Source organism: Candidatus Accumulibacter sp. ACC012 (genome assembly GCF_907163155.1).
GTDB classification, from domain to species: Bacteria; Pseudomonadota; Gammaproteobacteria; order Burkholderiales; family Rhodocyclaceae; genus Accumulibacter; species Accumulibacter delftensis.
The window spans coordinates 1-55565 of record NZ_CAJQUC010000027.1 but is presented as its reverse complement, the minus strand read 5'-3'; the positions used below and the strand labels follow the sequence as shown (position 1 = coordinate 55565).

The following is a 55565-nucleotide window of genomic DNA, read 5'->3' as shown; positions in this document are numbered from 1 at the left end:
TGCCATTTCCCCTGCGAGCCGTCGATCGCCACCTGCCAGCCCTTTTCCTTCCGCTCCTGCATGAATTGGTCGCTATCCCAGTGCATGACCATGTACTTGTTCTGGTCGATACACTGCGGCTTGGTCAGGGTCATGTAGATTTCCTGCGGATGGTGATAGTGGAAGGGGTAGGAGGTGTTGAACAGCTGCACGGTCATGCCGATCTCGGCGCCGACCTTCTCGCCGTCAATCTCCTTGATGCGCAGGTTTCCCCATGGACCCATCACCTCGGCATAGAGGTAGCCACCGCGGAAACGATCGCTGCCGGCAGCCGGATTCTCCGCGTAGAAAGGTAGCCAACCCACCGAAGACCACAGGATCGGCAGACCGTTGATGCTGATATCCCTTTTCCAGTGCGGCTTGGTATCGGTGCGCGAGGTGACCGCGACGAAGTTCTCGTTGAGCTCCATTCCTGCCGCTCCGATTGCGCCACCCATTTTCGCGTAGTAGTCGGTCAGCAGAGGACGCTTGAGCCATTGCGCCGTCGGCGATAGCTGCTGCACCTGTGCACTGGGAGTGTAGAGCGCGAAGGCAGGATAGTCTTTTTGCGGATCGAAACAGGTTTTCGCCTTCTCCGGTTCGGCGACGACGGCCTTGAGATGCTTGGCCAGCAGTTCCATGTCGCGATAGCGCATGATGCACTCGCTTTGCTGTTTGCCAGTCGCCGATTGATAGGTCTGGATAGTGGCCTCGGCCGAATCCTTGCACTGGCCGCTCGGTGTCTCGAGCACCTTGAGGTACTCGTCGAGATAGATCAGTGACTCCTTCCAGAACGCATCGACCAGTGCTTGCTCATCGCTGCTGTACTGCCTTTGTTGCACGTCGTCCTGACACTTGAAGTCCGCTGCCAGCGCCGACGAGCACGCCAACGTCGCCGCCACCCCGAAAGCCGTGATTTGCTTGCGCATTGTCTATTCTCCTCAATATGGAATGTTTTCCGGATCCCTGTCTGCGCGGGACCCCCTCTTCTACCGCTTTGCCGTGAGCGATTTACATCGACGACCACACGACCTCGCTCAAGATGAAAGCTGCGGCGCCGGACGGGAAATCCTCAGCCCAATTAGACCGCACGCCTAATAATTAACGCGGAACGACTGCCCGACAGCGCGCCGGATGGTGCAGAAAAGCCTTCTCAGCAATCGACCGGCGGCGGCCCAACGGCCGGAAGTACTAGCAAAGGCCGCCGGAAATATATTAGACCACGCGCCTATTAATTGCAAGGCCACGGGAACAGTAAATCGTCCCTGCTCCCTCGCTTCGGGACGTGTATGAATATTGGCCGAAAAGGCCGGCAGCAACGCGCTGCCGGCCGCACACGAAACGTTCTCGGGCCGGCTGTGACCCGCAGCGGCTTAGAACGGGATATCGTCGTCCATGTCTTCGAAGCTGGGCTTCTTCTTGGCGGGGGCCACCGCGCGGGCGCCGCCGGAGTCGCCGGCCGACGATGGCATGCTGCCGCCGTACTCGCTTTCGTCATTCGACGATGATGGCGAACCCATGCCTTCGCGACCGCCAAGCATCTTCATCTCGTTGCCGATGATTTCGGTGGTATAGCGTTCGTTACCATCCTTGTCCTGCCACTTGCGCGTCTTGAGACTGCCCTCGACGTAGACCGACGAGCCTTTCTTCAGATACTGCCCGGCGATCTCCGCGAGACGCCTGAAGAACACGATGCGGTGCCACTCGGTGGCTTCCTTCTTGTCGCCGGTCTGCTTGTCCTTCCACGATTCCGAGGTCGCGATCCGGATGTTGCAGACGGCGTCGCCGTTCGGCAGAAAACGGGTTTCCGGATCGGCACCCAGATTGCCGACGAGAATCACTTTGTTTACCGAAGCCATGTTGCCTCCCTGGATGGTGTGCGAAAAGATGAAAGCGCGATTATAGGGTGTAAGCGCCAGGGCTTAAGCGCAGACCTCAAGCGGCTGCCTGCCGGTGACGCAGCGCCGGCATGATCATGGTGGTCGACAGCGACAGCCAGATGACGGTGAGCAAGCCGCCACAGGCCCAAACGGCGCCCGGGCCAAGGTACTTGGCCAGCGCGCCGCCGAGTACCCCGCCGACAAACAGGCCCAGGGCCTGGGTGGTGTTGTAGACGCCGAGCGCGGCGCCTTTCGCGTGCGGCGGTGCGATCCGCGAAATCAGCGAAGGCTGCGTCGCTTCGAGAATGTTGAAGGCCACGAAGAACAGCGTCAGCCACAGCGCCAGCCCGTAAATACTCGTCGAGAACAGGCCAAAACCGACCTGAACGACCAGCAGCAGAACCACCGCCGTATTGAAGACCAGCTTCATGCGGCCATATTTTTCGGCGGCGATGATTGCCGGCACCATGATCACGAAGGACACCAGCAGCGCCGGCAGGTAGAGCTTCCAGTGTTCGGCAACCGGCAGCTCGCCGATCGAGATCAGCTGTGCCGGCAGCAGGACCCACATCGCGGTGAGCATCAGGTGCAGGGCGAAGACGCCGAAGTTCAGGCGCAGCAGTTGGCGATTGGCGAGCACTTCGACAAAGCTCGGCCAGGTCGGCCGACGCGGTATTGCCGGCGCGGCCGGGACCACCTTGAGGACGACGAAAATCGCCAGCAAGGCCAGGCCACCAGTGAGGATGAAGATGCCGGGCATGCCGATGGTGACAAACAGCAGCGGCGCGGCGACCATCGAGATGGCAAAGACCATGCCGATCGACGAGCCGATCATGGCCATCACCTTGGTCAGATGCTGTTCGCGCGTGAGGTCGGCAGCCAGCGCGGTGACGGCTGCCGAAATGGCACCGGCGCCCTGCAGCACGCGGCCGGCAATGACGCCGTAGATGTCGCCCGCGGAAGCGGCAACGAAGCTGCCGACGGCAAAGAGAAGCAGTCCGAAGACGATCACCGGCTTGCGCCCGAAACGATCGGAAGCGGCACCGTAGGCGATCTGCAGGAAGGCCTGCGTCAGCCCGTAGGCGCCGAGCGCCATGCCGACGAGCGCCACATCGTGGCCGGACGGCAGGTCCTGGGCGTAGATCGCGAAGACAGGGAGGATCAGGAACAAGCCGAGCATGCGCAAGGCAAAGACAGCCGCCAGGCTGATGCCGGCGCGCTTCTCCTGGCTGCTCATTCGGTCGATAGTTGGGGCGGACATGGGATTTTGGTGCCGGACTGCGGAATTGCGTATATTAGCAGGTTTGCCAAAGCCTCTCGGGCTCGCAGCCAATGGACGAGATCAACGAAATACGCATTCGCGGTGCGCGTACGCACAACCTGAAGAACGTCAATCTCGACCTGCCGCGCAATCGCCTGATCGTGATCACCGGGCTTTCCGGTTCCGGCAAGTCGTCACTGGCTTTCGATACGCTCTACGCCGAAGGGCAGCGCCGCTATGTCGAGTCGCTGTCGGCCTACGCCCGGCAATTCCTGCAACGCATCGAGAAGCCCGACGTCGACCTGATCGAGGGGCTGTCGCCGGCGATTTCGATCGAGCAGAAAGCGACCAGCCACAACCCGCGCTCGACGGTCGGAACGGTCACCGAGATTCACGACTACCTGCGCCTGCTCTTCGCCCGTGTCGGCACACCCTATTGCGCCGAACACCAGCGGGCCCTCGAAGCGCAGACCGTCTCGCAGATGGTCGATCATGTCCTCGCCCTGAGCGAGGACAGCCGGCTGATGATCCTGGCGCCGGTCGTCGCCGACCGCAAGGGCGAGCAGCTCGAACTCTTTGCCGAGTTGCGCGCGCAGGGTTTTGCCCGCCTGCGGGTCGACGGCCAGATTTTCGAGATCGACGCCCTGCCCAAGCTCGCCAAGACGCGCAAGCACAGCGTCGATGTGGTCATCGACCGCCTGAAAGTGCGCGCCGACATCCGCCAGCGCCTGGCCGAATCCTTCGAGACCGCCCTGCGCCACGCCGACGGCCGTGCCATCGCCTACGAAATGGACAGCGAACGCGAGCATTTCTTCTCGGCCCGCTTTGCCTGCCCGGTCTGTTCGTACTCGCTGCCCGAGCTCGAGCCGCGGACGTTCTCCTTCAACAGCCCGATGGGTGCCTGCCAGAAATGCGACGGCCTCGGCGTCATCCAGTTCTTCGACCCGAAGCGCATCGTCGGCCATCCCGAGCTATCGCTGGCCGCCGGGGCGATCCGCGCCTGGGACCGGCGCAACCCCTTCTATTTCCAGATGCTGTCGTCGCTGGCGGCGCACTACGGTTTCGACGTCGAAGTGCCGTTCAGCGAACTGCCTGAGCGCATCCAGCAAGTCATCCTCTACGGTTCCGGGCGCGAACAGTTGCCGTTTTCCTACGTCAACGAGCGTGGCCGGCACAGCATTCGCCAACACACTTTCGAAGGCATCGTCGTCAACCTCGAACGGCGCTACAAGGAAACCGACTCGCAAGCCGTTCGCGAAGAGCTGGCACGCCTGATCAGTAACCAGAGCTGCCCCGCGTGTCACGGCAGCCGCCTGCGCGAAGAGGCGCGCAATGTGCGCGTCGGCAGCCTCGCCAGTGCGCGCACCCTGCACGAGCTCAGCCGCCTGCCGCTTGCCGAAGCGCGCGACTACTTCGTCGCGCTGCAGCTGCCCGGCAACAAGGCCCAGGTCGCCGAGAAAGTGCTCAAGGAAATCGTCAGCCGCCTGCAGTTCCTGATCAACGTCGGCCTCGACTATCTGTCGCTCGACCGTTCGGCGGAAACGCTCTCCGGCGGCGAGGCGCAACGCATTCGCCTGGCCTCGCAGATCGGCTCGGGCCTGACCGGTGTGCTCTATGTCCTCGATGAACCGTCGATCGGTCTGCACCAGCGCGACAACGAGCGCCTGTTGAAGACGCTGCAGCAGCTGCGCGACATCGGCAACACGGTGATTGTTGTCGAGCACGACGAGGAAGCGATCCGCAGCGCCGACTACGTCGTCGACATCGGCCCCGGTGCTGGCGTCCATGGCGGTCACATCGTCGCCGAGGGACCACCGGCAGCGATCATCGCCAACCCGGCGTCGATGACCGGCGACTACCTCGCCGGGCGGCGGCAAATCGGCATGCGCGCCAGGCGCCGGCAACCCGATCGCGCGCGGCTGCTGAGCATCGTCGGCGCACGCGGCAACAACCTGCGCAACGTCAGCGTCGAGCTGCCGGTCGGGCTGTTCACCTGCATCACCGGGGTTTCCGGTTCGGGCAAATCGACGCTGATCAACGATACCCTGTACGCGGCGGCGGCCAGACATCTCTACGGTTCGAACGCCGAACCGGCTGAACACGACGCCATCGTCGGCCTTGATCACTTCGACAAGGTGATCAACGTCGACCAGAGCCCGATCGGGCGCACACCGCGCTCCAATCCGGCCACCTATACCGGCCTGCTGACACCGATTCGCGAGCTGTTTTCAGGGATCCCGGAAGCCCGCTCACGCGGCTACGGCCCCGGCCGTTTCTCGTTCAACGTCAAGGGCGGTCGCTGCGAGGCCTGCCAGGGCGATGGCGTGATCAAGGTCGAGATGCACTTCCTGCCCGATATCTACGTCCCCTGTGACGTTTGCCACGGCAAGCGCTACAACCGCGAGACCCTCGAAATCCAGTACAAGGGCAGCAACATCTACCAAATCCTGCAAATGACCGTCGAAGTGGCGCGCGAGTTTTTCGACGCCGTGCCAATCGTCGCCCGCAAGCTGCAGACGCTGGTCGATGTCGGGCTGAGCTACATCACCCTCGGCCAGTCGGCGACCACCCTCTCCGGCGGCGAAGCACAGCGCGTCAAACTGGCACTCGAACTGTCGAAACGCGACACCGGCAGGACGCTCTACATTCTCGACGAACCGACCACCGGCCTGCACTTCCAGGATATCGAAATGCTGCTCACCGTCCTGCACCGGCTCGTCGATCACGGCAATACGGTGCTGGTCATCGAACACAACCTCGATGTCATCAAGACCGCCGACTGGCTGCTCGACCTCGGCCCCGAAGGCGGCGCCGGCGGCGGTCGCCTACTCGCCGCCGGCCCCCCGGAGCAGATCGCCGAGCTCGCGGAGAGCCACAGCGGCCGTTTTCTGAAGCCGCTGCTCAAGCGTAGCGACCCGGCCGATGCGCCCCCCCGGTGAGTTGCCGCCACAGGCCAAACAGCCGGCGTCCCGGACAGCTTCACCTGCCGCCGTTGCAGCAGTCGAACGAAGGCGTGCCATGCTCTCGCCAAGCCTTCAGCCCCAAAAATGTGTTTGGCCAGACGGGAATCCATGCCAGAATTGCAGCCTTTGGCGCGCCCTTCCAGGCGCGCCAGTGAAATGCGAGAATGCGCCTGAATGAAGGCTCGTAACCACCAAAGGAGACAATATGAACAAATCCGAAATGATCGATGCTATCGCCGAGCGCACCGAACTCTCCAAAGTCGCCTCCGCGAAAGCCCTTGACGCCGTCATCGACACCATCGTCGAAGCGGTTGCCCGGAGCGAAGCAGTGACGCTGGTTGGTTTTGGCTCCTTCAAGGCCAGCCCGCGCGCTGCGCGCGAGGGCAAGAATCCAAAAACCGGCGCGAAGATCCAGATCGCGGAAACCATCGTCCCCAAGTTCACCGCTGGCGCGACCTTCAAGGCGAAAGTCGCGGGCAAGGCAGAGTAGGACTGGAGAACTTGCCACAGGCGTGCTGACCACACTCCCGTGGACCGAATAGGGAATAGCTTGGCGATGCGCAAGCCGTTCCCCCTTCCGCCAATAGTCAATCGCGCCAACGATTTAACTTCTTCACTTATCCACCTTCAACTATCGGAGTTATCCATGCGCTTTCGTACCAGTCGTACCAGTCGTACCATTCGCAGCCTGGTTGCCACCGCCGCCCTCGCTCTCCTCCCGTTCGCCGTATCCGCTCAACAAGCTCCTGAATCCGCGGTAATGACCGCCTCAGCCCCCGGTGAGTTCGTCGGCATGGTCGAGGCGCAGGTGTCGCTGGCCGTCAAGGCGATCGACAAGGCAACGCGTGCCGTCGTTCTCCAGAACGAGCAAGGCGAAGAGACGGTCATCACGGCCAGCGATGCCGTCAAGAATTTCGACCAGATCAAGGTCGGTGACCGCGTCGTTGCCAGCTATACGCAAACCCTGGTGATGAAACTCAAGAAGGGCGGTGGTGATCTTCGCGTGCGTATCGACAGCAGCAGCCAGCAAAGCGCCAAACCGGGTGACAAGCCCGCCGCCGCCGTCGTGGACGATGTCGCCTTCATCGCTGACGTAGACGCGGTCGACCGCAAGACGCAAATGATTACCCTGCGCGGCGCCAAGAAGACCGTCAAGCTGAAGATCAAGGACCCGGAACAACTCAAGTTGATCAACAAGGGCGACCAGATCGAGGGCGTCTATTCCGAAGCTGTCGCCGTGTCGGTCCTCCCCGCTGCTGCCAAGTAGCCAAAATAAGCCAATCGACTCCCTGCCGGCGACCCTGCGACGACCCAAGGTCCATACAATCGCTGGCAGCAAGATTGACGCTTCAATTCATGCCGCGTAGAATCCGTGCGGCTTCGGGGGCATAGCTCAGCTGGGAGAGCGTCTGGTTCGCAATCAGAAGGTCGGCGGTTCGATCCCGCCTGTCTCCACCAAGACATGAAAGCATCAAAGCCCGGACTGGCTCCGGGCTTTTTTTGTGCCCGCGAAGGCGCCGCTCGGTCAAGGATTCGCGGGCGCAGTGAATTTCGGTGTTCGGTGAATGGCGCCGATTCTGCCCCACTGGCCGCCAGAATTTGGCTCTTTTCTCTGTTCATGCGTTGCCGGATCGGAGCCCGCACGTTCCACGCACCCGCCTTTCGTTGCGGCTGCCTACATCGCACTTCCCTTCGTCACCGCAATTCGAAACACACTTTCACGGCCGACTTGCTCCAACCCGATAATCGCCCTGCGCAGCCCCTTCCACTCATCTGGAAATGCTTTCTCGACGTCCCCTATCTGGCCTGATAAATTGCAGCATTTACTCCTGACTGCGATTTTATGCAGTTCACTGAACCCCAGCCTGAGTGAGCCTTGAGCGTCTATTGAATAGATCGCCGCGCATCTGAGAGTGACGCGCGAGGCATTTTTCCAGTGGAGCGAGAGCCTTCCGGCTCATTGGATCGAACGAGGGGGAAAGTTCAAGGTGTCCGCGGTCGACGATTGGGCGCGCGCTACGGGAGCCGACGAGAGGAACAACAGTGAACAACACATCAGCAACTTGCTTGCAGTCGGTCTGCTGTTTTTCAATGAGACGCCGGAGCGATTTTTCCCCGGCGTGCAGATAGATGTGGTCTGGTTTCCCGAAGGTGCAGGCGGTGATCGCTTCGAGGAAAGGATTTTCAAGGGGCCGTTGGCGCGAATGACGCGTGAGGCCTTGAGCTATATCCAGCGCAACTACCTGCGCGAGACGGTCATCAAGCATCCCGAACGGGCCGAGGCCACGCGGGTCTGGAACTTTCCCTACGCCACCAGCGAGGAAGCCGTGGTCAACGCGGTCTATCACCGGTCCTACGAGGAGCGCGAACCCATAGAGGCGCGCATCAGCAATGACGAGTTGGTCGTCGTCAGCTTTCCCGGCCCGGATCGTTCCAGCCGCTTGGAGGACCTGCAGGCCGGTCGTGCAGTCAGCCGCCGCTACCGCAACCGGCGGATCGGCGAGTTCCTGAAGGAACTTGACCTGACCGAAGGCCGCTCGACGGGCATCCCAAAAATTCTCAAGGTGATGGCCGCGAATGGCTCGCCGGCACCGCTGTTTGAATCGGATGATGACCGACTTTCGTTTGTGATCCGCTTGCCCGTTCTCCCCCTGCCCCGGCCGGTGCCCCCCGAAGTCACCCCTGAAGTTGGGCGGGTCGTGGTGGCATTACAGGATGAGTTGTCCCGAGCAGGCCTGCAGCAGGCACTCGCTCTGAAGGACGAAAAGCATTTCCGCAAGGCTTATCTTTTGCCAGCGCTCGATTCCGGCCTAGTGGAAATGACCCGACCCGAAACACCGCGTAGCAGCAAGCAGCGCTACCGGCTAACCGCCCTTGGACAACGCTGGCTGGATGCGCATTCCGATGGTAGCGCTGCTTGAAAAAAACTAAAGCAATGAGCCATGACCATTGAGTCTCTTCCCAACTTCACCCGACCAGCGCGCCACAGTTGGGAATCCATCCCCGCCGATATCCGCCAGCGGCTACTGGCCAACGTCTGGTGCGGGCAATGCCGCCATCAAGTGACGATCACCAATTTCACCGGGACTATAAACGGTGGCAACCTGCTGCTGGTTGGCAAATGTGCCGAGTGCCACGGCGACGTGGCGCGAGTGATCGAGGGCTCGTGAGCACGTTGCCGCAGCAAGCCGCAGCAGTGCTCATTGGCCCCGATAGCAAGCTGTTCGGTAGTAGTAAACTGCACGCCGCCGAAGAGGATGCCAAACTCAGCCGTTTGCGTGCCGAGCTGGCTGATCTGGGCTTGTCGACCACCGACTTTCGCGATCCGGACTACGCGCTGTTCAACGATCGGCAACTTTCAAGACTGGTGGGCTGATGTCCAGCGAAAAAAAACTGATCCGCAACAGCACCGCCGAGTTCCTGATCTTCACGACTCAGGCGGGCGAGCAAAGCATCGAGGCCCGTTACGCTGACGAAACGGTGTGGCTGACGCAGAAGCTGATGGCCGAGCTTTTTGCCGTTGACGTGCGCACGGTCAACGAGCACCTGAAGAACATCTATGAAAACGGCGAAGTCCAGCACGAGGCAACTATCCGGAAATTCCCGACAGTTCAAACCGAAGGCTATCGAGAAGTCGGACGCAGCATCGATTTTTACAACCTTGACGCCATCATCTCGGTCGGCTACCGGGTCAACTCGGTGCGTGCCACGCAGTTCCGTCAATGGGCCACCGGGGTGCTGCGTGAGTTCGCCATCAAGGGCTATGTGCTGGACAGGAAGCGTCTCGAGAACGGTGCTTTCCTGGGCGAGGATTACTTCGAGCGCTTGCTGGCAGAAATCCGCGAGATTCGCCTTTCCGAGCGCAGGTTCTACCAGAAGATCACCGATATCTACGCCACGGCAGTCGATTACAACCGCGACGCGCCGAGCACCAAGGCCTTCTTCGCCAAGGTGCAGAAGAAGCTGCACTTCGCCATCCACGGCCATACGGCAGCCGAACTGATCGCCCGGCGCGCCGACAGCAAGACGCCGCACATGGGCCTCACCTCGTGGGAGCGCGCGCCCGACGGCAAGCTCCTGAAAACCAATGTGGCCATCGCCAAGAACTACCTTAGCCACGAGGAGTTGACGGCCTTGGGCCGCATCGTCAACGCCTACCTCGACCTGGCCGAAGAGCGCGCCACGCGCAAAATCCCGATGAGCATGGAAGACTGGGCCAAACGGCTGGATGCCTTCCTCGAGTTTACCGAGCGAGACGTCCTGCAGGACAGCGGCAACGTATCAGCCGAGATGGCCAAGACGCACGCCGAGAGCCAGTTCGAGAAGTACCGCATCGTGCAGGACCAGCTCTTTGAAAGCGATTTTGACCGGGTGATCAAGCGCATGACTGACGGGGACAAGCCTGGCAGCGTCGATGAATAATGGGTTAACGTAGTGGAAACGCCTCAAGCCCGGAGCACACATGGCCGCTGACAGAAAAGTTCCCGACACCCCCGCCCCGAGCACCGGCTACAGCCACGCGGCGAAAACCGTCGTCCAGGAAACGGCGCTGCGCGTCCAGGAAATGCACGGCGCCATCGCCGGCAGCTGCTTCGATATCCTGCGCCGGCTGCCGCTGATCTCCGGGCCGGCACGACTCGTACGGGGCGCGCACGACACCATCGCGGCCGGCGTCTACGGCGCGATCCGTCACGGCAGCGGCGGCTTGCTCGCTGCCGCGGCGTTGGTCGAGAAGCGGGCGACAGGCTTTGCCCCCGGCAAACCGCCGGGACGCCTGGCGAGCGGAGTGCGCGGAGCGCTCAATGGCGCTTTCGGTGACTATCTGGCGGCGAGCAACAATCTGCTGGCGATACGCATGGCGATGTGCGCGAACGGCGCCGCCTTGGCACTCGATGCCGCTTCGCTGCAGGCTGCTTTTCCCGATGCGGGCAAGCGCCTCTGCGTCTTCATCCACGGACTGGGCTGTGACGAACATAGCTGGGAAATCAAGGACCCGGCGAGCGATATCCATTTCGGCCGGCAACTGCACGCCGACTTCGCTTGCAGCGCGGTCTATCTGCGCTATAACAGCGGCCTGCCGATTGCCACCAATGGCGGGCAGTTGGCGGGCTTGCTCGAAGACGTGCTGGCGGCGTGGCCGCAGCCTGATTGCGAACTGCTGATCATCGGTCACAGCATGGGCGGCCTGCTCGCGCTCGCCGCCTGCGAACAGGCTGCCGAACGCGCACTCTACTGGCCGCAGGCGACGCGGATGCTGATCTGCCTGGGCTCACCCCTCCTCGGTTCGCCGGTGGAGCGCCTCGGGCACCTGACCACCGCGGCGCTGAATCTCGCGAAGATTACCGCGCCGCTCGGCACCATCGCCGGCACGCGCAGTCAGGGGGTCAAGGACCTTCGACACGGTCCCGGCGCGCCACAGAACGCGGCCGCGCACGCACGCATCGCCTTCCGTTTTCTCGGCGCCAGCCTGAGCGACGACAAGGGGCATCCCTTGGGCAAGTTCCTCGGCGACGGCCTGGTGACGCCGGACAGCGCGACCGCGCATGCGATCGACGGCGACGTGCAGAGCGCCAGTCTGGGCAAGCTCGGCCACATGCGCCTGCTCAAGGACAGGCGCGTCTATCGGCAGGTCAAGGAATGGGTCAGCGCAATCGAGGACGGCGCGGCGGAAAAACGTGCTGCAGTTGACCCGTAACGCACCACGTCCTTGCCCGCGAACTACGCCGACTATGCCGACTACGCCGGCGGCGACAGCAGCTCGTAAAGCGCCGTGAATTCAGCGCTCAGCTTGTGGCGCGGGTCGAGATGGATCATCGGCAGCGCCTGATGATGCGATTCGCGGATCTTGACCGACGCCGACAGGAAGGCATCGAGGATCGGCAGGCCTTCGGCACGCAGTTCCTCGACCAACTGCGCGGGCAGGTTGGCGCGCGCCTGATAGTGGTTGACGACGATGCCTTCGACGCGCAGTTCACGGTTGTGGTCGCTTCTGATCTCGGCCACGCTGGCCATCAGCTTGTACAAGGCGCGGCGCGAAAAATCGTCGCAATCAAAAGGAATCAGGCAGCTGTCGGCGGCAATCAGCGCCGAGCGGGTAAAGAAATTCAGGGCCGGCGGGGTGTCGATGAAGATGTCGTCGTAGACCTGCAGCTTGTCGAGTGCCTCGCGCAGCTTGTACATCTTGTAGCGCGATTCGAGCTTGAACTGCAGTTCCTCCAACCGCGGGTCCGCAGGCAGGACATCGAGATTGGGAAATGGCGAAGGCACGACGTAGGCGCCAATCTCGTCGTGAAAAAGCTTCAAGCCGAGCAAATCGTCGAAGAAATGCGCTAGCGTCTTCTCCTGCGTATCCAGCGCCTGACCGAGCAGATAGCGGGAAGAATTGGCCTGTGCGTCGAGGTCAATGAGCAGGGTCCGCCGCCCGCGCGCGGCGCCGACGGCGGCCAGATTGCAGGCGATCGTCGATTTCCCGACGCCACCCTTCTGATTGAAGACGACTCGGCGCATGACACTTCCCCTGTGCTTGAAATGGATTAGGCACGAGTTTAGTCCTTAGTCATCGGCGGGGAAAGCGCCGCGGTGCTTGCGGCGGGAAGCTAACGGTCATGACATGTCGAGACACCCCTGATGATGAAAGCCATGACCGTCCCCCCTCTGCCCCTGACCCTTCTCCCGCGAGGGGAGAAGGGAGTTTCGTGAGTCGCTTGTGCGGCTTTCACAGTAAGGGCTGCGGGCCGGCGTCACGGGCCTCCGATCAGGCTATCCGCCTGGCAAGCCAGTCAACTCGCGCTGCGTCAGATAGAGGCGTAAATCGAACTCGAGCTGGTGATAGGCCGGCTCCATATGGCTGCACAGCAGGTAGAAAGCGCGGTCGTGCTCACGCTCCTTGAGATGCGCGAGTTCGTGCACGACGATCATTTTCAGAAACTCGGGTGGCGCTTCCTTGAACACGCTGGCGACGCGAATCTCGTGCTTGCGCTTGATCTTGCCGCCCTGCACCCGCGCCAGCTTGCCATTGCTTCCCAGGGCGTTGGCGGTGAGCTGCAGGCGACTGTCGAAAAGCACTTTCGCGGGCGAGTCGGCGTTGCGCAGAAAACGATTCTTGAGCGCCAGGGTGTAGTCGTACAAGGCGCCATCGCTGCGCACCTCATGCGTGCCCGGATATCTGGTGCGCAGCATCGCTGCCAGCTGGTCCTCGGCGATCGCCGCGCGTACCTGCCGCTGCAGATCGTCCGGATAGCCCGCCAGGTAGCGCAACGGCAGCATGCTCAGCAAACGTCGGCGAGGACCTTGTGCAGCCAGGCTTCGACGTCCTGCAGTTCTTCGTAACAGACCGAGTGCTCGGCGGCGTAGCTGTGCCACTCAACCGCGTATTTCTCCGCTTTAAGCAGTTTGCAGGAACGCTTTCCGAAATCGAAGGGAATGACCGGATCGTTCTGCCCGTGCGCCATGAAGATCGGCACATCGCGATTCGCCTTGGAGGCCTCGCCAGCCAGCGTTTCGGTCATCGGCAGATAGCACGACAGCGCCAGGATTCCGGCCAGCCGCTGCGGATGGCGCAAGCCGGCATGCAGGGCAAGCACGCCGCCCTGCGAAAAACCGGCGAGAACGATGCGCGCGTCGGGAATACCGCGTTCGTTCTCGCGCGCGATCAGCGCCTCAACCTGTCGCGCCGACTGAGCCAGGTCTTCGGCCTCTTCCCTGCCCGGCGCGAAATCGGGCGAAATGATGTCGTACCAGGCGCGCATCACGAAACCGCCATTGATGGTCACCGCACGCATCGGTGCGTGCGGGAAGACGAAACGCAGCGCCGGCAACTGATCGAAATCGAACTCGTCGACGATCGGCTCGAAGTCGTGCCCGTCGGCACCGAGACCGTGCAGCCAGATCACGGCACACTTGGGAGATTCACCGGTCTGGCGTTCAACGCATGGCAGCAACAGGTCGTCGGCGTGGCTCACTTCTGAAGTCATGGAATTGATCCTTGTGCGGAGAAACGGCCGTCATTCTAGCAGGCTGCCTGCCGGGCATCGTCGGCTCGGCAAAGGGACGGGCTCGCAGACGAAGCGGAGGAAGCGAGGCGGGCCGCGCGGCGCGCAGAAGATCAGCCGCGTATGTTCGCGATGATTGCGCGGGTGATTGCCGCCGTGCCGTCCTCGCCACCGAACTCGATCGGCCAGATGGCGGACATCGTCTTGTCCACGGCGCGCTCGAGAATGCGTGCGCCGTGCGCCAGGCGCGGCTCGGTATGCTGATCGGCGAGCCAGTCGAGCATCAGGGCCGCCGCGAGGACTTGGGCGACCGGGTTGGCGCGACCCTTGCCGGCACAATCGTCTGCGCTACCATGGGCCGGTTGAAAGATTGCGTAGCGATCGCCAATGTCGGCCTTGGGCGCCAGACTCTGACTACCGGCAAGCGCCGCCGAGAAATCGGCAATGAGTCTGCCAAGAGCGTTCTCGGTGACCAGCACATCGAAATCCCAGGGGGCCTTGACGAGCTTGGCGGCGATCGCGTCGCCGTGCGCGTATTCCACCTCGACCTCGGGATGCGTCGCGGCAACTTCGCTGAACACCTTGCGAAAAAGGGCCATCGACGCCAGCAAATTGGCCTGGTCCACACAGGTCACCTTGCCCGGCCGGCGTTTGCTCTTGGCACGTCGCCCGGCCAGTTCGAAGGCAAACTCGACCACCCGGCGGCTGCCGTGGCGTGAAACAACCATCGTTTCCCGCACCCGGTCGTCTTCGAGCGTTCCGCAACCGTGCGACGAGAGCAAGCCTTCGCTCTGCTCACGAACCACCACCAGATCGATCTCGGCCGCGCGCTTGTCGCCCAAAACCAGCGGCAAACGCGGATAGCCGCGGATCGGGCGCAGACCGGCGTAAATATCCATCGCCATGCGCAAATCAAAGTGGGCAGAAACTTCGGTTCCATCGGGGTAACAAACCCGCGGTAGACCCATGGCCCCCAGGAGTACGGCGTCGGCGTCACGGCACTCGGCTAGGGTGTCGTCCGCGAAGACGGCACCGGTCTTTTCATAATGTCCAGCCCCCCCTTCGCGCTGCCGGAAGTCGAAACTGATGCCACCCAGGCGTTCGCAGAGCACCTCAAGGATGGTCAGGCAGGACTGGACGACTTCGGGGCCGATGCCGTCGCCGGGTAGAACGGCGATCCGGAAACGTGGATTGTTGTACATGTTCTTCTTCCCATTGGTTCAGAAGGCGCAGGGGCCTGGGGGCCTGCGCAGAGGGCCGTGCCAGCAAGCTGCGGACAAAGCGCCCAGTGTTTGCGCGTCGGCGATCATTGACGGGCAAAAGGCGCTGGCGGTCAAGTGCTTTTATCGGCTGGGCTGCATTTCAGCAAGCGGGCGAAGGCTCGGGCGCCGGCACTTCTCCATCCACGCCTGGCGTGCTACGTTTGCCTTTCCCATCATCATCATCATCAGGAGGGTATCGACATGGCCTTCAATCCCGCATCGCGCGTCCAGGACTACCTCGTCTTCGGGGAATTCGGCGACGTCAATCCGTCGATCACCGACTCCTCGACCTATACCTTCCTGAGCCCGGAGCGAATGGAGGAGTTGTTCGAGCACGAGATCGAAGGTTGCTTCCTCTACTCGCGACACTTCAATCCAACCAACAAATATCTCGCCAGCGCCCTGGAGCGCATGGAAGACGGCGAATCGGCGCAGGTCATGGCCTCCGGCATGGGCGCGATCAGTACCACTCTGATGACCCTGTGCGGTGCTGGCGACGAGATCGTCTGCGGGCGCAGCATCTACGGCGGCACCTACGCCCTGCTCAAGAACCTGCTGCCGCGCTTCGGCGTCAACACCTGCTTCGTCGACCTCGGCGACCACGACGCCGTGCGCGCAGCGATGACGCCACAGACCCGCGTCCTCTACTGCGAGTCGCTCAGCAACCCGCTGCTCGAAGTCGCCGACCTGCCGGCGCTGGCCGCCATGGCCCACGAACACGGCGCACAGCTGGTGGTCGACAACACCTTCACGCCGATGATCCTGTCACCATTGCGCCATGGCGCCGACATTGTCGTGCACAGCCTGACCAAGTTCGTCAATGGCACCAGCGACTGCGTCGCCGGCTGCGTCGTCGCTTCGCACGACTTCATTTCCCGCCTCACCGACATCAACGCCGGCCCAAGCATGCTGCTCGGGCCGGTGCTCGACAGCACCCGCGCAGCGAGCATCCTGAAGAATCTGCACAGCCTGCACATCCGCCTGCGCCAGCACGGCGCCAACGCCCTGTATTTGTCCAACCGGCTCGAAGAGCTGGGATACGCAGTGCACTACCCGGGCCTGGCCAGCCATCCGCACCATCAGCTGCTGACACAGCTGATGAACCCCGGTTACGGCTACGGCGGCATGCTGACTCTCGACGCCGGCGACCTCGCCGCCGCCAACCGCCTGATGACGCTGATGCAACGCGACAAGGTCGGCTACCTGGCCGTCAGCCTCGGCTATTTCAAGACCCTGTTCAACACTCCTGGGCACAGCACCTCTTCCGAGATCCCGCCCGCAGAACGCGAAGCGGCCGGCCTGCGCGAAGGCTTGATCCGCTTCTCGATCGGCCTCGACGAAGATATCGCCCAGACCACCGCGCGCATCGAAAACTGCCTCAGCGAAGCGAAAGTCCGCGGAAGTCTGTAGAATCCCGTCCCGGGCCTGTAGCTCAGTTGGTTAGAGCAGAGGACTTAGCGAAGTCAGCCTGGACATCGTCAGATGAGTGGCTGGCTTCATGGGTTGCCCGTCGGCAGCGGCACGCTGGTGGCGGGTAGAACTGGTCAAATTCGGTGGAAGCTGGTGCCTGCGGGCGACGCCAATACCGAGCCAAGCCCCCACCACTAACGCGGGGGAAGGTGTAGAGACTAGACGGCCAGCCTGTAACGGGAAGGTATAGTCCAGACCACAAACTCGCCAGAGGCGGCGAAAGCCGTAGTGGTAAGCATAATCCTTTGGTCCAGGGTTCAAGTCCCTGCGGGCCCACCAGACACGAAGCCTCAGCCGTTCTCGGCTGGGGCTTTTTGTTGCCCGCAACGCCAGTGTTGGCGGGTTTCCCGGCGCTGATGCCTTGGCTCGACCTGTGTTCTCGGGCGCGTTTTCGTGCCCTGCGCGGCCCCGATTCCTCTCTTTTCTCCGTTTGACCTTTGGCTGGCCAAAGGTCGCCATCATTGATTTCATTGCATTTTTAGGTTGGCAGTTGTGAATCAACAATGCCTGCCAAACGAAATGCGAACTCGGTCAGCGGTTTGTACCGTTTAGGGGGAATGGGAGGGCTTCGGCGGATTCGAGAGGACGCCAACGGTAGGTGGCCCCGGCTCGTAGTGGAGAGTGCGCGTCTCACCCACCCCAGGATTTGGGGAAGGTCGATCGCTCCAGTGCCACGCCACCCATGGTCCTCGATGGGGAATTGGGGGCCTCAATAGCGGCCATCGGCCACTTGCATTCCACAAGCTTCGTGTCTCCAGAAGACCGCTTAAGATCAGGAGCAGGTGTCACGACGTCGGCACTAACCCACGTGAGATAGAACGCCGATCCAAAGCAACTACCTTCCTGATCGCCGCCTTACCCGGATCGTCAGCGTTCCGAAGAAGTTGAGCTGTTCCTTGCCCCACAAGCCGCTCATGGTCGTGTGACCCCTGTACCTTTCAACGGTTCGTGTGCCGGTGGCCCCCCCCTTGCGAATCAACGCTTCGACCGCTTTCCAGGACGCCCGTGCTTGGGGCGAGGTATCGCCGTTGAACGACCCGACAGTCAGGCAACCAGCGCTCTGTCCTCGCATGCCAGGCCCATGAAACCGGATGTTGCTCAGGTCCTTTACGCCCAGCCAAGCCGAACTGACGTCAGCCTCATCATTGCCATAGTGCGAATCCTGCATCTCAAGCCTAAATTGATCATTCCCCTGAAGGATGTCGTACTTCCCAGGCGGCGCTGCGTTCCACACCGACTCCGTGGACGGCCCGGTCGTGCGGCCGGAGTGTACCGAGACCGTCAATGACTCAAGGCCCCGCCTCACGGTAAGGGTACCCGAATCCTGGTCTTGGTTCCGCACGAATTCAGCCTCTACGGCATAGTCTTGTGGTCCTTCCACATGATCGTTTGGAACATTCCCGAAGTGCCTCTCTTTCTTGTCAGTGGGTTCGGCGGGACGGACCTCCGGTCGCGTGTCACGCCTGTGTTCTGCACGCGGCCACGGCGTCTTGTTGTCCGCAATTGGATGCATCTGCCGTGGACGGTCAGGCGTCTCCGGTTTGGTCGTCGGTGCTTTCTCGTCGCGCCGGGTTGGGCTGCGCGAACCGTCAGAGTTCCGGCCTGGGCTGTCGTCTGGGGAAGGAGAGGGGTAGAGCCGGTTGCTTTCGACGCTGCGATGCTGTGCCGAGGGGTCCCTGCTGGCTCCGTGTATGCGGATACTAGTCTCACGAACCGGGACGCCGTTCTGCTCTTTCGCGTCCCATTCAACTAGCGTGCCGTCCCCTCGCCGCGTCATTCCATGGATGGTCGTCGTGCCGTTCCGGTCTGTCTTCGCCGCGACAACGGTTTTCTCCCCGTTGATGCCTTCATGCGTCACAATGGTACTTGTCTTGCCGTTCTCGGTCCCTGTGAGAACTTGAAGTTGCTTGCCCCCGACCTTCGCCAGCACAGCCTTCGAGTCGGATCTTGGCGCCTTGGCAAGGTTCGCTAGTTCCTGTTGCGTCTTGGTCAGCTTCTGCTGCCCCTTTGGGCCGTGGGACGCTCCCGGAGTCGCTGCTGACTTTTCTGGCGTCGGCCTCGACTCTTTGCCGCCAGCCTTCTGACGCGCAGCTTCCTTCGATTCCTTGCCGAACTTCGAATGCGCCCCCTTTGACTGTTCCTGAGGCCGCTGCGCCTCGCGGAAATGCTGAGTCCGCGCGGTATTCTTCAGACCAGCGTCGCGGCTCCGCAGTTGGGCTTCCTTCTGCCTAAGTTCGTGCTCGGCCCGTTGCTTCTCAGCCTTGGCCTTGTCTGTGGACGTCTTGTCGCTATCGCCGGGACCGGCTCGCTCCGGTTTCGTGTTCTTGTCAGGTTTCGAGCCCCCGTTCTTCTCCGTCGTGCTCTTGCTTGCCACATCACCCCTGTCCGGGGCAGCCTTCTCAGCCGGCTCTGTCTTGGATTTCAAGGTCACCATCAGAAGCCGCTCCACAGCCGCGCCAGCCTCAGCACCGTCTCGTGGGGACTACCCACTTCCGAAAGCGGCGTGACAACCGATGCGCGACCGCCGCTTCGACATTGGTTCATGCCGCCCGGCGCGTCCGCCTTCGCCGAAATCAACTCAATAGCATAACTTGCACCTGCCTGACCCGCTGAGTCGGTATAGGTTCCGGTCCTTTGACCGCTGCGGTGAACCACACTCGCCCCTCCACCGGTGTCCCGCAGGATCTGAACGGCCACTGGGTCAGTTTCGTCGAGCACGAGGTCAGACCAGTCCCACGTCACAACGACAAGCATGCCGAAACCCGGGACAGGAGAGATCCGAGGCTTCGGGGGCTCCGGAAGTTCCGTGCATGTTCTCAACTCCTGTGTGAACCCGGAGACGTTATCTTGGCTTCTGGCACGCACGCGCATGGCGTAGGTTCGGTTCGGCACAAGGTTTGTGAACGTGGCGCCAGTGCTCGCAACGGCCTGTCTCCTGGTTCCCTCAGATCCGTTGAGTTCAGCTTCGTAGTCTGCTGCACCTGCCGCTACGCCCCACTGGAAGGACAACGAGTCGGGCGCACGCGCAAGGGCTTGAACGCTTCCCGGGACGTCAGGCATCATGCCTTGCCGATGGTCAGCTCGGTTTCAAAGCGGTCAAACTGCAGGTTCAGTGGCAGGTGGATCATGCTCAGCGACGTATCCTTGCGTGTCACCTGCTGTCCGTCCGCGTTTGCAACCTCGATGAGGATGTCCCATTCGTCGTCATCGGCCTCGTGTCCGCGGACCGAAACGATCCTGCCCATCAATTTAAGGTCATCGCCACCTTCGAACAAATTCCTCACCTGTAACGCTACAGGGTCGCCGATGCTCACCAGCCCCTTAAATTGCACGAGCCCGACTAACAGGAGCTTTCTGTCGTCTTCCAGTCGCAGTACCGGCTCTCCGGCTTGCACGTACTCACCGAGGTCCTTGTAGATTGCGGTTATGCGGCCTGTGAACGGCGGAAGCATGTAGGTTTCGACGTACGCAAGTTGGTGTTTGCGAACATCCATTAAAAGCACTTGATCCTCGTTGTCGATCACATCCTCATAGTGCGCAAGGCGCATGCCGCGCACAAGCCGATCCTGCTGAGAGGCATCGATCTCACCGAGCGCGGACACGGACCCAATGCTTTCGTCGATAGATGGGTGGGCGTGCTCTGGTAATTCGGTCAAAGTAAGAACCGGCCGCTGGGTTGTCTCACTTACCTGTGTTAGAACGCCGGAAACTTTCGGATGTGCTCCCTCTACAAACGAGACATTCAACTCCTGCGCTACAGCTTGGAATCCTTTCCCATCAACAAAAGTCCGTGGACTAACCAACACCTCGTCAACCTGGTGCTTCATAGGCGGGTTCGGTATTCCGCCATCTTTGATAGTGATCCCGTATGGCGCAGTCTGCAATTGGTTCAGTGCGGAGAACGTCCTCACAACCGCCGGCGTGTCATTCTGATGACTGCTTGTCGAAGTGGTCGAGCTAACCACCGAACTGTGACTCTGGCTGTACGACTGCGCTAGTTCCTGGTGCCTCGTGGTAAATAGATCTTCTAAGTTCTGGAAGTCCAGAACGCGCGCAGCGTTCTCCTTGCGAAGAATCGGCCCGACCGCAGAGGAGTCGGCGAACTTGTGCAGGTACTGGGCATGGTGGCTCGCGATAGCCTGATCCAATTCGGCACCCAAGCGCTCATTGCGCAAGACGAAGAGGGCATCTGGGACGAGCGCCTTGTCGATCGAAGCGGCGTTGGCGGTCACCCGGCCTGGTGCCTTGGGGCCTACTGAACGCGCGCCGAGCTCCTGCTGTACGGAAGTCAGTAGAGCCCTGCCTGAGCGCACCAACGCACCCAAAGTGGCACCGTCGGATTGCCTGCCCAGCAGCCCCGACACGGCAAATGCCAGATCGGCCGACCTAAAGGGTCTAACCGCAAGCGTACGGATCTTCGCTGGCTTCATGAGCAGTCCTATCAGTTGGGCAGTAGCGCGCAGTTAAGGAACGTGTCACCGCCCCTACTGGAACGGGCAGTCACCCGCCGGACCGAAGACAGGTCGATCGAATAAACTTCACCGGCGTCTAGGCCCACTTCGCGTATTCGCGAGAAAAGGACGAGCCAGCGTTCGTGGATAGATAGCAACAAAGGCTCACCGATCTCTTCCACCTGCATGCACAGGATCCCACTGCCAACTCCGTGGCCAGCGCCTGAAGGGGTGCAGCCACCCCATACCGTAATGGTAGTGGAGGCACGGATCTTTCGCCTGTAGCTGAACATTATCTATCCTCTGCTTGGACGCCTGCTGAAAATCTCGTCAAGGATCCATCACTACACTAGGCGGACCACCCGAATCGTCCTAAGTGCGCCGAGGACAACGGTTTCCCCGGGCCGATTGAGGAGGATTAGGAACTAAAAGATAATGGTGGTTCCGGAAGCCGCCTCTGTCAAATTCAAGTTATTGATGGTGTTGGCGTAGTATATCGGCACTCCCGAGTTCGACTTGCGCCGTGCTAACGTTGATAGGACCCTACGTGTCGAATCCGCCGAACAGTTTCTTCTGCTCATCCCACTCCGCCGGCAGCTCGTGGTTCTTCAGCCAGCGAAGCGTCAGCGTCTTCGGCTGCCGACCGGCGAGGATGGCCTGCACGTTGGCCGGCGATAAGAGCGTCAGCCGAAGCAGTTCCCACACCGTGGTCGGATTTAGGCTTTCCCGGCGTGCAATGTCCGACCCGCTTTTCACGATGCCCTCGTCGAGCAACCGCTGCCAGTGGAATGCACGCGACAGCGCCGTGAGGATCGGCGTGTGGTGCTCCGCTGCCGGATCGGTAGAAGTCGCCGCCGGTATTACCACCTTGCGCCCGCCACTTCGCCTGATGCGGACCGGAATCAGCGTCGTGAGCTTCGCACCCTGCTGCTGGACGGCTGCGCCCGTCTGAATGATCCGCGTCATGCCAAGCACTCCTGCATCTGCTCGAACTCGGCCAACTCCGCGCCAATCGTGCCAGGCAGCATCTCACCCACCAGGGTGACCCATCCGACATCCCGCCAGGTAATTTCGATCCCCTCGTCGCGCAGGGTCACCCGCTCGATTAGCAAGTTGACGATGCGCTGGCGCTCGGCCGGAAAGAGCTGCTTCCATACGTCTTCAAGGTGTCGCAGGGCCAGCACCACTTCCGGCTCGGTCACTTGCGGCGTTGTTGCCGCGACCGTGTCGCACACTGACTGCACGATCTCCGGCGCCTTGAGCGCGGCATGTACCTGCGCCAACACCAACTGCTCGATGGGTTCCGCGGGCAACCGGCCGGCGCCCGTGGCCTTGGCGCCGAAGCGCACCTTACGGATCGGCGTGTAGTAGCGATACAGCTTGCCGTTGGCCTTGCGCGTGAAGGCGGGCTGGAAACGCTCGCCATCCTGCGTATAGAAGAGGCCGAGCAGCAAGGCCTCGGGCTGACGGCGTTGCAACGTCTCGGATGCGCGCTGTCGGTTGTTCTCCGCTAGGATGGCATGGACGGCATCCCAAAGGCATCGATCGATGATGGCCTGGTGCTGGCCGGGGAAATACTTCTCCTTGTGAAGGATCTCTCCGAGATAGATGCGGTTGTGCATCATCTTGTAGAGCATCTGCTTGGAGATCGGCCTCCCCGACTTGGTGGTCTGGCCGTCGGCGGTGAGATCCCGAACCATATCGGTCGTCGAGCGACAACGCGTGAAATCGGTGAAGATGCGCCGGACCAGACTGGCCTCGACTTCATTGACCACCAGCAGCCGGTTGCGCACGTCGTACCCCAAGGGCAAGGGTCCGCCCATCCACATCCCCTTCGCCTTGCTGGCGGCGATCTTGTCGCGGATCCGTTCGCCGGTGACCTCGCGCTCGAACTGTGCAAAGGACAGCAACACGTTCAGCATCAGCCGTCCCATCGAAGTGGTCGTATTGAACTGCTGGGTGACGGCGACGAACGACACCTTGTTGCGCTCGAACACTTCGATCAGTTTGGAGAAGTCGATCAGGCTCCGGGTCAGGCGGTCGATCTTGTAGACCACAACGATGTCGATCCTGCCGGCCTCGATATCGGCCACCAGGCGCTTCAATCCGGGGCGCTCGAGGTTGCCGCCGGAGAAGCCGGGATCGATGTAGTCGTCAGAAACGGGGATCCATCCTTCCGCGCGCTGGCTGGCGACCGAGGCCAGACCGGCTTCCTTCTGAGCATCAATGGAGTTGAAGGACTGGTGTAGCCGTTCGTCGGTCGAGACCCGGCAATAGACGGCACAGCGTTTGGGGACGGCGGTGTTCATGCGCGCACCTTCAATCCGAAGAAGGCCGGGCCCGACCAATGCGTGCCAGTAATCGCCTTGGCGGCGGCCGACAGGCTCTTGTAGCGCTTGCCGTCGAGTTCGTACAAGCCGTCCGATGTCACGATCACGCGGTACTCGTGGCGATCCCATTCGCGGATCAGCGTCGTGCCGGGCATCAGGCGCACCTCGGCGCCGCGCCCAACCTTGATCTTGGAATGTTGCTCGCCGCAGTCGGCGAGCTTCTCCTTGATCGCTTTCGGCAGGCCGCCGTGGGCGATCTCTTGCAGTCGGTAGGCGAGCCGGGCTTCGAGATAGCGCCGATTGACGCGCTGCGGTCGGCGCGCGAAGTGTTGATCCCACAAGGCCCACAGGTGGGTCAGGGACATTTGGGGTAGTGCCGCGAGTTGCGCAGCGACGGAAGGCGATGTCATCGTGGTACTCCCGGTGGTGAGGGAGTTGTATGAACGCGCTTGGGCGCCGAAAAGCCAAGCGGAAACTCGTTCTCTCTCGGGCGGGAGGCATGCAATCGGGCAATCGCCGTGGCGAGGATCGAAGCGGCCTCTCGCGCGCGCTCGCAGGCCGACAGCGATTGAGGTAGAGTGAGTTTCACGGTCATCTTTGGTATCCATTTGGGTTGTACAGACCGTTTACGATGATATGACCACAGAGTTTTCGGCGCGTGGTGTTTTGGAGTAGGCGTGAGTAAGAGAGCGGAGATTCACATCAAGAAACTCGGGTTTTTGGCGCTGAAACGCTGACCGGTCCCGTTGTGAGCGTGGCGGATGCAAGATGAGAATTAGAGTCTGTGGAGTAGAATCGGCAGCGTACTCGCGAGGAATGGCGAAGGACCGCTTCCGGCCATAGCAACTAGGTGGCAGCCCGTTGATAAACACGTTATGAATAACAAAAAGGCATAGGCATGAGCACCATAAAGATAGAGAACTTCTTCGCCGGCAAGACGCTAGTCATTCCCAGTTATCAGCGCAACTACGCGTGGGGTGAGCGCAACGTCAACGATCTGTTCGACGATGTAGAAGAAGCAATTGAGATTGGCGGGGGACATTATCTGGGCACATTCATTCTCTCCCAGCAGGACAAGGGAGCTCCGGTGTATGTCGTGGATGGCCAGCAGCGACTGACGACGCTGACCATGCTCCTCGATGCGCTGATTGATGCGGTCGACGACCGCAATATCAAGCAACACTATCGCAACATCTTCATTGAGCACCCGGTTACCGGGGCCAAGTTCCGTGTCCTTGGGGAAAACGAAGCGTTTTTCCGGCAGTTGTTGGAAGAGCGGCAACCGTCGCCGGAATCGGACGGTCAGGACCGCCTGCAGAACGCCTATCGCTGGATTCGCCAGCGGGTTCTTGCGCTCAAGACCAAGGGCAGTCAGGAACTGATCAAGCAGTGGCTCCTGTACATCAGCAACATGGAGGTCCTCGAGTTCATCGAACCCAACGAGGGAAAGGCAATTCGCATGTTCCAGTCGGTCAATGACAGAGGTGTGCCGCTGGCCAAGATGGATATCGTGAAGAGCCTGTTGGTGTACTACTCGAACCGTTACCTGAACGGTGACCTCGACGAGTACATCTCTCAACAGTTTGGGCAAGCATTCCGCAGTTTCAGCCGTATCAAGCGTCTGGGCGCTGAGTCGGGCTACAAGATTCGGCAAATCGACCGCGACGCCTTTCGCGAGGACGACGTCCTTCGTTACCATTACTTGGCATTCGATGGCATTGCCGGAGTCGCGGCGGGCGGCGACTACTCAGCTACGTCTCAAACGGTGCTGGAAACCTTTCTGAAACCCGCGTTGAAAGACTTGCGCGGGGACAACAGCAGGTTGGGTGAATTCATCAAGGGCTATACCACTGACCTCACGCGTTTCTTTGCTGGCCTGGAAGCGCTGGTTTTGGCGACGCGAAGCGACCGCCCGGCCTACTTTTTGTGGGTGATGCAAGACCTATCCGCCACGTTGTACCCTTTGGTCATACGGCTACACCTGAAAGGTTGGCTGAACAAACGGGCAGCTAGCGACCAGCGCAGTGGGATGGAAATTCTCGAACTGACCGACCTGCGCGTGTTCAAGTTGCGCGGCACCAACCCCCAGGCTGACATCTTCCGAATCACCCGCGACCTGCACCAACACTCCATCGACTGGGTCATCGACGAACTCCAAAATTTCTGCGACAGATTCATGCCTGACGCCTTGATGGTTTCCCGGTTGGTGGACGAAGACATGTACCGCAATCCTGCGCTCCCCAGAATGCTGCTGCGGGAGGAAGCGATGGCACGTGAGGCTGTGGGCGAGCCCGACCTCCAGTTGCAGGAGTTGGCCACACTAAATCAGAACGGGCTGACTGTCGAACACATCCTCCCGCAAGACCCGGGCAATAGCTTCAGCGTCGACAGCTATAAGTTTGCCAGCGACGAGGAGTACCTCCAACACAAGCACCGGCTGGGAAATCTCGTGTTGCTGGAAGGGAGCATCAATAGCGCCTGCAACAACCAAACGGTCGAAACCAAGATGACGGTCGCCAATCTCTACATGGCATCGTCCCTATGCGCCGTGAAGGCCGTGGCTGCCCAATGCGCTGGCAACGGGCACTTTGACAAATCACGGCTGGTTGTCCGCTCCCGGGATCTGTCCGGGATGATGATTGACCACTGGCCGATAAGGCAGCCTTTGCCGCAAGCCCCGACCCAATTCGCGTCTAACACCTCGGTAACTCTCCCTGCTTAGGACCGATTCTCGCGAGGCTGCACCCGTTCTCGTACCGGTCGTCTTAACTGGAAGTTTCCGGCTCTAGGGAGCAGTCTGCCGAGGGCTCGTTGACGCACTTACTGGCGAACTCGGCAGGTGTCATCCTGAATCGGCCAAGCCTTCCCAAACCCTTTGTGGCCGTTCGTTATGGCTCACTTGCCGACGTCCGGTAACGAACCCGTATCGGAGGGTCTGCAGCACCTACTGCCCGCCCTCGATGAACCGGTCGTAGGTGTCGAACGTACGGTCCTCGCCATCGCGCGCCCATCGCGGCTCGAACATGGGAACGATCAGCAACGTCAGCACGCGCTCGAAGGTGTCCGACGTGTGCTTCAATTCCCGCAGCATCTCGCCGTCAGGCGCATTTTTGAACCATCGCTTCGCCGGCACGAGTTGCCCCTCCGGGCACTGGCGCACCAGCGGATCTGCCGCCAGGGTGCCCACGAACTGTTCGACGGGACAACCTCTCGGTGCATCAAGCCACAGTCGCTGTAGCTTGGCCGGTTCGCTGCGCGACCAGCGTCGCATCATCCCGCTATCCCAATAGATTAGTACCGCACGTTCGCCGGTGATCTCGACGAAGCGGATACACATGGCTTCCAACGATACGCCGTAGGTCTTCTCGGCAAGTTCGCCGATGAGATCGAGGGTGCTCGTCGCTTTCTCGATCCGGGAACGAACGTGATTCGCCGGCATCAAGAGGTAGATGGCGAACTGGTTGGCCTGCGCCTCGATGTTCGGCTCGCCGGTATCCTTCTCTATGATCACGTCGGGGCCACAGCGAAACTCATTCTTCTGTTGGCTGTGGAGAATGTAATGCCCGAGTTCATGCGCCTTGGTAAACCGCTGGCGCTCCGGCAAGACATTCGTGGAATACGTGATCCACCATTCCTTGGCATTGTCCGGATTGCGCCGCAGGAAACCGTCGATGCCTTTCCACGGAGCGCCGTGCACCTGGGTGATCGGGTCGTCTCGCCCGTACATCGTGTGGCAGCCCTTCGCCAGCATCTCGACGTCAACGGGAAAGCGCGCCTCACCCCAAGGCTCGATCCAGCGGGCGACCTTGATCGCCGCTTTGGCTCCTGCCGTGTCCCGCTTTTTCGTGCTCTGGCTCACTTGTCCTTCTGCTTTCGGAAAAGCTCCAGCATCTGTCGGTAGGTTTCCTTGTCCTCTCCCGCCAGGTCCATGTAGCTCCGAAAGAACATGATGTCTTCCGGGTTGGCGTCGTCACCGAGAGCCTCTGGCGGCGCTTCGCCCATCAGATCGAGGAGATTGACCCCCAGGGCTTTCGCGAGGCTGTTCATCACCGTCGCCGAGGTGCGCTGGACGCGCTGCTCCGGGTTATTTTCCAGGGCCCAGATGTAGCTCTTCGAAACGCCGACCGCCTCAGCCAGTTGCTCCATGGTCATCTTACGTTCCTGCCGGAACCGGCGTAGCCGATGGCCGAACGTGCCGCTCACTGCCGCATCTCTCGTACTCCGGTGGTGGTCAACGGCGGCACAATAGCACGATAGAGAACTTCAGAGTACGTAATAGTTGACACGCGATTACGCGGATGTAGAATTGTCACTGAGTTCTCTTTAGTTGTACTGCACTCATACGATTGCGGCTTAGATGGACTCGTTCATCCGTCCGCTTGGAACCCGCCGCGACAACTGTGAAGAACGGAAGGCCGTTGGCGACGCTACCTGGCACAACAACAAGAAACAGGAGCATTACCTATGAGCACCAACTTTCGCAGTTTTCTTCGCAACCTCCCGGTCAATACCGACCTGATGCGTGAATTTTTGGCCGAGCAGCTCGTCGACCCCAAGGATTTCGTGGATTGGTCCGCCGACGAATCCACCGTGGCAGCAACGCTTGCGGATGCCATCGAGGCCCATACCGACACGGCCATCCGTGACGACGTGATTGCTGCCATTGAGCAGATCGCCCAACTCGCCGATGCGGCGGGAGCACAACAAATGGTGACGGTGTGCAGCACCGACGCCACCATCGTGGCCGCCTTCGAGAGCCTGGAATCGCCCGAGGAGCGGGCGCTTTGGCTCTATGTCAATAGCGCCGCAAAATTCAACGAGGCCGTCTTCGCACGATGGTTCGCCGAGGGGACTGCGCGAGACTCCTCGCAGCGTTGGGCGCTGCCGCCTCATCCCGGTCTGATCCTGACCGAAGGCGACCAGTACACCGTCGCTGCACAGGTGGCCTCGTTCTATGTGCGGCGATTTGGCTACGGTCGCAATTACCAGCCGTACGTCGTGCCCCGACACCGCGAAGGATCCCTGCTCTTCGTCATCGACCTCTCCGACCATGCGTGCAATCGCGCCGTCTGGGTGAACGGCAACCTGAAGCGCGGTCCGCTGATCCTCTCTCGCACCGTCGTGCTCAACTATCACCTAGCGACAGGCCGAAGTGAAACGGTTGCCCCAGGCGGGGAAGAGGCGCAGAAGGTACTGGTGGACGCCTTCACCGAGCACGGCCTGAAGAAGAAGGGAACCGCAAAGCGGATCGTCCGCGAGACATATCGCCTGGAATCGCTGCTGAATGGTGTGGACATTTTTGATCGGGAAGCCATCGGCATTCACCAGCCGCGCCTCAAGAGCATCGCGGTTCAAGACATGGAGTCCGGTCTGCGCAGCACTTTCGAGGTCATGGGGCGTGGCAATCGCGCTTCGGCCGAGCAACTGTTGAAGGTCGCGTACCCCTCTGACAATCCGCTGAACCGGAAATGGCTGATTTCCGGCGCGCACATCGAGTTGCCGTTCTACCCGGATGAAGGTCACGGCGGCACCACGAAAAAGACCCTCCGGCTGCGTTTCAACCGCAGAGGCCAGGCCAATCTCCACAAGTTCACGCAAGCGGAGCGCAACCTGATTGAGCCGCTGCTGGTGGAGTGGGGGTTGGTCACGGCGACCAAAGTCGCTTCGCCAGACGCCATCGAGGAAGCCAAACAGTGAGACCAGTGGCACCGCGAGCCCTGTCGCTCCTGGTCAGCCTGCTGGAAACATCGAGCGGGCGGGTCGTGGAGGACACGCTCGACACCGCCGACCGTGATGCCTTCGAGGTCCTCCGCGAAACCGGAGCACTCGTCGTGGCCGACGACGTGCCTGTCATTCTGTGCCCCGCGTGCGGCGATCAGGACGTAGCACCTCGAAGAATCGCCGGTGTGCTGCAGGGACTATGCCCGGACTGCGGATACGTCCCGATCACCAATGCTTCGCTGAAGGCATGGGCGTTCGACCCGTCGTGGTTGCTCGGTCGACTGCGCATGGCCTTCGGGATCGCCGCCCGGCAAGACTCGGTCGAACTGGTGCCTGGCACGCTCTGGAAGGTGGGTGATCACAAAACGGGGAAGCAGGCTCACCGCGTGCTCCTGGCCCGCCGCCTATCCGAACATTCCGTCCACAAGGCCTTCAGAGAGGCGCTGCTGGACAAGGTCGAGCGCGACAACGCGGTGATCATCAGCACGACACCGAAGTCGGCGGCGATGGTGAGCGACGTCTCGCTGCCCTTTGTCCATTTGGCCGAGATCGTGCACCTGCGCAGCGGCAAGCTGGAACTTGACGAAGAACGCTGGGCGTGGTGCCTGAAGCCCGCCCACTTGCGCAGCCACGCCGACAGCTCGGTCTTCTACGACGGGTATCGCGCGGCGATCGTCGGCGGAGAAGAGTACTCCTTCAGCGTGAATCAGGCGCTGGTGTTCGAGGCCCTTGACGGTGAGCCGGGAACGAAGCGCCTCGGTTCGACGATCATGGCTGACATCGGATCGCCCCAGCGCAACCCCAGAGCGCTCTTCCGGCACAACCCTCGCCAGATCGAGGGATTCGACCGCCTCGTGGCCTACGACGACTACGGCTTCTACTGGCTAAAACGCCGGTAGTCGGTTACCGGCTCTGGACCCTCAAATGCCCCGCCTCGTGCGGGGCATCGTCGTTTTGGGCGTCCAAGCCCGAAATGCGTCAATTCACGCCGCTTTTAACGCCGATTCTCCCGAAAGTGGGCTCTAGTATTTCTGTCGCCGATCCACTTCTGAAAGGAACTACGGTGACCACTCGAACCAGCCCCATGCCCTTGGCCGCTGCCAAGCGGCGCCTCCTGCGCGAGGTCGACCTCGCCGGGCACCACACCCCCAAAACCGCAAACTGCAAAATTCCCGCCGATTTTCCCGCCGGTTTTCCCAGCCTCGGGTTAGACCATACGTGTCGCCGATCCACTTCTGAAAGGACAAAACGGTGACACATCCCAGCATCCCGACGCCCTTGGCACCCGCCGAGCGGCGCTTCCTGAGCGAGAACGAACTCGCCAACCGGTGGGGTCTTTCCCCCAAGACGCTCCAGCGATGGCGCGGAATGGGTACCGGCCCTTTGTTTGCGAAGTTTTCCAAGAAAGTCTCGTATCCCATCGAGGGCCAGGGCGGCATCCTCGATTGGGAACAACGCATCCTGTACCGCTCGACGTCCGAACGCGCAGTCGACGAAGGGAGGCGCTCATGAGCGCCAATGCCCTCCATCAGCTCCTGGCGACCCCCGCCAGCGAACTCGCCGAGCAGACCAGCGAGTCGATCTTCCGGATCAAGAGCGACGCCGCCGATCTGTTCGCTGCCGCCAAGACCATCGTCGAGCACGTCGACCGGGCCGTGGAGTTGAAGTACGTCCACCGCGCCCGGCAGCTGCGCCTCGCCGCCAGCAAGGACAGCGGCGTCGTGCACTTCGACGACGACCAGGTGCGCATCACCGCAGACCTACCGAAGAAAGTCGAGTGGGACCAGAAGCAACTGGCCGACATCACCCGCCGTATCGCCGCCAGTGGTGACGACCCGTCCCAATACGTCGAGGTCACCTACCGCGTCTCCGAAACCAAATTCAACGCGTGGCCGGAGTCGCTCAAGAGCGCCTTCGCCCCGGCACGCACCCTCAGAACCGGCAAGCCGGGATTCCGGCTTGCCCTGCTCAAAGGAGCAATCGAATGAGCCTCCCCATCATCAGCGCCGATCAGCGCCTCGCAGAAAAACGCGGCGTCAAGGGCGTCCTCGTCGGCAAGAGCGGCATCGGCAAGACGTCGCAACTGTGGACCCTCAATCCGACGGCGACGCTGTTCTTCGACCTCGAGGCCGGCGACCTGGCGGTCGAGGGCTGGGCCGGAGACACCATCCGCCCACGCACCTGGCAGGAATGCCGCGATTTCGCGGTGTTCATCGGCGGACCGAATCCAGCGCTGCGTGAGGACCAACCCTATAGTCAGGCCCACTTCGATGCAGTCTGCGCGCGCTTCGGCGAACCGTCGGTCCTCGACCGGTACGACACCGTCTTCGTCGACTCGATCACCGTCGCCGGGCGGCTGTGCCTGCAATGGTGCAAAGGACAGCCGCAGGCCTTCTCCGAGAAGACCGGCAAGCCCGACAGCCGCGGCGCCTACGGCTTGATGGGTCAGGAAATGATCGCCTGGCTCACCCACCTCCAGCACACGCGCGGCAAGAACGTCTGGTTCGTCGGCATCCTCGACGAGAAGCTCGATGACTTCAATCGCCGTGTGTTCTCGCTGCAGATCGACGGATCGAAGACCGGCCTCGAGTTGCCCGGGATCGTCGACGAAGTCGTCACCCTCGCCGAGCTGAAAGCCGACGACGGCACGAGCTACCGCGCTTTTGTCTGCCACACGCTGAACGCCTGGGGTTACCCGGCCAAGGACCGCTCCGGACGACTCGATGCCGTCGAAGAACCGCACCTTGGCCGCCTCATGGCCAAGATCGCCGGCCCAGGCAGACCCGCAGCCGAACGCCTCGACTTCGCTCGCCCCGTCGCCACCCCCTCTCTTCCCACTCAGGAGTCCTGATCATGAGCTACTTCGATTTCAACTCGGCTTCCGAACAAGCCAGCTTCGACCCGATTCCCAAGGGCACCCTCGTACGCGTGCGGATGACCGTTCGTCCGGGCGGCTTCGACGACCCCGCGCAGGGGTGGACCGGCGGCTACGCGACGCGCAACGCACAGACCGGATCGGTCTATCTCAACTGCGAGTTCGTCGTCCTGGAAGGTGAGTTCGCCCGCCGCAAGCTGTGGTCGCTGATCGGACTCTCCAGCCCCAAAGGTCCAGAGTGGGCAAACATGGGCCGCAGCTTCATGAAGGCGATCCTCAACTCGGCACGCGGCATCCATCCCGCCGACAACAGTCCCGCGGCGCAGAGCGCCCGCCGCATCGCTGGATTCGCCGAACTCGACGGCATCGAGTTTCTGGGCAAGGTCGATTGGGAGAAGGATCAGCACGGGCAGGACAAGAGCGTCATCAAGTCGGCCGTCACGGCGGATCACAGGGACTATGCCGCGCGGATGGGTGCTGCCCCACGCGCACCCGCGGCGTCGGGCGGCTTTGGCAGCGGTGCGCCGGCAGCACCGATGGCACCCGCAGCCTCCACCCCGCCAGCGGCGTCCCGCGTGCCCACGCGTCCCGCCTGGGCACAGTGAGGAGGCACGGCCATGATGCTCCGACCGCGCCAGCGCGAATTCGTCACCCGTTCTATCGAAGCCCTGCGAACACACGGCAACACCCTCGGGGTCGCTCCTACAGGCAGCGGCAAGACGATATGCCTCTCCGGCACCGCCGGTGAATTCCTCACTCATCCCGACGCCAAGGCCTGCGTGCTGGCCCACCGCGACGAACTCACCGCACAGAACCGGAGCAAGTTCTCGCGGGTAAATCCTGGCATCGCGACATCGGTGTTCGATTCCCACCAAAAATCCTGGGCCGGCCAGGCCACCTTCGCGATGGTCCAGACGCTGGTGCGCAACCTGGATCAGATGCCGACCCTGGACCTGCTGGTCATCGACGAGGCCCACCATTGCGCCGCGCCGACCTATCGGCAGGTCATCGACAAGACGCTCGCCAGAAATCCCAAGGCGCTGATCTACGGCGTCACGGCGACGCCCAATCGCGGCGATGGCAAAGGCCTGCGCGAGGTGTTCTCGAACGTCGCGGACCAGATCCGCCTCGGAGAACTCATCCGTTCCGGCCACTTGGTGTCACCCCGCACCTTCGTCATCGACGTAGGCACCCGCGAGGCACTCGACGGGGTGAAGAAACTCGCAGAGGACTACGACATGAACGCTGTGGCCTCGATCATGAACAACGCCCCGGTCAATGAAGCCGTCGTGCGGCACTGGAAGGACAAGGCCGCCGGTCGCAAGACTATCGCTTTCGGCGCCACCGTTGCCCATGCCGAAGCCGTTCGCGACGCCTTCCTCGCCGGCGGCGTGGCAGCGGCCGTCGTGCATGGCGAGATGTCCGAGGCAGATCGCAAGGCGACGCTCGTCGCCTTCGAGACCGGGACTACCACGGTCCTCGTCAATGTCGCGGTGTTGACCGAAGGCTACGACTACACACCAACCGCCTGCATCGTCCTGTTGCGCCCGAGTTCCTACAAATTGACGCTGATCCAGATGGTCGGACGCGGGCTGAGGGTTGTCGATCCCGCCGAGCATCCCGGCGTGGTCAAGACCGACTGCATCGTCCTCGATTTCGGGACGGCCTCGCTCAAGCACGGCAGCCTGGAGCAGGAAGTCGATCTCGATGGATTCGAGACCGGTGGCGAGGCCCCGACCAAGACCTGTCCCGCATGCGACGCCGAGATCCCGCAAGCGTCGCGCGAGTGTCCGCTGTGCGGGCACCTCTTCGAACGGGAAGAAACAGGCGACGAGAAAGCCGCTCTCGAAGACTTCGTGATGAGCGAGATCGATCTCCTGAAGCGCTCGAACTTCTCTTGGTGCGACCTCTTCGGGGACGACTGTGCCCTGCTCGGCGCGGGTTTCAAGGCCTGGGCCGGAGTGTTCTTCCTCGAAGGCCGCTGGTACGCGGTCGGCGGCCAAGGGACAGTGCCGGTTCGGCTCCTGGGTGTCGGCGAACGCACGGTGTGCCTGGCGCAGGCCAACGACTGGCTCAACGATCTGGAAACGGATGACGCCGCCCACAAATCCCGGCGTTGGCTGAGCGAGGTGCCGACCGAGAACCAGTTGCGCTACCTGCCGCCAGCGCTGCGTGCCGATTTCGGCCTGACCCGCTACCAGGCGTCGGCACTGCTGACGTTCCGGTTCAACAAGCACGCTATCCAGCGGGTCGTTCATGCCGCCAATCAGCATCACCTGGAGGCCGCATGACATGCGCCGTCTGCTCTCGCGAAGCGCGCGGCTTCGGCATCTTCAACCCCGCGCTACAGCGCACCGATCCGCGGCGCTTCCTGGAGCGCTGGGTGTTCTGTTCGATGCGCTGCATGGAGGCGTTCTCCAAAGTCATGGGACGGCTGACCGGACTTCAGGAGGGCGCCGTGCTTGATCCCTCCGATCTGGAAATTGCCGCCATGCGCTCGGGCCTGGCACCCCTCGGGGATTACGTCGCTTCGATCGGGATGGAGCGGCCTCTGGCCGACTACGGCAAGGCGGAAGTCCTGCGCCTGGTCGAGGTCGTGATCGACGCCTATCAGGCGCACATGCTCATCGAGCACGAACGCCTGGCGGCGACCGATCGCGCCTTTCTCGAACAGCGCCTTGCGGCCCAACCCTTGCCGGTGTCCGGCACCCCTACAAGGATTCCCTTCTGATGATCGATCTGAACCACCAACCCAGGTTTCACGAAAAGGTCACCGCGCTCGTGGATGCCGCGCTGCAGGCGGAAAGTACCACACGCGAAAAGCGTCGGTATCTTGGCGCCTCCCGTCTCGGCGTCGCCTGCGAGCGTGCCCTGCAGTTCGAGTATGCCGATGCGCCCGTCGATCCCGGGGCCGAGTTCGCCGGCCGCACGCTGCGCATCTTCGACGTCGGGCATGCGCTCGAAGAACTCGCCATTCGCTGGCTGCGGCTGGCCGGGATCGACCTCCATACCCGCCGCAAGGATGGCGGGCAGTTCGGTTTCTCAGTGGCCAACGGCCGCATCCGGGGGCACGTCGACGGCGTGATCGCTGACGCGCCCGCCGATCTCGGCCTGACGTTCCCAGCGCTGTGGGAGTGCAAGACGATGAACGACCGGAACTGGAAGGCCTGTGTGAAATCCGGAGTGGCGGTCAGCAAGCCCGTGTATGCGGCCCAGGTGGCGATCTACCAGGCGTACATGGAACCGGCAATCGCCGGCATTTCCGACAACCCGGCGCTGTTCACCGCGATCAACAAGGACACGCAGGAACTGTGGTTCGAGCTCGTGCCGTTCGACGGCGGCCTGGCGCAGCGCATGTCGGACCGCGCGGTGCGGGTGATCCAGGCGACGGAGGCCGGCGAACTGCTGGCGCGCATCGCGACCGATTCGAGCTACTACGAATGCAAGTACTGCTCGTGGGCCACTCGCTGCTGGAGGGCGGCATGAACGCTCCCGCGCCGGTGGCCGTGCTGACACCACCCTGTTCCCGACCGCTGGTTGGGACGGGGACGGTCGAGCGACTGCTGCTTCGCCACGTCGATCACGTGTACCCAGAGTCCCGGCTTTGTGCCGGGGTCATCAAGCAGGCCTTTGTGGACCTGCGCAGTTCGTCTTCGGGTACCCGGCGCGACGCACGACGCTTCTTTCGTGACGGCCGTCTGAATGCCTGGTGCGACGTGCTCGGCCTCAACCCGGACTTCGTCCGTGAGATCGCCCTGAAGACCGGCTATCTCCCCCTGAATTCGAAGGAAGAACCGCATGCTTGACTACAACGATTCCGAGTTCCCAGCGTTCCAGGCCGCCGAAGGCGCCCGGGACGAACTGCGCGGGGCACTGCTCGCCCGTCTGCAAAGTGTGCTTCGGCACCTGTTTCCAACTGGCGAAATCCGGGGCGGACGATTCACGATTGGCGACGTGCTCGGCAACCCGGGTCGCAGCCTGGAAGTGGTGCTGGACGGCGACAAGGCCGGGCTGTGGACGGACCGGGCAACGGGCGAAGGGGGCGACATCTTCGATCTGATCGCCCGTCAGCGCGGCCTGGATTCCCGGAATGACTTTCCCCGGGTGATCGAGGAAGCGCGAGCGCTGGCCGGGTGTCCGGTCGTGGTGCCGCCGAAACGGCAGCGCAGGAAGGAGATGCTGGTCGATGATCTCGGCCCGGCGACCGCCAAGTGGGACTATTTCGCGGCCGACGGCAGCCTGATCGCCTGCGTCTATCGCTACGACCCACCCGGAGGGCGCAAGGAGTTCAGACCTTGGGACGCCCAACGGCGCAAGATGGCGCCGCCCGACCCGCGTCCGCTCTACAACCAGCCGGGGATGGTTGGCGCCGAGACCGTGGTACTCGTCGAAGGCGAGAAATGCGCGCAGGCCCTGATCGACGCCGGCGTCGTGGCGACCACTGCGATGCACGGCGCGAATGCGCCAGTCGACAAGACCGACTGGACTCCACTGAACAGCAAATGCGTCCTGATCTGGCCCGATCTCGACAAGGCTGGGTGGGACTACGCGATGGCCGCGGCGGACGCCGTGCTGATGGCCGGTGCAGGGTCTTGCGAAGTCTTGATGCCACCGGATGACAAGGCTGCGGGGTGGGATGCGGCCGACGCGCTGGCGGAAGGATTCGATCTGCCCACGTTTTTGGCCAGCGGTCCGCGCATCACCATTCAACCACCGTTCCAGGAGGAAGCCGAGGAACCCGACGAGAATGCGGTCTGGGCGACCGACGACGCCTTGGCCCTGTCCTTCACTCGGCGCTATGCGCTGGACTGGCGCTACTGCGCGCAGTGGGGCAAGTGGCTGGTGTGGACCGGCAGCCGCTGGCAGCCGGACGAAACCTTGCTGGTCACTCATCTGATGCGGCAGGTTTGCCGCGAGGCCTCATTAAACGCGAACGCGCACCGACTGGCCGCCAAACTCGCCTCGAGCAGCACGGTGAGTGGCGTCGAACGCCTCGCACGCAGCGAACGAAGACATGCCGCGACGTCGGCCGAATGGGACGGCGATCCGTGGCTGGCCAACACGCCCGGCGGGGTGGTCGATCTACGCACCGGCCGACTGCGGCCGCACGACCGGGCCGACCGGATGACCAAGATCACCACGGCCACGCCGAACGGCGCGTGTCCGCGGTGGCTGGCGTTCCTGTCCGACATTACCCGCGGTGATGCGGAACTGATCACTTACTTGCAGCGGGTCGTCGGCTACTGCGTGACGGGTGTCACCTCCGCGCATGCCCTGTTCTTTCTCTACGGCACCGGGGCCAATGGCAAGTCGGTGTTCGTGAACGTGATCACCACCATCCTCGGGGACTACGCCGCCAACGCGCCAATGGATACGTTCATGGAAGCGCGCACTGACCGGCATCCGACCGACCTCGCGGGGCTGCGCGGCGCCCGTTTCGTCTCCTCAATCGAAACCGAGCAAGGGCGGCGCTGGAACGAGTCGAAGGTGAAAGCGATCACCGGCGGCGACAAGGTCTCGGCGCGCTTCATGCGCCAGGATTTCTTCGAGTACGTACCGCAGTTCAAGCTGGTTATCGCCGGCAACCACAAGCCCTCGATCCGTAACGTCGATGAAGCGATGAAACGCCGGCTGCACCTCATCCCGTTCACCGTCACCGTGCCGCCGGAGAAGCGCGACGGCAAGCTCACCGAGAAGCTCCTCCAGGAGCGCGACGGCATTCTGGCCTGGGCCGTAGAGGGGTGTCTCGCCTGGCAGCGAGGAGGGCTCAAGCAGCCGGCCTGCGTGTTGTCCGCGACCGACGAGTATTTCGAAGCCGAGGATGCGCTGGGGCAATGGATCGACGAGCGCTGCCTGCTGGCAAAGTCCTGTCGCGAAGGGGTCTCTGAACTCTTCGCCGACTGGCGTGAATGGGCGGAACGTGCCGGCGAGTACGTGGGCTCGGTCAAGCGATTCTCCGAGTCGATGGCGGCGCGCAAATTCGAGAAGTGTCGTCTGACTGGTGGCGCTCGTGCGCTCACTGGACTGTCACTTCGCCCCCACCCTGGTAGCCCCGCCTACGCCTATCGCGATGACTAGAAAAATCGGGGAGTGACGGTTTTGACAGGCTTAAACATTAACCGCCCTTACGTACACGTGTACACGGTAATGGGTAAGCCCGTCCGATCCGTCACGCACTCAAATGACATGGAGCACTGGACGATGCGTACGACCATTCTGGCCCTGGATCTGGGCACACATACCGGGTGGGCACTGCACCACCTGGACGGCACGATTGCCAGCGGCACTGCACACTTTACGCCCCGACGCTTCGAGGGTGGCGGCATGCGCTACCTGCGCTTCAAGCGCTGGCTCACGGAAATCAAGCACTCGGTCGACGGCATCGATGCGGTCTACTTCGAGGAGGTGCGTCGTCACGCCGGTGTCGATGCGGCGCACGCCTATGGCGGCTTCCTGGCGCACCTGACCGCGTGGGGCGAGCACCACCAGATCCCGTACCAGGGCGTGCCGGTGGGGACGATCAAGAAACACGCCACCGGCAAGGGCAATTCCGGCAAGGACGCGATGATCGCCGCCGCCAGGGCACGGGGACTCGATCCGCAGGACGACAACGAAGCCGACGCGCTGGCCCTGCTCGCGTGGGCAGTGAGTCAGGAGGTGGCGTCATGAAGATCCCTCCGCAACGCTATCGCTGCCCGCTGGGGCGGTTGCAGCCAGACGTCACGAATCTCGAAGCGGTGAAGGAAACCGGCTGGCGCGAGCAGCGCATCCTGGTGGTGTCCGACACCGACGAGCGGCTGGACTTCGTCGAACGGGAGTTGGTCCGGCGACTGGGCGAACGGCTCTACGGCACAGGAGGTCGGCGTCATGGCTGACTGGACCCTCGAAGACGTCGCGGCACGATTCGCCGAGGCGGCCGAGACGGGCCGGCGACTGCCGCGCGTTCGGGTGCAGGGCTACTTCAACGTCTGGCCAACCTTTGCCCGAGACACATGGGAAGCGTATCCCGAGGAGGAGCGTGACTACCGTCCGTTGCCGCCCAGCCCTGATGCCATTGACCGGATGCTGGAGACGATGCGCTGGGTGCAGTGGCTGGAAGTCGAGCAACGCCATCTCGTCTGGATGCGCGCCAGGCAACGCGAATGGAAGGACATCTGTCGCCAGATGGGCTGCGACCGGACAACGGCATGGCGGCGGTGGCAGAAGGCGCTGCAGGTGGTGGCCCAGCAACTTAGCGCCAAGCCACCTCTCTCGGCAAGACGATGATCAGAACCGAATGCCGGCGATCTCGCCGTCCTCATCGAGGGCGTGATCACTGGGACCGTCCTCAAGGACACCGCGTAGCCATATTAAAGTCGGTGGCCAGAAGGAGTATGGCCGAACCATATCAACGACGCCTTGGACTCGCTTCGGGATATTCGTCCCTGTGAAGCGATAGAAGACGTAGTTCATGAGGTCATCCTGCGCCATCTCGTTCAGTTCTGCTTCGGAGTACCTGTCGCGTATCAGCACGCCATCGTCGTCGACCGACTCGCAGAGGCTTTCGTATAGATCGTCGGCACAAAGAGAGAACGCGAACTCATCTTCGACGAATGAACCCGAGGTGTCGTGAAAGGTTTCCGAGTCCTTCAGGTCCATCGCAATGATGACGCCGAAGTAGTAAGCCTGCTCCGTCGGCTTGAAAGTCTTGGCTGACTCCGAAACGTGGTGCCAGTGGTTGAAGCCCGCCGCCTGCGCGACCTGATCCAAGGCTTCGTGGTGGGGTGTCCCGCTGTCCTTCTTGAGCTTGCGAGCCCTCTGCTTGAGCTTCTCGACGTCAGCCGAGGAAATGACGATCTGTGTACGCATTGTGCAACTCCTATTCCATGCGCGGAAAACCGGTGCCCACTGCCGAGACCCGCTGGTTAGGAATCTCAAACACAAATCGGTAGCGATCGTCCCGTCCGGGTGCGCCAAGGTGGGCAGCAGGCTTCGATCTAGCCAGCAGCTAGGATAGCAGGTCAAGACGCAGTCGTGAACGGTTGATCTTGAGAGCGGGATTTAGCGCGGATCGGCGGAAATGCGAGCAAAGGAGCGTACATCAGAGGGGCTCGCTGTCTTTTTGCCGTGCAACATCCACCCCCGCTTTTGGGTAAGATTCTGGCTATGATCTGGACAGTGGTGCGGAGATAGAGAACACCGCCAAAATCTCCTAAATCGCAAACCGAGATTGTAGGGTTTCAGCCCTCACCATCGACCCGCCCATGTGGCGGGTTTTTGCAGTCAGGCCTGCACACAGGATCGGGAACAGCCTACGTCACGTCGCAGCCTGACCCGGGCTGTCTCGGCCAGACCGTAGCATTCCGAAGGCCGTCAGCAAGGCGGCACAGTGCCAACGGCCAGCGCGGACGCGTTGCTGCACCAGACTCAGATAAGCGCCAGGTGCTGGAGGCTTAGGCCTTTTGTGTCTTCGTTGATTGCAGGACCAGCAAGCGGCAACGATATTTTGTGCCGTATCGACGCCACCGTCCTGCCGTGCGTCAAGGTGCTCTGCGGTGCACTGAAGTCTTTGCGCCTGCGAAGGCTTTATCTTGTGGGCTCGGGAAAAAGCGACAAGATCATCCTGCCACATCGGCAAGCCGCAATAGTAGCAGCGGCCCAATTGAGCAAGGTAAGCGGATTTTCGATTGCGGACTAATGGCGTAACCGGCATGGAAGGCCCCTTTAAGAATCAAAGTGAACCCCGCTAGCCGTTATGTACAAGACGGGTACCAGCCGACGATTGCCGGAATGGCCCTACACGCGCTCGTCACGAGACGCGCGCCGAAATTATAGCCTGTACGTTTGGCCATTGGAACACCACGGGCATCACGAGCCGTGAGCGACGTCGACGGGTACCAGGAGTCCAACTGACACCGTCGGCGCGCTATCTCTTTCCTCTCTACTTCTTATCACTGCGGCCCGTGACCTCATCCGTCCGGGCCGTTTCCATTTGTCAGAGGTGAATCTTGGTCGCATCCGAATTGACGCTGGAGCAGTGGCCGGTCGATCGATTGCTCGACTACGCCCGGAATCCGCGCAATAACGACCACGCCGTCGAGCAGATGGCAGCGGTCATCACCGAGTTCGGGTTTCGGATTCCCGTGGTTGCCAGGAGCACAGGGGAAATTGTTGACGGTCATCTTCGGCTCAAGGCGGCGCGCAGGCTTGGTCTGACCTCGGTGCCAGTGGTCCTGGCCGACGAACTGAGCGACGCCCAGATCAAGGCCTTCCGTTTGCTGGCCAATCGTTCGGCAACCTGGGCGGAATGGGATGACGCGATGCTCGCGCTGGAACTTGAAGACCTGAAGCTGGCCGACTTCGATCTGTCATTGACAGGTTTCGACGCCGACGAGATCGAGGCCTTGCTGAGCAACGATGCCGATGGTGGCGACGGCGGCCAACAGCCAGAATCTGACGCGGCCGACGACGTACCCGATGTCCCGACCAATCCCGTCGCTCGCACCGGCGACGTGTGGGCCTTGGGTCAGCATCGCCTGATCTGCGGTGACGCCGCTGACTCTGCCGTGATCACGACGCTGATGGCCGGCGATCGGGCGCGGGTCTGCTTCACCTCACCGCCCTACGGCAACCAGCGTGACTACACCAGCGGCGGCATCACCGATTGGGACGGATTGATGCGCGGCGTCTTCGTAGATCTCCCGATGAGCGACGACGGCCAGGTGCTCGTCAACCTCGGCCTGATCCACCGCGACAACGAAGTAAGCCCGTATTGGGATGGCTGGCTGGCGTGGATGCGCACCGAGGGCTGGCGGCGGTTCGCGTGGTACGTCTGGGACCAGGGGCCCGGGATGCCTGGCGACTGGGCGGGACGTTTCGCCCCGAGCTTCGAGTTCGTCTTCCACTTCAACCACCAGAGCCGCAAACCGAACAAGATCGTTCCCTGCAAGCACGCCGGTCAGGAATCGCACCTGCGCGCAGACGGCTCCTCTACTGCGATGCGCAGTAAGAATGGCGAGGTCGGCGGCTGGACGGCAGCGGGCCAACCCACGCAGGACAACCGGATTCCCGACTCGGTGATCCGCGTGATGCGCCACAAGGGCAAGATCGGGCAGGACATCGACCACCCCGCCGTCTTCCCGATCGCCCTGCCGGAGTTCATCCTCGAGGCCTACTCCGACACCGGCGACCTCGTGTTCGAACCCTTCTGCGGTTCGGGTACGACGATGCTTGCGGCGCAGCGTACCGGCCGCATCGCCCGCTCGGTCGAGATTGCCCCCGAGTACGTCGATGTGGCGATCAAGCGCTTCCAGCAGAATTTTGCCGGCGTGCCGGTGACACTCGCGGCCACCGGCCAGACCTTCACCGAAGTCGCCGACGAGCGCCTGGGGAGCGACGATGCTGACCGTTGAGCAGTGGCCGATCGACCGACTGATCGAGTACGCGCGCAACCCGCGCAAGAACGATCATGCCGTCGACCAGATGGCCGCCGCCATCCAGGAGTTCGGCTTTCGGATCCCCTGTGTCGCCCAGTCCGATGGGCGCCTGGTCGATGGTCACCTGCGCCTGAAGGCGGCGCGCAAGCTCGGGCTCGACACGGTGCCGGTGATCCTCGCCGACGACCTGACGCCGACGCAGATCAAGGCCTTTCGTCTGCTGGCCAACCGCTCGGCGACCTGGGCCGAGTGGGACGACGATCTGCTGCGCCTCGAACTCGATGAGCTGAAACTCGACGAGTTCGACCTAGCGCTGACCGGCTTCGATGCCGACCAGTTGCTGGAGATCATGGCCGGCGAGGAGACCAGCACCGAAGGCGAGACAGACGACGACGCTGTTCCGGACCTACCGGAAACGCCGGTGTCGCGACTGGGTGATGTGTGGGTGCTCGGCAAGCACCGGCTGCTGTGCGGGGATGCTACACACGAGGACAGCTATCAGGCACTACTCGGCACCGATCACGTGTCGATGCTCTGGCAGGACCCGCCGTACAACGTGAACTACGCCAACAGCGCGAAGGACAAAGTGCGCGGCAAGAATCGCGCGATCATCAACGACAACCTGGGTGACGGGTTCCACGATTTCCTGGTGGCGGCCCTCACCCCGGCGCTGACGCGCTGCAATGGCGCGGTCTACATCGCGATGTCCTCCAGCGAGCTCGACGTGCTGCAGTCAGCGTTCCGCGCCGCGGGTGGCCACTGGTCGACCTTCATCATCTGGGCGAAGAACACCTTCACGCTGGGCCGCGCCGACTATCAGCGCCAGTACGAGCCGATGCTCTACGGTTGGCCCGAGGGCGGCAAGCGCCACTGGTGCGGCGACCGTGATCAAGGCGACGTGTGGCAGATCAAGAAGCCCGTCAAGAACGATCTCCATCCGACGATGAAGCCCGTGGAACTCGTCGAGCGCGCGATTCGCAATTCGAGCCACCCGGGCGATACGGTGCTCGATTGCTTCGGCGGCTCCGGTACCACGCTGATCGCCGCCGAGAAGGCGGGACGGCAAGCACGGTTGATGGAACTGGACTCCAAGTACGTCGATACCATCGTTCGCCGCTGGCAGGACTACACCGGCAAAAACGCCACCCGGGAGTCGGATGGCGTTGAGTTTGATGCGGTGTTGGGTCAGGCCGAGAGTGCTTCCTCGGAGATTGCGCAGTGAATTACAAACCCCGTCAGGTAGGGTAAGCCTTGCGGGATGCCGGAGTCTTTGCTGGTCCGGCGGTTGATCGTCCAGCCCATCCATTGGGTGATGGCGGCGTGAATCGCCTGCTCGACGTGCTTGCCGACCAGCATCTGGTTGCGGACATCATCAGAAAAGTGTCGTCCGTGGCGGCTGTCGAGGAAGAGCCTGACCGATTCGAGAGGCTCGCCGGTAGCGTTGGAGATTGCGGTCATGGCCAAAAGCCATGCGACTTCGGCATTGTCCTGCATGCCGCCGTAGAAGCCCCAGGCTTCGTTCTCGGTGGCGGGGATCGGGTTGGCGATGGTGTTGGCGGTGGTCATGGTGTTTCTCCCGTTTGCGTTGATGACAGAGACATGATTGCTCTACCACGAACACAAGCCAAGTGCTTTCTCAATCATTTTGGCAATGCTTTCAGTCTTCCCAAATGGACGTTGCGTCGCGTGCAATCCAGATGCGCGCCCGGTCGTCGTCGCTTGCTGCTTCGACCACCGCGCTGCCTGTTTTCGTGTTGACGCCCGCTTTGCCGGTGGCACAGAAAGTCTTGCCGTCGTGGATGATGATGCTCGGCGCCGCCTGGCTGAACTCGATCTGGATGCTCATCATGCCGCGGTTGCGACCGTTGGTATCGGTCACGTTGGTCTGGAGGGTGGTCTTGGCGGTCATGGCATTCTCCTCGGGGTAGCTGGTGGTGACACCCGTATGAACGCGCTGTTCGATTGAGAAGGCAAGTGCGTTCTTAATCATTGCGGGCCCATGGCGCCTTGGCTTGCACAGACGCGCCGTGTGGCGTCGTCGTGTCGCCGGCGAGTCCTTGCTTGGCGACGCCGATTCAGCACCACGTCACGCCAGACCGCAGTTCGTGGGCAACCGCCAGCAGGTGAAAGACTTCCTTGAGGCGCCGGACGACACCCTCCTGGTCGATGCCCGGGTCGATGACGCGAACGCCCCGCTGGATGGTCGGCTGGCCGTCGATCTCAACGATGCGGGTCGGACCGCTCTCGTCGGTCGGTGCGACGGTCTGAATTCCCCAGGCCTGATGCAACGCCCGAATGGCCCGTTGACGCAGACGCGGCAGTTCGGCGAAGTCGATCTCGCCGTAACCCTCGGAGGTGTCGATGCCCAGCGCACCCAGCACGATGGCGGCATTGCGATTGGAGTAGTTGACCTCGGTTTCGGGCTGCTGGTCGATGCGGATGGTAATGCTCATGGTGTGGCTCCCTGGCGTGGTTGGTGGCGACACCCCGATGAACGCGCTGTTTGATTGAGAAGCCAAGCGCCACGACGATCATTCGCGTGACCCGACGTCTCGTTCGAGATGGCCTCAACCCTGGCTGTCGAGTTGGAAACTGCCCGGGCCGTTGCCTTCGTCGTCGGCGAGGAAGATGAGGGTTCGCTTCTGCCCGTTGGGCAAGGTAATGACCAGACCGAAGAATTCGTCGCCGTACTCGTCGACGCCGGTCCGGGCAAGGTTGGTGATGGTGCCGCCCAACAGCGGGCGCAGTTGCTGGAGATGAAAGTCGGCGGCGGAGAGTGGGGTGCTGGTGGTCATGACAGACTCCTTTGGTGTACTGGTTGACGAGGGAAGATGGCCATCGGTTCTAAACGCTCCGCAGGACGGTGATGCCGGCGTGCGCCAGGGTCAACGCGGCGCTCGCGAAGATCGTCTCGGCCATCCCGGGGCACGCCTGGGTGTCGTCGAGTAATTCGTCGACGACTTCGCGAGACCTGGCGCGCATCGCCACGAGTGCCGCCTCGCGCAGTTCGTGGCTGGCGGTCCTGATCTCCGGGCAGAGCCGGATCAGCGTGGTGAGGGCGGCGGTGGCGAGTTGGTTGCCGAGGGTATCCAGGCTGCTGGTTTGGGTCGGGGTCATGGCGGGCTCCTGCGGTGGTTGATGACGATCGTATGAACGCGCTGTTCGCTGCTGAAGCCAAGCGGAATCACAATCTTCGTCGGCTGGCCCCTGGCGTCGTGACGCTCGCCACCTCCTCGGCGTTGGCCCTGCGGGTTGCACGGCCGCGCCGTGTGGCGCTTCGACGCCGCCGGTTGACTACTTGGTGCACCGCGCCAGTTCCGGCGCCCAGACGCCAAAACGCCCGGTGGCCCGGGCGTCTGGCGAGATGGTTGGCGGCTAGGCCACCAATTTCTCCGCCAGCTGGTACGCGTGATCCTTGAACCGGGCGCCCGGGCCAAACCAGGCGGCGTTCAACCGGTTGTCCTGGAGGCGGCCCTTCTCGTGGTCGATGTACTCGGTGGTGGCGTTGAGCAGACCCCACAGGGTCTGGTCGGTCGCGTCCTGGTGGCCGCCGATCATCTCGCCGGCAAAGAGTTCGAGGATGCGGCGGTAGCCCTTGGACTTCCTGACCTGCTCAGGCGTGTAACTCTGCCCGTAGGGCATGAAGGGCTGGAACAAGTCCTGCAGCCAGCCATCGGTTTCGAGATCGGTCAGTTTCCGGCCGGCCATCAGCCCGGCCTTCTGCTGGAACTCGTCCCATGCGTCCAGCGCGATGCCCAGGTCCGCCCGGACCGCTTTGGCATCGAAGATCGCCTGGTGCGAGATCGTCACCTGACGCTGCGCATCCCGGTTGCGCAGGGAGGCCTGCAGCGTGTTGTTGCACACGACCCGAATCGTCGTAAACCGCGCCACGGTCGCCATCGTGCCGTCGTAGGAGGTCGCCAGCAGCAGGTAGGGCGCGACTTCGTCGTCCAGGATGCGGGCGTTCTTGCCAACGCGCCCCAGTGCCCAGATGCGCCGGCCATTCATCAGAGCGCCGACGGTCTCGATGCGGAACTGCTTGGCCTCGGCCAACGCACCGAAGAAGTTGAGAATGTCCGCCGGCTGGACCACCTGGTAGTCGGACGAGACGACCGACAAGGGTGCGCCACAGTCGCTGCGGTACAGCACGTGCTTGTCGGCAAAGGACTCGCGCTGGTTCGTGACGGTGCTGTCGAACTGGACCTCGGCCTTGAGGGCGCGCCATTCGAGCTGCGCGGCCTTCTGCCAGACCTCGACGCTGGCCTCGGGATCGACCGTTTGCCCGAGCCCGTGCCAGGGGACATCGGTGTCCGTGGCGTAGGCGATGGCGGCTTGGCCGGTGGTGAAGTCGATCTGGTGTGCCATGGTGTTTCTCCTTCGTGGTGTGGTTGATGACGATCATATGAACGCGCTGTGCCCAACACAAGCCAAGCGATTTTTTAGTCCTCTGTCGTTTATCTTCGCCGTGGCTCCAAACGCAAGAACGCCCGGTGGCCCGGGCGTCTGGTGATGCTGTGGCGACTCACACCATGTGGCGTGGGTCGCCGGTCAGGATTTCGAGCCAGTCCATGACGTAGTGCTCGCCGGAGACGCCTTGGGTGCGCACCTGGCGCACGCGCTTCATGGTGAGATTCCACTCCTCGGCAATGCCGCGGATCGTCTTGTGATGCTTGCGCATGAGGTGCTGGATGGTTTGGGCGCTGAGGGTGTTCATGGTGGTCTCCTGCTGGCGTTGATGACGATCGTATGAACGCGCTGTCTGGCGCCGAAGCCAAGCTTTTCGTCAATCTTTTTCGGGGCGGCTGGATGTTTCCAACCACCCCTTCGGTGACTACCCAATGTGGTAGATGCGCTCACCACCCTGGGGTTTCTCCGAGGTGATGGTCAGCCCGAGCTTCTTCTTGAACGCGCCGGCAAACGCGCCTCGCACGGTGTGCGACTGCCAGCCGGTGGATGCGCAAATTTGCGCAATTGTCGCGCCCTCGGGGCGTTTGAGCAGGGCGATCACCGCCGCCTGCTTGCTGTTCTCGCGGGTGCGGGGTTTCACCGTCGTCGCTTGCTTCTCGGCCACCCATTGCGCCTCGGTGGCCGCCAGGGCGGCTTCGACCTCCGGGTCGGGATGCGTGGTCGGCAGTGCCGGCGGGGTGCGCCCCAGGGCGTCGTAGCCAACCGGCGAGATGAACCAGTCAGCGTCGCTGCCGGTGATGAGGGCTTTGTTGCAGAGGCCCTCGATCACCTTCTTGCGGGCGCCGCCCTTGACGTTGTCGGGGAACCAATTGACACGGCCATCGGGTTGCTCGGCAGCCTGTTCGAGGACCAGGCGCTGGGTGTCGGTGAGTGCGGTGCGGGTCATGGCGATCTCCTTGATCGGGGTTGATGACGAGCACATGAACGCGCTGTTCAATCACGAAGCCAAGTCCTGCCAACCAGAAAGACGCGAATGCCCTTGCGTGCCCCGACTCCCTGCCGACACCCGGGTTGCGGTGCGGTGCTGACCACACCCGGCTATTGCGACGCGCACCGTGCCGATCACCGGCAGTGGGACAGCAATACGGGGAAGAGGAAGCGACAAGAGAAACGTGCCCTGCCCACAAACAGCGCCGCGTGGCGAGGCCTGCGCGCTCGGCTTCTGCGTGAGGCACCGCTATGTCAGGAGTGCCTGCGGCTCGGTGTCTTGTGCGCCGCCAGCGTCGTCGATCACATCGATGGCGATAGCCACAATAACGACCGATCGAATCTGCAGTCGCTCTGCAGTCGCTGCCACGCCAGAGTCACGGCGAGGCACGACGGCGGCTTTGGCAACCCTAACCGGCGTCGCCAAGCGGACCGAGACTGCTGAGCGTGTCAGCGTCGGTCGATGGCCACTCGATGTCCGGCTGCGCACGCACGAAGCAAGGCCAGATCATTCGCTCATCATCACATTATACGTTCAGCATGAATGGAAAATGCCAATTGTGTAGATATGGAAGTCCAGCTTCGCGAAATGACTCGGCTACAGGCCCCTAGGGGCCTAGGTTCTCTACAATGGCATATGCTGGATGCGTGCGCGTGGTCAATTTTTTGTGCGTGCAAATTAGAAAACTTTTTTTGGCGGAAAATGGCGCTTGAGCATTGATTTCATTGGGGTTTTTGGCAAATCGAGAGGTGCCAAATCCGGCTCGTTTCCGGCCGAAATCGGTGCGAAAGGGCCATTTCGCGGGGTGATTTCGTATGGCCGCTCCCGGACGTAAGCCCCTGCCCGTGGTCGTGAAAGAGATCAAGGGGACGCTGCAGAAGTGCCGCAGCAACGTGCGCGAACCGAAACCGACGACGGCCTTGTGCACCCCGCCCGAGTACATGTCGGACAGCGCCAAGGAAGCGTGGAACTACGCGGTGGCCAATTCACCACCCGGTTTGCTGTCGGCGCTCGACGGCGCGGTGCTGGAGCGCTGGGCGAACTGCTCCGGGATGTACCGCGAGGCACTCTCCAAGATCAACAAGGCCGGGGTCTCCGGAATGATGATCAAGACACCCAGCGGCATTCTGCGACGCTCGCCCCTGATGGACGTGATTCGGGATCTGGCGTTGGAGATGAAGGGCTACGAGGCCGAGATGGGATTCACCCCGGCGGCGCGCTCACGCATCTCGCTGCCGGCGGAATCGACGACCGAGTCGGATCCGTGGTCGGAGATTGCCGGATGACGGCCAACCGCAGTTACACGACGATCGCCCGCCAGTACGCCAAGGCCGTCGTCACCGGCAGGGTTCTCACCGGCAAGTGGGTGCGCGAGGCCTGCCAGCGGCAACTCGACGATCTCGCGCGCTTCACGGGCAAGGACAGTCCCTACCGATTCAACCCAACCCTGACCGACAAGTTGGGGCGCAGTTTCCGGCCTGCCGACAACCTGTGTGCCTTCATCGAGCGCCTGCCGCACGTCAAGGGGCCACTGGCGGGACAGCCGATCCGACTGGAGCCCTGGCAGGTGTTCATCCTGACCACCGTCTTCGGCTGGGTAAAACGTGACGGCAAGCGGCGCTTTCGCCGCGCCTATATCGAAGTGCCGCGCGGCAATGCGAAATCGACACTTTCCTCCGCCCTGGCGCTGTACATGCTGGCCGCCGATGGTGAAGGCGGCGCCGAGGTCTATTCGCTGGCGACCACTCGCGACCAGGCGCGCATCGTCTTCGGCGACGCACAGACCATGGCCCGCCAGTCGGCCGGGTTCCGGTCCCGCTTCGGCGTCGGCGTCGGCGCACACAACCTGCACGTGCTGGCCAGGGGCTCGAAGTTCGAGGCGCTCTCTGCCGAAGGATCGACACTCGACGGGCTGAACATTCACTTCGGCTGCATCGATGAACTGCACGCGCACAAGACTCGCACCGTCTACGACGTGGTCGAGACCGGCACCGGCAAGCGCGACAACTCGCTCTTGTGGGTGATCACCACAGCCGGCAGCAACCGCTCGGGGATCTGCTACGAGATCCGCACCTTCGTCACCCGCCTGCTCGACGGCGTGTTCGCGGACGACAGCCAGTTTGCTGTGGTCTATGGGCTTGATGACGGGGACGACTGGACGCTCGAAGAGTCGCTGATCAAGGCCAATCCCAATTGGGGCATCTCGGTGCGCCCGGAAGTGCTGGCGCCGCTGCAGGCCAAAGCCATGCAGATGCCGAGCGCGGTGAACAACTTCAAGACCAAGCATCTCAATGAGTGGGTCAACGCGGACACCGCATGGATGGACATGCGTTCCTGGGATCGCTGCGCCGACTCGGGGCTGGATATCGAGTCCTATGCGGGACAGCCGTGCTGGATCGGACTGGATCTGGCCAGCAAGACCGACATCGCCGCCTTGCTGCTGGTCTTCGCGCATGCGGAAGTCGACGGCGGCTTTGCGGTGTTCGGGCGCTACTACCTGCCCGAAGACACGGTGCACGCCACCGGCAACAGCCAGTACCCCGGCTGGATGGGCAGCGGGCGGCTGACGGTGACGCCGGGCAACGTGATCGATTTCTCCTGGATCGAAGCTGACCTGGTCGATTTTGCCTCGCGCTTTGCCATCCAGGCGGTGGCCTTCGACCCGTTCCAGGCGACACAGTTGTCGACCCGCATGCTCGCCGAGGGACTGCCGATGATCGAAGTCAGACCGACGGTGCTCAACTTCTCGGAACCGATGAAGACGTTGGAGGCACTGGTCCTGCAAGGGAAGCTGATCCACGACGGGGATCCGGTGCTGGGCTGGATGGTGAGCAACGTCGTCGCGCACCTGGACGCCAAGGACAACATCTATCCGCGCAAGGAACGCCCGGAGAACAAGATCGACGGCATCGTCGCGCTGATCATGGCACTGTCGCGGGCGATCACGCCCGGCACCCAGGTGGTGCTCGGTGCCGACTACGAACTGGTGATGCTGTGATGGGGATGTTCAGCTTTCTCTCGCGCTGGATGGCCTCGAGTGACGACCGCTCGTCCGGAGGTGACTTCTGGTTCGAGCCGGTCACGATGCGGAGCTCCAGCGGCATGCGCGTTTCGGCGGACAACGCCATGCGCCTGGCGGCGGTGTACGCCAGCGTGCGCATCCTGGCCGAGACAATGGCGTCCTTGCCGTTCGTGCTCTACCGGCAACGCGCCGATGGCGGCAAGGACCGGGTGACGGATCACTGGCTGTACCGCGTGCTGGCGAAGCGCCCGAATCGTTACCAGAACCCGTATGAGTGGCGCGAGATGTTGCAGGGTCATCTGGCGCTGCGGGGCAACGCCTACAACCGGATCGTGGCCAACCGCCGCGGCGAGATCGTCGAACTGATGCCGATCCACCCGGACCGGATCCGCATGGAACTTGTCCCGTCCGGTGACTACCGGTACCGGGTGACCGATCGGCTCGGGGTAGAGGCGATACTGCCGCGCGGCGAGATCTGGCATCTGCGTGGTCTGTCGTCGGACGGTCTGATGGGCATGAGCCCGATCGAACTGGCGCGCGAGAGTCTGGGCATGGCGCTGGCCGCGCAGGACTACGGTGCGCGCTTCTTCGCCAACGACGCGAAGCCGACCGGCGGCTGGATCGAGTTTCCGGGGTCGTTCAAGGACAGCGAGGCCAAGAAGGTGTTTCGCGAGTCCTACCAGGCGGCGCAGTCCGGTGCCAACCGCGGCAAGGTGCTGGTGCTGGAAAACGGCATGAAGTTCCACGAGGTGGGCGTGACCAACCGGGACGCGCAGTTTCTCGAACTCCGGAAATTCCAGATCACCGACATCGCGCGGCTGTTTCGCGTACCGCCGCACATGATCGCGGATCTCGATCGCGCGACGTTCTCGAACATCGAGCAGCAGAGCCTGGAATTCGTGATGCACACGATGACGCCGTGGGCCGAGCGGTGGGAAGCGAGCATCGAGTCCGAGTTGCTGCTCGATGGCGACGAGTTGGAAGTCGAGTTCGACTTCGCGAACCTGATGCGCGGCGACGCCGCCAGCCGGTCGTCGTACTACCAGAGCGGGATCCAGAACGGCTGGCTGACGCGTAACGAGGCGCGGATTGCGGAGAACTTGAATCCGCTCGACGGGCTGGATGAGCCGCTGCGCCCGCTGAACATGGTCGAGGAAGGTTCGGCCGAGGATCTGGAGAGCGATGCCGAGCAGGACCAGCGGCCTGCGCAGGATGTGACTGGGCCGCAAGACGATGAAGACGCACAGACCGAATGACGATGAGGATGACACGATGAACCACCACTTGCTGGTTGCTGAATTTCTGGCCACCCCCTGGGCGCTGATGCCCGAGCGACTGAATGCGGTCGCGGCAGTCCTGACGCGCTGGTCGCAGGACGTTCCGGCTGGTGAAGACGTCCTGGCATCGATCGCCGCTGACCGCAACGTGCGGGAGGCACGCCGGCAGGCGACCACGGCGGTGTCCAGTGGCGGGATCGCGGTGCTGCCCTTGTACGGTGTCGTCACCCAACGCGGCAATATGGTCGACGACGTCTCGGGACCGGGTAGCGTCAGCACGCAGCAGTTTGCCGCTGCACTTCGCCAAGCGCTGGCGGACGACTCGGTCAGCCAGATCCTGATCGACATCGACAGTCCGGGAGGCAGCGTCTATGGCGTGTCCGAACTCGCCGACGAGATCGTCAGTGCCCGGGCACAGAAGCCCGTGGTGGCGATCGCCAACAGTCTCGCCGCTTCGGCTGCCTACTGGATTGGCTGTTCGGCGTCGGAATTCTACGTCACGCCGGGCGGCGAGGTCGGCTCGATCGGCGTCTGGCAGGCGCACTTCGATTACTCGCAGGCGTTTGTAACCAAGGGCGTCAAACCGACGCTGATCTCGGCCGGCAAGTACAAGGTCGAGGGAAATCCGTATGTACCGCTCGATGAGGATGCGCAGGGCTTCATGCAGTCGCGCGTGGATGACTACTACGTCAGTTTTACCAAAGCGGTGTCGCGCGGGCGCGGTGTGCCGATCGCGCAGGTGCGCGAGGGCATGGGTCAGGGTCGCGTGCTCGGCGGCGACGCTGCGCACGCGCAAGGCATGATCGATGGCGTGGCGACCTTCGACGAGGTCGTCAGGAAGATGCGGCGGGATGCGAGGTCCATTGCCAAACCGCGGGCGTCGCGGCTCTCCTACGCGCAACGGGCGATTGAGATTCTGTGACGTGGGGGCGGTGATTCGTGCCCTGTTGCACTGCATTGCTAATGCGTGTCAGCGTCGATTGGCCGAAGTGACCCTCTCCGGCGGGGCAGTAAGAGCCCTCCAATGCGTCGAGAGATCAGCCCTTCGGATCATCTACGAGTGTGAGGTCTTGGTTCCGGTTTTCAAGCAAGGCAGCGCCGTATTGCACACGGAACGTAAGATCGGCTGTCGACAAATTTTACAGTCAGAGTTCGCACCAATGTCCAAACACTCCGCAAGACTCCTCCCGAACCGGTCACAGGGCTATCAAGGAGCGGATCAGCCTGATGCCGATGCCTTTTTGAATGACAGTCTTATCGGACGACGGTCTCATCCCGGCAAGGTGACATTTTCTAGCCACTCGAATGGTTGAGAACCCTTGACGTGGTGTCGAGAAATTTTACACTTGTCCACTCCACTCCACTCCACTCTACGCCTAAGTATCTGTTTTTATGAAAAAGACAAAACAATGGCATAAATATTGCTTTTTTATCGGCGTCGTTCGATGGGCAGGAAGTTGGCTTAGAGGCGTTTGGTGCCCCGGCAAATGTCCAACCCTTTTCGCGGGGCTCTTAGAGGGGAAAGCAGATGAAACTAAGACACGTGGTTATCCCAGCGGCAGCCATGTTCCTTGCTGTTCAAGGGGCAGCGAACGCTACAGTGGTGTATTTCAATGACTTTGAGTCTGCCATTGGACCGGAGTTAGCCCTAACATCCGGTAGTGGTACACTTGGTCTCGATGCTGATACAAGTCCCGCGAGCAAGTTCCTCGGGCTGAACGACGCATTGGCAAACGGTGGCCTTGGCAATAACCAAGTTACGTTGAGCCTCACCGGCTTACCGGCTCACTCGGCGATTACTGTTTCGTTTGACGCCTACATAATGAGAAGCATGGATGGTGGCTTCAACTGCTGCGGGCCGGATTACTTCGTGTTCAACCTAGGCACATTCACGAGGACTACGACCTTTGGCGGGCCAACCCAAGCCTTTCCGAACTTTCTCGAAACCGGAGGGACGCCTTCGGATAACGCCACATATACGGGAGGCACCTATACTGGTTCTGGCGAGGGAGTCTTTTTCCCCGTCACCTTCACGATCCCAGATGCTGGGTCTGCCGTAGCAATGTCGTTTTCCATGAACGGGTTGCAGGGCGTGTTTGATGAGGGCTGGGGGCTAGACAATCTGCGAGTTGAAGTCAACGGTGCGGTTCCTGAGCCTTCCACCAATGCTTTGCTGGCCATCGGCGCACTAGCCTTCGGGATTGGGAGCCGTCGTCGGAGTGCCCAGATTCTCCGCTGACCTTCTCTACCCCATGGGGCTGACCGCACAACGCTGCAGGTGCCGCTTGAACTTCCTCGTTGAATGTTTGCTCCGCTCACTGCTATGTCTTCCGGCGCCGCTCCCCTGACCCTCGCCCCGCCCTGAAACGACCCGTCGGTCGTCCCCCACCCAAACCGCCTCCCGGCGGTTTTTTTACGTCCATCGAACCCGCCTCGTGCGGGTTTTTGCTTTGGAGAACCACATGAGCAAGCAACTGCGCGAGCTTCAGGCTCGCAAGACCACCCTGGTCAAAGAGGCCCGCGGTCTGACCGACCTCGCCGCTTCGGAAAGCCGCGACCTGACCGACGACGAAGTGACCGCCTTCGACGCCCTGCGCGCGCGCATCGACGCCGCCTCGGCCGCCATCGATCGCGAAGCCGCCCTGATCGCCGACGAAGCACGCATCGGTGTCGACCACGTCATCGGCCCGATCGTCACCGACAACCGCGAAGCCGATCCCCGGCGCGGCTTCGGCTCCGTCGGCGAATTCATGCAAGCGGTGTACCAGGCCGACAAGCCCGGCCAGTCGATCGACGCCCGCCTGCTGCTCGGCGGCATCGGCGCCGCCGCACCGAGCAACTACGGCAACGAGGCCGTCGGCCAGGATGGCGGCTTTCTAGTGCCGCCGCAGTTCTCGCAGGAGATCTTCAGGCTGTCGCTGGGCGAGGACTCGCTGCTGCCGCTCACCGACAACGTCGAGATCAGCGGCAACAGCATGGCCTTTCCGAAGGACGAGACCACGCCCTGGGGGACCAACGGCATCCGCGCCTACTGGCAGGGGGAAGCGGCCTCGGGCACCCCCACCAAGCCGGTGTTGGGACTGGCCACCCTGCGCCTGAAGAAACTGATGGCGCTGGTCCCGACCACCGACGAGTTGCTCGACGACGCCAACGCGCTGACCAGTTACCTGCCGGAGAAGGTCGCGGTCTCGATCCGCTGGAAAGCCAACGAGTCGATCCTCTTCGGCGCCGGGC

At 62.1% G+C, this 55565-nt stretch carries 58 protein-coding genes, 1 tRNA gene and 1 pseudogene (1 of these 60 running past the window's edge); 34 read left to right on the top strand and 26 right to left on the bottom strand.

The window, feature by feature from the left end; translation table 11 throughout:
• The 3 genes from dddY to QZ648_RS24705 form a co-directional block, all read right to left on the bottom strand.
• A protein-coding gene (gene dddY / locus QZ648_RS24715; RefSeq protein ID WP_291998596.1) for a dimethylsulfonioproprionate lyase DddY crosses the window boundary here: on the bottom strand, positions 1–947 show its 5' portion. Its footprint begins 259 nt before the window's first position; 947 of the gene's 1206 nt are visible here — the first part of the coding sequence; the start codon lies at positions 945–947; its stop codon lies beyond the left edge, outside the window.
• 444 nt (positions 948–1391) lie between these two features.
• Entirely contained in the window at positions 1392–1877 is a 486-nt protein-coding gene (gene ssb, locus QZ648_RS24710; RefSeq protein WP_291998595.1) for a single-stranded DNA-binding protein, read from the bottom strand.
• Positions 1878–1953: 76 nt separating this feature from the next.
• Positions 1954–3159 carry an MFS transporter gene (locus tag QZ648_RS24705; protein WP_291998594.1) on the bottom strand — a complete coding sequence of 402 codons (1206 nt, stop codon included), beginning with the start codon at positions 3157–3159 and terminating at the stop codon, positions 1954–1956.
• Positions 3160–3239: 80 nt separating this feature from the next.
• Here QZ648_RS24705 and uvrA point away from each other — a divergent pair, with 80 nt between their 5' ends.
• The 9 genes from uvrA to QZ648_RS24660 all read left to right on the top strand — a co-directional run bounded on the left by uvrA (position 3240) and on the right by QZ648_RS24660 (position 11817).
• Positions 3240–6098: an excinuclease ABC subunit UvrA gene (uvrA, locus tag QZ648_RS24700; protein ID WP_291998605.1), complete on the top strand. Its 2859-nt coding sequence runs from the start codon at positions 3240–3242 to the stop codon at positions 6096–6098.
• Positions 6099–6327: 229 nt separating this feature from the next.
• Complete coding sequence (locus QZ648_RS24695; RefSeq protein ID WP_169065190.1) at positions 6328–6612, top strand: HU family DNA-binding protein; 285 nt, start codon at positions 6328–6330, stop codon at positions 6610–6612.
• Between the two features lie 270 nt (positions 6613–6882).
• Positions 6883–7389 carry a hypothetical protein gene (locus tag QZ648_RS24690; protein ID WP_291998593.1) on the top strand — a complete coding sequence of 169 codons (507 nt, stop codon included), beginning with the start codon at positions 6883–6885 and terminating at the stop codon, positions 7387–7389.
• Positions 7390–7504: 115 nt separating this feature from the next.
• A tRNA-Ala gene (locus tag QZ648_RS24685) sits at positions 7505–7580 on the top strand.
• Between the two features lie 530 nt (positions 7581–8110).
• Positions 8111–9043 carry a Fic family protein gene (locus QZ648_RS24680; RefSeq protein WP_291998592.1) on the top strand — a complete coding sequence of 311 codons (933 nt, stop codon included), beginning with the start codon at positions 8111–8113 and terminating at the stop codon, positions 9041–9043.
• Positions 9044–9064: 21 nt separating this feature from the next.
• Positions 9065–9292 carry a hypothetical protein gene (locus tag QZ648_RS24675; protein ID WP_291998591.1) on the top strand — a complete coding sequence of 76 codons (228 nt, stop codon included), beginning with the start codon at positions 9065–9067 and terminating at the stop codon, positions 9290–9292.
• The gene (locus QZ648_RS24670; RefSeq protein WP_291998608.1) at positions 9289–9498 is read left to right on the top strand and encodes a hypothetical protein; all 210 of its coding nucleotides are present in this window, start codon (positions 9289–9291) and stop codon (positions 9496–9498) included. Before QZ648_RS24675 ends, QZ648_RS24670 begins: the two co-directional genes overlap by 4 nt.
• Entirely contained in the window at positions 9498–10544 is a 1047-nt protein-coding gene (locus tag QZ648_RS24665) for a virulence RhuM family protein (RefSeq protein WP_291998590.1), read from the top strand. Before QZ648_RS24670 ends, QZ648_RS24665 begins: the two co-directional genes overlap by 1 nt.
• Before the next feature lie 40 nt (positions 10545–10584).
• The gene (locus QZ648_RS24660) at positions 10585–11817 is read left to right on the top strand and encodes an alpha/beta hydrolase (protein WP_291998589.1); all 1233 of its coding nucleotides are present in this window, start codon (positions 10585–10587) and stop codon (positions 11815–11817) included.
• 41 nt (positions 11818–11858) lie between these two features.
• On the opposite strand, the gene QZ648_RS24655 is transcribed toward QZ648_RS24660, so the two are convergent.
• The 4 genes from QZ648_RS24655 to QZ648_RS24640 form a co-directional block, all read right to left on the bottom strand.
• Entirely contained in the window at positions 11859–12629 is a 771-nt protein-coding gene (locus tag QZ648_RS24655; protein ID WP_291998588.1) for a ParA family protein, read from the bottom strand.
• Positions 12630–12881: 252 nt separating this feature from the next.
• Complete coding sequence (locus QZ648_RS24650; RefSeq protein WP_291998587.1) at positions 12882–13388, bottom strand: YgjP-like metallopeptidase domain-containing protein; 507 nt, start codon at positions 13386–13388, stop codon at positions 12882–12884.
• 2 nt (positions 13389–13390) lie between these two features.
• Positions 13391–14095: an alpha/beta hydrolase-fold protein gene (locus tag QZ648_RS24645; protein ID WP_169067594.1), complete on the bottom strand. Its 705-nt coding sequence runs from the start codon at positions 14093–14095 to the stop codon at positions 13391–13393.
• Positions 14096–14226: 131 nt separating this feature from the next.
• The gene (locus QZ648_RS24640) at positions 14227–15315 is read right to left on the bottom strand and encodes an isocitrate/isopropylmalate family dehydrogenase (protein ID WP_291998586.1); all 1089 of its coding nucleotides are present in this window, start codon (positions 15313–15315) and stop codon (positions 14227–14229) included.
• 261 nt (positions 15316–15576) lie between these two features.
• On the opposite strand from QZ648_RS24640, the gene QZ648_RS24635 reads away from it, so the two are divergent.
• On the top strand, positions 15577–16785 hold the full coding sequence (locus tag QZ648_RS24635; protein ID WP_169067595.1) for an aminotransferase class I/II-fold pyridoxal phosphate-dependent enzyme: 1209 nt from the start codon (positions 15577–15579) through the stop codon (positions 16783–16785).
• 895 nt (positions 16786–17680) lie between these two features.
• Here QZ648_RS24635 and QZ648_RS24630 read toward each other — a convergent pair.
• The 7 genes and pseudogenes from QZ648_RS24630 to QZ648_RS24605 form a co-directional block, all read right to left on the bottom strand.
• On the bottom strand, positions 17681–19279 hold the full coding sequence (locus tag QZ648_RS24630; RefSeq protein WP_291998585.1) for a hypothetical protein: 1599 nt from the start codon (positions 19277–19279) through the stop codon (positions 17681–17683).
• On the bottom strand, positions 19279–19599 hold the full coding sequence (locus QZ648_RS24625; RefSeq protein WP_291998584.1) for a hypothetical protein: 321 nt from the start codon (positions 19597–19599) through the stop codon (positions 19279–19281). Before QZ648_RS24625 ends, QZ648_RS24630 begins: the two co-directional genes overlap by 1 nt.
• Positions 19600–19698: 99 nt before the next feature.
• Positions 19699–19905: pseudogene (locus tag QZ648_RS25230) on the bottom strand (hypothetical protein); the annotation flags it as partial.
• Positions 19905–21275, bottom strand: a complete 1371-nt coding sequence (locus QZ648_RS24620; protein ID WP_291998583.1) for an HlyD family secretion protein — start codon at positions 21273–21275, stop codon at positions 19905–19907. The gene QZ648_RS24620 and the pseudogene QZ648_RS25230, both read right to left, overlap by 1 nt.
• Before the next feature lie 564 nt (positions 21276–21839).
• A complete protein-coding gene (locus QZ648_RS24615; RefSeq protein WP_291998582.1) occupies positions 21840–22262 on the bottom strand; it encodes a hypothetical protein in 423 nt (140 codons plus the stop codon).
• Positions 22259–23605 (bottom strand): recombinase family protein, encoded by a 1347-nt coding sequence (locus tag QZ648_RS24610; protein ID WP_291998581.1) that lies wholly within the window; start codon positions 23603–23605, stop codon positions 22259–22261. The genes QZ648_RS24615 and QZ648_RS24610 overlap by 4 nt, the downstream gene beginning before the upstream one ends.
• The gene (locus tag QZ648_RS24605; RefSeq protein WP_291998580.1) at positions 23602–24036 is read right to left on the bottom strand and encodes a DUF2924 domain-containing protein; all 435 of its coding nucleotides are present in this window, start codon (positions 24034–24036) and stop codon (positions 23602–23604) included. Before QZ648_RS24605 ends, QZ648_RS24610 begins: the two co-directional genes overlap by 4 nt.
• Positions 24037–24524: 488 nt before the next feature.
• Between QZ648_RS24605 and QZ648_RS24600 the strand changes: the two genes are divergently transcribed.
• A complete protein-coding gene (locus tag QZ648_RS24600; RefSeq protein ID WP_291998579.1) occupies positions 24525–26348 on the top strand; it encodes a DUF262 domain-containing protein in 1824 nt (607 codons plus the stop codon).
• Between the two features lie 222 nt (positions 26349–26570).
• Here the strand turns inward: QZ648_RS24600 and QZ648_RS24595 are convergent, their stop codons facing one another.
• Both QZ648_RS24595 and QZ648_RS24590 read right to left on the bottom strand, forming a co-directional pair.
• Positions 26571–27485 carry an ImmA/IrrE family metallo-endopeptidase gene (locus tag QZ648_RS24595; RefSeq protein WP_291998578.1) on the bottom strand — a complete coding sequence of 305 codons (915 nt, stop codon included), beginning with the start codon at positions 27483–27485 and terminating at the stop codon, positions 26571–26573.
• Entirely contained in the window at positions 27482–27829 is a 348-nt protein-coding gene (locus QZ648_RS24590; RefSeq protein WP_291998577.1) for a helix-turn-helix transcriptional regulator, read from the bottom strand. Before QZ648_RS24590 ends, QZ648_RS24595 begins: the two co-directional genes overlap by 4 nt.
• Positions 27830–28156: 327 nt before the next feature.
• Between QZ648_RS24590 and QZ648_RS24585 the strand changes: the two genes are divergently transcribed.
• From QZ648_RS24585 to QZ648_RS24520, 14 genes are all read left to right on the top strand, one after another.
• The gene (locus QZ648_RS24585) at positions 28157–29323 is read left to right on the top strand and encodes a hypothetical protein (protein ID WP_291998576.1); all 1167 of its coding nucleotides are present in this window, start codon (positions 28157–28159) and stop codon (positions 29321–29323) included.
• A 5-nt stretch (positions 29324–29328) separates the two neighbouring features.
• Positions 29329–30246 (top strand): hypothetical protein, encoded by a 918-nt coding sequence (locus QZ648_RS24580; RefSeq protein ID WP_291998575.1) that lies wholly within the window; start codon positions 29329–29331, stop codon positions 30244–30246.
• A 352-nt stretch (positions 30247–30598) separates the two neighbouring features.
• Positions 30599–30859 carry a hypothetical protein gene (locus tag QZ648_RS24575; protein ID WP_291998574.1) on the top strand — a complete coding sequence of 87 codons (261 nt, stop codon included), beginning with the start codon at positions 30599–30601 and terminating at the stop codon, positions 30857–30859.
• Positions 30856–31335, top strand: a complete 480-nt coding sequence (locus tag QZ648_RS24570) for a hypothetical protein (RefSeq protein WP_291998573.1) — start codon at positions 30856–30858, stop codon at positions 31333–31335. The genes QZ648_RS24575 and QZ648_RS24570 overlap by 4 nt, the downstream gene beginning before the upstream one ends.
• A complete protein-coding gene (locus tag QZ648_RS24565) occupies positions 31332–32198 on the top strand; it encodes an ATP-binding protein (RefSeq protein ID WP_291998572.1) in 867 nt (288 codons plus the stop codon). Before QZ648_RS24570 ends, QZ648_RS24565 begins: the two co-directional genes overlap by 4 nt.
• A gap of 2 nt (positions 32199–32200) precedes the next feature.
• Positions 32201–32827, top strand: a complete 627-nt coding sequence (locus tag QZ648_RS24560) for a hypothetical protein (RefSeq protein WP_291998571.1) — start codon at positions 32201–32203, stop codon at positions 32825–32827.
• 12 nt (positions 32828–32839) lie between these two features.
• Positions 32840–34513, top strand: a complete 1674-nt coding sequence (locus QZ648_RS24555) for a DEAD/DEAH box helicase (RefSeq protein WP_291998570.1) — start codon at positions 32840–32842, stop codon at positions 34511–34513.
• Positions 34510–34953 (top strand): DUF6511 domain-containing protein, encoded by a 444-nt coding sequence (locus tag QZ648_RS24550; RefSeq protein WP_291998569.1) that lies wholly within the window; start codon positions 34510–34512, stop codon positions 34951–34953. The genes QZ648_RS24555 and QZ648_RS24550 overlap by 4 nt, the downstream gene beginning before the upstream one ends.
• Positions 34953–35708, top strand: a complete 756-nt coding sequence (locus QZ648_RS24545; RefSeq protein ID WP_291998568.1) for a hypothetical protein — start codon at positions 34953–34955, stop codon at positions 35706–35708. Before QZ648_RS24550 ends, QZ648_RS24545 begins: the two co-directional genes overlap by 1 nt.
• Positions 35705–36028, top strand: coding sequence for a hypothetical protein (locus tag QZ648_RS24540; RefSeq protein ID WP_291998567.1), 324 nt, complete (start codon positions 35705–35707; stop codon positions 36026–36028). The genes QZ648_RS24545 and QZ648_RS24540 overlap by 4 nt, the downstream gene beginning before the upstream one ends.
• Positions 36021–38300, top strand: coding sequence for a phage/plasmid primase, P4 family (locus tag QZ648_RS24535; RefSeq protein WP_291998566.1), 2280 nt, complete (start codon positions 36021–36023; stop codon positions 38298–38300). The genes QZ648_RS24540 and QZ648_RS24535 overlap by 8 nt, the downstream gene beginning before the upstream one ends.
• Before the next feature lie 123 nt (positions 38301–38423).
• Positions 38424–38891 carry a hypothetical protein gene (locus QZ648_RS24530; RefSeq protein ID WP_291998565.1) on the top strand — a complete coding sequence of 156 codons (468 nt, stop codon included), beginning with the start codon at positions 38424–38426 and terminating at the stop codon, positions 38889–38891.
• Complete coding sequence (locus QZ648_RS24525; RefSeq protein ID WP_291998564.1) at positions 38888–39097, top strand: hypothetical protein; 210 nt, start codon at positions 38888–38890, stop codon at positions 39095–39097. Before QZ648_RS24530 ends, QZ648_RS24525 begins: the two co-directional genes overlap by 4 nt.
• The gene (locus QZ648_RS24520; RefSeq protein ID WP_291998563.1) at positions 39090–39488 is read left to right on the top strand and encodes a DUF6362 family protein; all 399 of its coding nucleotides are present in this window, start codon (positions 39090–39092) and stop codon (positions 39486–39488) included. The genes QZ648_RS24525 and QZ648_RS24520 overlap by 8 nt, the downstream gene beginning before the upstream one ends.
• On the opposite strand, the gene QZ648_RS24515 is transcribed toward QZ648_RS24520, so the two are convergent.
• Positions 39489–40070, bottom strand: a complete 582-nt coding sequence (locus tag QZ648_RS24515) for a hypothetical protein (RefSeq protein ID WP_291998562.1) — start codon at positions 40068–40070, stop codon at positions 39489–39491.
• A 448-nt stretch (positions 40071–40518) separates the two neighbouring features.
• The gene (locus QZ648_RS24510) at positions 40519–40833 is read right to left on the bottom strand and encodes an HNH endonuclease (RefSeq protein WP_291998604.1); all 315 of its coding nucleotides are present in this window, start codon (positions 40831–40833) and stop codon (positions 40519–40521) included.
• A 376-nt stretch (positions 40834–41209) separates the two neighbouring features.
• On the opposite strand from QZ648_RS24510, the gene QZ648_RS24505 reads away from it, so the two are divergent.
• Together QZ648_RS24505 and QZ648_RS24500 are read left to right on the top strand one after the other, a co-directional pair.
• Positions 41210–42613, top strand: coding sequence for a DNA modification methylase (locus QZ648_RS24505; RefSeq protein WP_291998561.1), 1404 nt, complete (start codon positions 41210–41212; stop codon positions 42611–42613).
• Positions 42600–43859: a DNA modification methylase gene (locus QZ648_RS24500; RefSeq protein WP_291998560.1), complete on the top strand. Its 1260-nt coding sequence runs from the start codon at positions 42600–42602 to the stop codon at positions 43857–43859. The genes QZ648_RS24505 and QZ648_RS24500 overlap by 14 nt, the downstream gene beginning before the upstream one ends.
• Here the strand turns inward: QZ648_RS24500 and QZ648_RS24495 are convergent.
• From QZ648_RS24495 to QZ648_RS24460, 8 genes are all read right to left on the bottom strand, one after another.
• Positions 43823–44203 (bottom strand): hypothetical protein, encoded by a 381-nt coding sequence (locus QZ648_RS24495; protein ID WP_291998559.1) that lies wholly within the window; start codon positions 44201–44203, stop codon positions 43823–43825. The genes QZ648_RS24500 and QZ648_RS24495 overlap by 37 nt on opposite strands.
• Positions 44204–44294: 91 nt before the next feature.
• Positions 44295–44546 (bottom strand): hypothetical protein, encoded by a 252-nt coding sequence (locus QZ648_RS24490; RefSeq protein WP_291998558.1) that lies wholly within the window; start codon positions 44544–44546, stop codon positions 44295–44297.
• A 166-nt stretch (positions 44547–44712) separates the two neighbouring features.
• Entirely contained in the window at positions 44713–45090 is a 378-nt protein-coding gene (locus QZ648_RS24485) for a hypothetical protein (protein WP_169067619.1), read from the bottom strand.
• Positions 45091–45204: 114 nt separating this feature from the next.
• Positions 45205–45432 carry a hypothetical protein gene (locus QZ648_RS24480; RefSeq protein ID WP_291998557.1) on the bottom strand — a complete coding sequence of 76 codons (228 nt, stop codon included), beginning with the start codon at positions 45430–45432 and terminating at the stop codon, positions 45205–45207.
• Positions 45433–45481: 49 nt separating this feature from the next.
• A complete protein-coding gene (locus QZ648_RS24475; protein WP_291998556.1) occupies positions 45482–45754 on the bottom strand; it encodes a hypothetical protein in 273 nt (90 codons plus the stop codon).
• Between the two features lie 258 nt (positions 45755–46012).
• Complete coding sequence (locus QZ648_RS24470) at positions 46013–47002, bottom strand: DUF932 domain-containing protein (protein WP_291998555.1); 990 nt, start codon at positions 47000–47002, stop codon at positions 46013–46015.
• Between the two features lie 157 nt (positions 47003–47159).
• The gene (locus tag QZ648_RS24465) at positions 47160–47351 is read right to left on the bottom strand and encodes a hypothetical protein (RefSeq protein WP_169067623.1); all 192 of its coding nucleotides are present in this window, start codon (positions 47349–47351) and stop codon (positions 47160–47162) included.
• 117 nt (positions 47352–47468) lie between these two features.
• The gene (locus QZ648_RS24460; protein ID WP_291998554.1) at positions 47469–47990 is read right to left on the bottom strand and encodes a DUF3489 domain-containing protein; all 522 of its coding nucleotides are present in this window, start codon (positions 47988–47990) and stop codon (positions 47469–47471) included.
• 87 nt (positions 47991–48077) lie between these two features.
• Between QZ648_RS24460 and QZ648_RS24455 the strand changes: the two genes are divergently transcribed.
• From QZ648_RS24455 to QZ648_RS24425, 7 genes are all read left to right on the top strand, one after another.
• On the top strand, positions 48078–48476 hold the full coding sequence (locus QZ648_RS24455) for an HNH endonuclease (RefSeq protein ID WP_169066927.1): 399 nt from the start codon (positions 48078–48080) through the stop codon (positions 48474–48476).
• 371 nt (positions 48477–48847) lie between these two features.
• Positions 48848–49318 (top strand): phage terminase small subunit P27 family, encoded by a 471-nt coding sequence (locus QZ648_RS24450; protein ID WP_169066928.1) that lies wholly within the window; start codon positions 48848–48850, stop codon positions 49316–49318.
• Positions 49315–51030 (top strand): terminase TerL endonuclease subunit, encoded by a 1716-nt coding sequence (locus QZ648_RS24445; RefSeq protein ID WP_291998553.1) that lies wholly within the window; start codon positions 49315–49317, stop codon positions 51028–51030. Before QZ648_RS24450 ends, QZ648_RS24445 begins: the two co-directional genes overlap by 4 nt.
• Positions 51030–52310, top strand: coding sequence for a phage portal protein (locus tag QZ648_RS24440; protein WP_291996746.1), 1281 nt, complete (start codon positions 51030–51032; stop codon positions 52308–52310). The genes QZ648_RS24445 and QZ648_RS24440 overlap by 1 nt, the downstream gene beginning before the upstream one ends.
• A 16-nt stretch (positions 52311–52326) precedes the next feature.
• Positions 52327–53253 (top strand): S49 family peptidase, encoded by a 927-nt coding sequence (locus QZ648_RS24435; protein ID WP_291998552.1) that lies wholly within the window; start codon positions 52327–52329, stop codon positions 53251–53253.
• Between the two features lie 606 nt (positions 53254–53859).
• A complete protein-coding gene (locus tag QZ648_RS24430) occupies positions 53860–54570 on the top strand; it encodes a PEP-CTERM sorting domain-containing protein (RefSeq protein WP_291998551.1) in 711 nt (236 codons plus the stop codon).
• A gap of 223 nt (positions 54571–54793) precedes the next feature.
• Positions 54794–55565, top strand: a 772-nt coding sequence (locus tag QZ648_RS24425; protein ID WP_291998550.1) for a phage major capsid protein, incomplete at its 3' end; no start/stop codon positions are given.

What these genes read in the sequence shown, in the direction of transcription:
- QZ648_RS24690 (WP_291998593.1), top strand. Translation starts at nt 6,883, where the DNA reads ATGACCGCCTCAGCCCCCGGTGAGTTCGTCGGCATGGTCGAGGCGCAG.
- QZ648_RS24640 (WP_291998586.1), bottom strand. Translation starts at nt 15,315, where the DNA reads ATGTACAACAATCCACGTTTCCGGATCGCCGTTCTACCCGGCGACGGC.
- QZ648_RS24500 (WP_291998560.1), top strand. Translation starts at nt 42,600, where the DNA reads ATGCTGACCGTTGAGCAGTGGCCGATCGACCGACTGATCGAGTACGCG.
- QZ648_RS24530 (WP_291998565.1), top strand. Translation starts at nt 38,424, where the DNA reads ATGCGTACGACCATTCTGGCCCTGGATCTGGGCACACATACCGGGTGG.
- QZ648_RS24600 (WP_291998579.1), top strand. Translation starts at nt 24,525, where the DNA reads ATGAGCACCATAAAGATAGAGAACTTCTTCGCCGGCAAGACGCTAGTC.
- QZ648_RS24465 (WP_169067623.1), bottom strand. Translation starts at nt 47,351, where the DNA reads ATGAACACCCTCAGCGCCCAAACCATCCAGCACCTCATGCGCAAGCAT.
- QZ648_RS24545 (WP_291998568.1), top strand. Translation starts at nt 34,953, where the DNA reads ATGATCGATCTGAACCACCAACCCAGGTTTCACGAAAAGGTCACCGCG.
- QZ648_RS24445 (WP_291998553.1), top strand. Translation starts at nt 49,315, where the DNA reads ATGACGGCCAACCGCAGTTACACGACGATCGCCCGCCAGTACGCCAAG.
- QZ648_RS24430 (WP_291998551.1), top strand. Translation starts at nt 53,860, where the DNA reads ATGAAACTAAGACACGTGGTTATCCCAGCGGCAGCCATGTTCCTTGCT.
- QZ648_RS24475 (WP_291998556.1), bottom strand. Translation starts at nt 45,754, where the DNA reads ATGACCCCGACCCAAACCAGCAGCCTGGATACCCTCGGCAACCAACTC.
- QZ648_RS24510 (WP_291998604.1), bottom strand. Translation starts at nt 40,833, where the DNA reads ATGTGGCAGGATGATCTTGTCGCTTTTTCCCGAGCCCACAAGATAAAG.
- QZ648_RS24555 (WP_291998570.1), top strand. Translation starts at nt 32,840, where the DNA reads ATGATGCTCCGACCGCGCCAGCGCGAATTCGTCACCCGTTCTATCGAA.
- QZ648_RS24650 (WP_291998587.1), bottom strand. Translation starts at nt 13,388, where the DNA reads ATGCTGCCGTTGCGCTACCTGGCGGGCTATCCGGACGATCTGCAGCGG.
- QZ648_RS24440 (WP_291996746.1), top strand. Translation starts at nt 51,030, where the DNA reads ATGGGGATGTTCAGCTTTCTCTCGCGCTGGATGGCCTCGAGTGACGAC.
- QZ648_RS24630 (WP_291998585.1), bottom strand. Translation starts at nt 19,279, where the DNA reads ATGGTGACCTTGAAATCCAAGACAGAGCCGGCTGAGAAGGCTGCCCCG.
- QZ648_RS24665 (WP_291998590.1), top strand. Translation starts at nt 9,498, where the DNA reads ATGTCCAGCGAAAAAAAACTGATCCGCAACAGCACCGCCGAGTTCCTG.
- QZ648_RS24550 (WP_291998569.1), top strand. Translation starts at nt 34,510, where the DNA reads ATGACATGCGCCGTCTGCTCTCGCGAAGCGCGCGGCTTCGGCATCTTC.
- QZ648_RS24485 (WP_169067619.1), bottom strand. Translation starts at nt 45,090, where the DNA reads ATGAGCATTACCATCCGCATCGACCAGCAGCCCGAAACCGAGGTCAAC.
- ssb (WP_291998595.1), bottom strand. Translation starts at nt 1,877, where the DNA reads ATGGCTTCGGTAAACAAAGTGATTCTCGTCGGCAATCTGGGTGCCGAT.
- QZ648_RS24455 (WP_169066927.1), top strand. Translation starts at nt 48,078, where the DNA reads ATGCCCTTGCGTGCCCCGACTCCCTGCCGACACCCGGGTTGCGGTGCG.
- QZ648_RS24515 (WP_291998562.1), bottom strand. Translation starts at nt 40,070, where the DNA reads ATGCGTACACAGATCGTCATTTCCTCGGCTGACGTCGAGAAGCTCAAG.
- QZ648_RS24470 (WP_291998555.1), bottom strand. Translation starts at nt 47,002, where the DNA reads ATGGCACACCAGATCGACTTCACCACCGGCCAAGCCGCCATCGCCTAC.
- QZ648_RS24540 (WP_291998567.1), top strand. Translation starts at nt 35,705, where the DNA reads ATGAACGCTCCCGCGCCGGTGGCCGTGCTGACACCACCCTGTTCCCGA.
- QZ648_RS24565 (WP_291998572.1), top strand. Translation starts at nt 31,332, where the DNA reads ATGAGCCTCCCCATCATCAGCGCCGATCAGCGCCTCGCAGAAAAACGC.
- QZ648_RS24610 (WP_291998581.1), bottom strand. Translation starts at nt 23,605, where the DNA reads ATGAACACCGCCGTCCCCAAACGCTGTGCCGTCTATTGCCGGGTCTCG.
- QZ648_RS24460 (WP_291998554.1), bottom strand. Translation starts at nt 47,990, where the DNA reads ATGACCCGCACCGCACTCACCGACACCCAGCGCCTGGTCCTCGAACAG.
- QZ648_RS24615 (WP_291998582.1), bottom strand. Translation starts at nt 22,262, where the DNA reads ATGACGCGGATCATTCAGACGGGCGCAGCCGTCCAGCAGCAGGGTGCG.
- QZ648_RS24645 (WP_169067594.1), bottom strand. Translation starts at nt 14,095, where the DNA reads ATGACTTCAGAAGTGAGCCACGCCGACGACCTGTTGCTGCCATGCGTT.
- QZ648_RS24525 (WP_291998564.1), top strand. Translation starts at nt 38,888, where the DNA reads ATGAAGATCCCTCCGCAACGCTATCGCTGCCCGCTGGGGCGGTTGCAG.
- QZ648_RS24695 (WP_169065190.1), top strand. Translation starts at nt 6,328, where the DNA reads ATGAACAAATCCGAAATGATCGATGCTATCGCCGAGCGCACCGAACTC.
- QZ648_RS24655 (WP_291998588.1), bottom strand. Translation starts at nt 12,629, where the DNA reads ATGCGCCGAGTCGTCTTCAATCAGAAGGGTGGCGTCGGGAAATCGACG.
- QZ648_RS24625 (WP_291998584.1), bottom strand. Translation starts at nt 19,599, where the DNA reads ATGCTTGTCGTTGTGACGTGGGACTGGTCTGACCTCGTGCTCGACGAA.
- QZ648_RS24490 (WP_291998558.1), bottom strand. Translation starts at nt 44,546, where the DNA reads ATGACCGCCAAGACCACCCTCCAGACCAACGTGACCGATACCAACGGT.
- QZ648_RS24495 (WP_291998559.1), bottom strand. Translation starts at nt 44,203, where the DNA reads ATGACCACCGCCAACACCATCGCCAACCCGATCCCCGCCACCGAGAAC.
- QZ648_RS24560 (WP_291998571.1), top strand. Translation starts at nt 32,201, where the DNA reads ATGAGCTACTTCGATTTCAACTCGGCTTCCGAACAAGCCAGCTTCGAC.
- QZ648_RS24570 (WP_291998573.1), top strand. Translation starts at nt 30,856, where the DNA reads ATGAGCGCCAATGCCCTCCATCAGCTCCTGGCGACCCCCGCCAGCGAA.
- QZ648_RS24660 (WP_291998589.1), top strand. Translation starts at nt 10,585, where the DNA reads ATGGCCGCTGACAGAAAAGTTCCCGACACCCCCGCCCCGAGCACCGGC.
- QZ648_RS24480 (WP_291998557.1), bottom strand. Translation starts at nt 45,432, where the DNA reads ATGACCACCAGCACCCCACTCTCCGCCGCCGACTTTCATCTCCAGCAA.
- QZ648_RS24520 (WP_291998563.1), top strand. Translation starts at nt 39,090, where the DNA reads ATGGCTGACTGGACCCTCGAAGACGTCGCGGCACGATTCGCCGAGGCG.
- QZ648_RS24535 (WP_291998566.1), top strand. Translation starts at nt 36,021, where the DNA reads ATGCTTGACTACAACGATTCCGAGTTCCCAGCGTTCCAGGCCGCCGAA.
- QZ648_RS24705 (WP_291998594.1), bottom strand. Translation starts at nt 3,159, where the DNA reads ATGTCCGCCCCAACTATCGACCGAATGAGCAGCCAGGAGAAGCGCGCC.
- QZ648_RS24620 (WP_291998583.1), bottom strand. Translation starts at nt 21,275, where the DNA reads ATGAAGCCAGCGAAGATCCGTACGCTTGCGGTTAGACCCTTTAGGTCG.
- QZ648_RS24675 (WP_291998591.1), top strand. Translation starts at nt 9,065, where the DNA reads ATGACCATTGAGTCTCTTCCCAACTTCACCCGACCAGCGCGCCACAGT.
- QZ648_RS24450 (WP_169066928.1), top strand. Translation starts at nt 48,848, where the DNA reads ATGGCCGCTCCCGGACGTAAGCCCCTGCCCGTGGTCGTGAAAGAGATC.
- QZ648_RS24635 (WP_169067595.1), top strand. Translation starts at nt 15,577, where the DNA reads ATGGCCTTCAATCCCGCATCGCGCGTCCAGGACTACCTCGTCTTCGGG.
- QZ648_RS24605 (WP_291998580.1), bottom strand. Translation starts at nt 24,036, where the DNA reads ATGACATCGCCTTCCGTCGCTGCGCAACTCGCGGCACTACCCCAAATG.
- QZ648_RS24435 (WP_291998552.1), top strand. Translation starts at nt 52,327, where the DNA reads ATGAACCACCACTTGCTGGTTGCTGAATTTCTGGCCACCCCCTGGGCG.